Raw genomic sequence first — 43,627 nt, forward strand, 5'->3', positions numbered from 1 at the left:
ATCAGGAACAGGAGATGGCCAAGCAGGTCGATCCAGTGCTGCACGCGGCGTGAAAACAGACCGTAGACGATGTCGATGCGGATATGTTCGTTCTGCTTCAGCGTATAGGCGGCGGCCAGCATGAAGGCGGCGCCGAACAGATACCACTGCAGCTCGAGCCAGGCGTTCGAGGATATGTCGAACATCTTGCGGATGATGGCGTTGGCGGCGCTCACCAGGATCGCCAGCAGGATCAGCCACGACACCCATTTGCCAACGAACTCATTCGCACGATCGATGGTCCTGGATAGAGCGAGAAGCCCTGCCATGCATTCCTCCCTGTGTGTCGGAGGCGTGCCGGTTTCCCCCTTATTGTCCGTCACGCCACGTGGTCCAACGGTATGCCGTGCGTGGACTGACGGGTCAACAAGGATAGCGGCGGCAAGATATGATTGCACGGGAGAGCTGGGCGTATACCGGCTCTCTGCCCCGCGTCATGCAACCAAAGTCTGATGCGGTTCAGGCAATCTTGCCGGTGTCGCGGCCGGCGCCGATCAGCACCAGGATCGCGACCAGGAACAGGTACATCCACGCATCGCGCCATTCGACCGGGAAATAGCCGGTCCACAGCGATTCGGCCATGCCGAAAGCGGCCGCGCCCAGCGCCGCCCGCGGCGGCGAGAGATAGCCGCCGACCGCCGTCACGAACAGGATCTTCAGCCCGTAGACGAGGCCGGAGCCGAAGCTGACATTCCCGTAATAGAGGCCGGCCATGATGCCGGCCAGCGCGGCGCAGAAACCGCCGAACAGCACAGCATGCCGTAACACCGCGCGCACGTCGACGCCGCACATCGCGGCTGCCTTGGGATCATCGGAAACGGCGCGCCATCGCCGGCCGAAGCCCGAACGGGCAAACGTCCAGCTGGCCAGGGCGATTGTCGCCAGCGCCACCGCGCAGTCGATGAGCTGGATAAGCGTCAGCGTCGCCTTGAAGGTCGCGCCGTGCGCGAAAACGACAGGCTGTGGCAGCATCGGCGGCAGCCACAAATCGTGCGTGTCGGCCGCGATGCGGCTCGCCTCGGACAACAGCAACAGGATGCCGAGCGTCGTTACCACGATCGCGTTGGGTGTACGGTCGGCCAAGGGTTCGAAGACGCTGCGGGACAGCACGTGGCTGAGCAGTGCGGCATAGAGGAAAGCCGCGACGACGCCGAGCGCCACCGCCGCGAGCAGCGTCAGCCACAGCACCTGATAGCCGAAGGCCGCGGTGAGGATCATCGTCTGGCCGCAAAAGGCGAACAGCGCGCCATAGGCGAGGTTGGTGCGGTGCAGGATGCCGTTGGTCAGCACATAGCCGAAGGCGAGCAGCGCGTAGAGCGCGCCCGAATGCAGCCCGTTCAGCACCTGCTGGAAGAAATAGAGCATGCGAAATCCTCGGAGCATGTCGCCCAAAAGTGCGAAGTGGCTTTGTGACGACGACATGCTCAAAAGGCTGCGGAGACCGCACCCTGCGGTAAGGTTTGCATCGCTGAAACTAACTTGTCAAACGCGATTTATCGGTTAGATTTCTGGCATGACGGTATCCTGGACACCGCACCGCTTCACTGGCGGCCTGCTTGCGCTCGACACGGCGAACACCGTCGTGCGGCGCGGCGATCCGCAGAGGTCTTTCGACCGCTTCGATGATCCGGCCGAGATTGCCCGCTTCGCCGATGCGGCGAGCCGCTTTCGCGCCGCCGAGCTTGGCGGCAGGCCGCTGGCAGCGCCGTCACCAGAGACGATTGCACCCGTCGTGCTGTCGATCCGCGAGGCGACGGACCGGCTGTTTCGTGGGGCGGTATCGAAGGGTTCGATTGCAACCTCCGATTTGCCGGGCTTCCTCACAGCCTGCTCCGATGGCCTGGCCGGCAGCCGGACCGAGATCGGTGCGCCGGGAAGGCCGTTCGGCGATCCGGTGACGCCGATCGCCTTCGAGACGGCGCTGGCGGTTTCGGCGCTCTCGCTGCTGCGCGACGACACCACCGCAAGGCTCAGAATCTGTCCCAACTGCACCTGGCTGTTCGTCGACAGAAGCCGCAATTCCAGCCGCCTTTGGTGCGACATGGCGGTGTGCGGCAACCGCCAGAAGGCAAGTCGTCACTATCGTCGCCGCCGCATGGCGGAAAATGAGGTCAAGAATGCTTAAAGGTTTTTCCCGTTCGGTCGTCGTCGGTGCGGCACTCATCGCCGCCGTTGCGCTCGGCGCCTGCCGCGACACCGGCAACGATGACGGCAAGCTGTTCGAGATTTCCGGCAAGATATTCGTCTTCAACTACCGCCTCGCCAGGGCGACCTATGTGGTGACGCTACGGCCGCTGAAGCCGATGGGAGAAGGCCAGGTGGCGGTCGCCAGCTTCCAGGACCCGGCCGGCGGCGCGCCATTGGTGGTCGAGCAAAAGGTCTGGCCGAAGCTCGACAAGGTGACGCTGGAAAGCCCGGCTCTGACCTGCGTCGTCAAGAACAAGCCCTATGCGATTGCCATCAGCATCAAGGGGGCCGACGGTGCGGTCCTGCAGGAGATCGACACCACGTTGATGTCGACGGAAGACCAGTCGATCCTGCCCGATCGACCGCTGGTCATCGACCAGCTCTATACGGCCAATCCCGATCTCGTCGGCCATCCCGACGGCAAGCTGCCGGGCCAGCCGAAGCCGGATTGCTCGAAGGGTACCTGACCCGCCACTGCCAGCGCGGTTGCGCGCCGCGCAATGCCCGCAGCGATGATCGCCAGCTGTTCGTTCTGCGTTGCCTGGCACCTGCGATTTTGTTTGACCTGCCTTGCAAGGGGAGAAAGGATGCGTCATCCGATCCCGACGCTGGCCGCCTGCCCCCGCGCGGCCTCCGCAGAGGAAATTCCTGATGACGCTGCATGACGTCGCGCTCGACGATAAGTTCGACCTGGCAAAGGAGCGCATCTTCCTGTCCGGCGCGCAGGCGGTCATCCGCATGCTTCTTATGCAGCGCGAGCGTGACCGCCGCGCCGGTCTGAATACGGCCGGCTTTGTCTCCGGCTATCGCGGCTCTCCGCTCGGCGGCCTCGACATGCAGCTGTGGAAGGCCAAGAAACAGCTCGCCCAGGCCGATATCGTGTTCCAGCCAGGCCTCAACGAGGAACTGGCCGCCACCGCTTGCTGGGGCGCGCAGCAGACGGAGCTGCTGGGCGAGGGCACCTATGACGGCGTCTTTTCGGTCTGGTATGGCAAGGGGCCGGGTGTCGATCGATCCGGCGATGTGTTCCGCCACGCCAATCTCGCCGGCTCGTCCAAGCATGGCGGCGTGCTCGCCCTGATGGGCGACGACCACATGGCCGAATCCTCGACCAACGCCCATGCCACCGAGTTCCTGTTCGTCGACACCATGGTGCCGATCCTCAACCCGGCCGGTGTCCAGGAGATCATCGATTATGGGCTCTACGGCTTTGCCATGTCGCGCTTTGCCGGCACCTGGACGGCGATCAAATGCGTCAAGGACAACATCGAATCGACGGCCTCCGTCGATGCCTCGCTCGGGCGGCTGAACATCGTGGTGCCGAATTTCGACATTCCGCCTGGCGGTCTCAACATCCGCCACGAGATCGATATGCTCGGCCAGGAGGAACGGCTGCATGAGCACAAGCGTGCCGCGGCTTCCGCCTTCATCCTTGCCAACGGGCTGAACCGCATTGTCTATTCGGGCGGCCGCAACCCGAAGATCGGCATCATCACGCTAGGCAAGAGCTATCTCGATGTTCGCCAGGCACTGGAGGACATCGGCATCGACGAGGCGGCCGCCAACCGCATCGGCGTGCGGCTGTTCAAGGTCGGCTGCCCCTGGCCGCTCGACCTGCATCACATCGCCGATTTCGCCCGCGGCCTCGACACCATCGTCGTCGTCGAGGAGAAACGCTCGCTGATCGAGGTACAGCTGCGCGAGAGCCTCTACGGCACCGCAACCCAGCCCGTCATTGTCGGCAAGAAGGACGAGCGCGGCGACTGGCTGTTCCCTGCCAAGGGCGCGCTCGACCCCAACGAGATCGCCATCGCGCTTGGCGAGAGGATTGTCAGGACCATCGGCCCGTCCGAGGAGATTTCGGCGCGGGTGGCAAAGCTGCGCCAGTTCCAGGCAATGCTCGCCGACGCCACCGACATCGGTTCGCGCACACCCTTCTTCTGTTCCGGTTGCCCGCACAACTCCTCGACCAAGGTGCCGGACGGCTCGATCGCCGCTGCAGGTATCGGTTGCCACTTCATGGCGTTGTGGATGGACCGCAATACTCTTGGCTTCACGGCGATGGGCGGCGAGGGCGCGCAATGGGTCGGCCAGGCGCCGTTCTCCAAGCGCGGTCACATCTTCCAGAATCTCGGCGATGGCACCTACAATCATTCAGGCACGCTGGCGATCCGCTTTGCACTGTCGAGCGACGCCAACATCACCTACAAGATTCTCTACAACGACGCCGTCGCGATGACCGGCGGCCAGCCGCACGAAGGTGGCCTGACCGTCGATATGATCGCCAGGCAGGTGCGGGCCGAAGGCGTCGACCGCATCGCCATCGTCACCGATGAACCCGACAAATATGCCGGCAAGGCCGAATTCCCGGTCGGCGCTACCATCCATCACCGCGACGATCTCGATCTCGTCCAGCGCGAACTGCGGGACGTCAAGGGCGTATCGGTCTTGCTCTACGACCAAACCTGCGCTGCCGAAAAACGCCGCCGCCGCAAGCGCGGCACATTCCCAGATCCCGACAAGCGGGTCTTCATCAACGAGCTGGTTTGTGAAGGCTGCGGCGATTGCGGCGTGCAATCGAACTGTGTCTCGATCCAGCCGGTCGAGACCGAATTCGGCCGCAAGCGCAGGATCGACCAGTCCAGCTGCAACAAGGATTTCTCCTGCGTCAATGGCTTCTGCCCATCCTTCGTCACCGTGCACGGAGCCAAGATCCGCAAGGCCGAAGGCCTTGCCGGCAAGGCTAACCCGCTCGACGGCGTGCCGACGCCCGCCGAATTCCCGCTTGGCGAACAGGGCTGGGCGGCAATCATCGATGGTGTCGGCGGCACCGGCGTTGTCACCATCGGTGCCGTGCTTGGCATGGCCGCACATCTCGAGGACAAGGGTTGCGGCATGATCGACATGGCCGGCCTTGCCCAGAAGGGCGGTTCGGTGTTCACCCATGTCCGCATCGCCCGTACCCCGGACGACATCCACGCGATCCGGGTTTCAGCCGGCAAGGCCGATCTCGTGCTTGGCTGCGATCTCGTCGTGTCGGGCGCCAGGAAGGTGCTGACCGCGGTGCGCGAAGGCCACACCATCTTCCTCGCCAACACCGCCGAGATCATGCCCGGCGAATTTGCCCGTTCGGCCGATTTCTCGTTGCCGATAGAGCGCCTGAAGAAAGCGATCCGCACTGCTGCCGGAGACGACAAGGCGCATTTCTTCGACGCCACCCGCACCGCCACGGCACTTTTCGGCAATTCACTCGGCGCCAACATGTTCATGCTCGGCTTTGCCTTCCAGCATGGCGGTTTGCCGCTCTCCGCCGAGGCGGTCGAGAAGGCGATCGAACTCAATGGCGAAGCCGTGGCGATGAACATCGCCGCCTTCCGCTGGGGCCGTCGTGCCGCCCATCAGCCGGACTTCGTGCGCGGCCTCGTAGCCCAGCCGGGCCCAGCCGTCCCTGGAAAGACCGGCCACGCTGCTGACGTCGCGGAGACGCTGGACGACATCATTGCCCGCCGCGTCGCATTCCTGACCGCCTATCAGAACGGCGCTTATGGCAGGCGTTATGCCGAAAGACTGGCCCTGTTGCGCGCCGCCGAAGCGAAGGCGGTGCCCGGTTCGACCGCGGTGTCGGAAGCGGCAGCCAGGAACCTGTTCAAGCTGATGGCGATCAAGGACGAGTACGAGGTGGCGCGGCTCTACAGCGATGGCTCGTTTGCCGCCGAATTGGGCAAGCAATTCCAGAGCTACGACAAACTCGAATTCCACCTCGCGCCGCCGATCATGGGCCGGCTCGGCAATGACGGCAAGCCCAGGAAATCGAGTTTCGGCCCCTGGATGATGAAGGGTTTTCGCCTGCTGGCAGCGATGAAAGGCCTGCGCGGCACGGTCTTCGACCTGTTCGGCTACACCGCCGAGCGGCGCATGGAGCGACAGCTTCTGGCACAGTACGAGGCGGATCTAGAGCTAATCGCCGGAGCGCTGGCGCCAGCCCAGGTCGATGCGGCGGTTGCGCTGGCCTCGGTGCCGGCTCTCATTCGCGGCTATGGCCATGTCCGGCAAGCCAGTGCCGAACAGGCGGCCGGCGAGCGCTCGCGGTTGCTCCAGCGCCTCGCAAACGCACCGGCGGGGGCGGCACTTCGGGCCGCCGAGTGAAGGCCTTGTTTACCTGAAGCTCGATTTCCCGGTCTGTCCTGCTTTTGCGCTCTTGCGGCAACCGAGCCAAAGCCTCTGTTCTAAGCCTTTCTTAAGGCGGATGTGGGATGACGAGGCCTAGCGTTGGGCCGACGATATGGGCAGAACAAAGACCGAAAACATCCCGGCGGATGTTTATATCCAGTTTGTGCGGTCGTTGTTCGACAACGCTCACATGCTGGTGATTGGCGGCGTGTGCTACTGGATCCTAGGATTCATGATCTACTTGCGCACGCACGATTCATTGTTCCTGGCTTTTTCTTTTAGTCTGCTGTCAATCAGCCTTTTCCGCTATTTCGGCATTCGCGACTTCCAAAAGGCGGGCGGTGTAATAGCCAATGTCCAAGAGGCGCAGCAGTGGGAGCGCAACTATATCCTCAAGGGCAGCCTGCAGGGCCTCGGCCTGGGCGCGCTGTGCTTCATATCGATCTATGTGTATCCAGATCCCTTTGCCGAACTGGCCGCGACGTCGCTGGCCATCGCAACCCTGGTGACGGTTGTTGGCCGGAACTACGGATCTCCGCTCATGGTGCGGATTTTTTCCGTGACCTTCATTGGTCCGGCAGCACTTGCACTCTTGCTGCGCATGGATATCCCCTCGGTCGTTCTGGGGCTGATGATCATCCCCTTGACGTTTATCACGATCAACAGCGCCGACCACGTTCGCGACGTGCTTTTTTCGGCGGTCATCGGCCACAAGGAAGCGAAGAAGCTCGCGCACAGGTTCGATCGTGCCCTCAACACCATGTCACATGGCCTGGTCATGCTCGGCCCCGACGGCCGCGTCGCGGTAGCCAATGCCGAAGCTGCCCATCTGATGTCGCTCAAGTCCGGGGATGCGCTGCTTGGGCGATCCATCCACGGTCTTTTGATGCGTGGCGTCGCCGCGGGCATGTTGGCACCGAAGGATTGCCGCTACATCGAGGCCCAGTTGACGCGCGCCTTGCGCGAGGGCCGCGACCGCAAGGTGCTTGTTTCCCTCGCCAACGGCCAGCACTATGAATTTTCGGCACGCGAAGGCAGCCAGGAACTGGGCGTCATCACCTTCGAGGACGTGACGGGGCGCGTCGAGGCGGAAGACAAGATCCGCTTCATGGCGCGTTACGACAATCTTACCGGCCTGCCCAACCGTGCCTATTTCCACGAGTTGATCGGCGAGGCCATGGCGTCCGGCGACCGCGACCGTTTCTGCGGGCTGGCGGTGCTCGACCTCGACGACTTCAAAAGCGTCAACGACACGCTTGGACATCCGATCGGCGACGGGTTGATCTACGCCGTTGCCGAGCGGCTTGCAGCCATTGCCGGGCAAGGCATCACGGTCAGCCGTTTCGGCGGCGACGAATTCATGGTCTTCTTCGACCGAGTCGAGGATGAGAGCCATCTGACAAGCCAGCTCGACGAGATTTTCGCCGGACTGCAGGGGGAGGTGGACGTTGCCGGTCACGGCCTGCGTATCCAGGCCAGCGGCGGCGCGGTGCTGTCGCGGGTGAAGGATACCGATGTCGACGCCATGATCGTCAAGGCTGACCTGGCGCTCTACAAGGCCAAGGAACTCGGCAAGAACGGCTGGCGGCTATTCGAGGCGGCAATGGACGCAGCGTTCCGCAACCGTCAGCTGATGAAGGCGGATCTGCGCAGCGCGGTGGAAAACAAGGAATTGCGGGTAGTCTACCAGCCGATCGTGGCGATGAACACGATGCGCATCGCCGGTTGCGAGGCGCTCTGCCGCTGGGACCATTCCGATCTCGGGCCGATCTCGCCCAGCATCTTCATTCCGCTGGCCGAGGAAATGGGCATCATTTCCGAGATCAGCACCTTCGTGCTGCAGGCAGCCTGTACCGAATGCGCCAAATGGCCCGACCAGACCAGCGTCTCGGTCAATCTGTCCGCCAAGGATTTCCGCAGCCGCGATGTCATCCAGAAGGTTCGCGATGCGCTGGTGAGCTCCGGCCTCGCCGCTGGCCGGCTGGAAATCGAGGTCACCGAAACGGCGCTGCTCGACGACAAGTCGCTGACACGCCAGTACATCGAGGAATTGAAGCAGATTGGCGTGCGCATCGCTCTCGACGATTTCGGCACTGGCTATTCGAGCCTGAGCTATCTGCACAAGCTGCCGCTCGACAAGATCAAGATCGACCGCTCGTTCCTGATGGACGTCACCCAGAACCCGCGTTCGTTGGAACTACTCAAGGGCATCGTCAACCTGTCGCGGCCGCTGGGGCTTTCCGTGACCGTCGAAGGCGTCGAGACCTTCGAGCAGCTCAAGATCCTGGCCTTGCAGGTCAAACCCGATCTCGTTCAGGGCTTCCTGTTCGGTGCCGCGCTCAGTGCGTCGGGTATCGAGACGATGTCGAATGTCACTTGGCCTTTCGCCGCTGACCTGCGCCTCACTGGCAAACGGACAGCCAGTTAGCGCTGTGACCGACAGCTCAAGCGTTGGCTGAGCTCACGCACCTGTGTTGCTGGAGGTGCGATGTCTGGAGGCAATGATCCACATCCTTCTCAGGGCGCGTTCCTCATCAAATACATTCTCAAGTGGGCGGCTCAGCTGTTAAGGTTAACAGAAGGTAAATCAACAACATCTAAATTTCAGCTTGTGTCTCATCCTTACTCGAATAGCTTGTCCGTAGGCGGAATTTCGAGGACAGATGATGGATGCTGCAAGGGCTGCAAGCAATACGTCCGGCGCGGTCAGCGCAGCCGGGGATTCGGTGCTGAATCGATCGATTATGCAACTGCTGGAGCATGTCGATTATCGCCTCATCACCGGGGGTGAGGATTTGGAGGCGATTTACCGGCTTCGCTATAAATCCTATCTGCGCTCAGGCATGTGCGGCCCAATCGCCAGCGGGATGTTCGAGGATCGCTGGGACAATCTGCCCAATTCCTACCGGTTCGGTGTCTATTGCTATGGCGAATTGGTCAGCACGATCCGCTTCCATTACATTTCCAGCGAGCACCCGCATTCGCCCTCCGTCGATGCTTATCCGGAAATACTGATCGAGCGACTTGCCCGCGGAGAAACCTTCATCGACGGAACCCGCTTCGCAACCGATCCTGACGGTGCGCCGGCGCCCGGAGTGCTGCCTTTCCTGACCCTCAGGCTAGCCATGGTGGCCTCGCGCTATTTTGGCCAGAACTCGGTGCTTACGCCGGTCAAGATCGAGCATTCCAATTTTTATTCCCGTTACTTCAATGCCGTGCAGAGGACCGAGGGAAAAGTATTTCCGGGCGTTCTTACCAAGATCGCATTGTTCGAAATCCCCGCCGGCGAGAATATGCGACTGACGCTCGAACGGTTCCCATTCTTTAGGTCGACGCCGATGGAACAGCGGCTGATGTTTGCCAATCCGGCCATCAACCGACTGACACCCCTGTCGATTGTTCCAACAGCGAAATATTATCGCGACGCCGCCTGAGGCTTCCGATTTTTGCGGAGCGTCCGGAGCTTTCCGGCCAGACAGGCGTTCTGATGAAGGCGGCGCGTAGACGCTCCGCGTCTCCATTTCGACGGATTTGCCAGAAGGAACCCAACATGACCATTTCCACGCTAGCGCTCACCCCGCTCATCTCGCTGATCGCCGGCGTGCTGATCCTCGTCATGCCAAGGCTGTTGAACTATATCGTCGCGCTCTATCTGATCGTCGTCGGACTGCTCGGGCTTTTCCCGCATCTTGCCGGCTGAGGCAGCGCAAGCGCCCCGCCTCGACGCTTTCGAAGTATCTTTCCACATCAGGTGCCCGGATCCGATGTCGAGCCCCGGCGTCACGTCGGCAGCCGGCTTCAATTTTCCGTTGAGGCAGTTGTCGGCTGCGATGCGGCAATAGCGCCATTGCTCTCGGCCCGGCTTTTCGCTATGTGCCTGAAAGATGTCTTCGAAGGGGTATTCCTATGGCTGATCACTCGCCGACCGGTCCTGTCGAACTGGGCGCGAAGATGGACTATGCCGAGCATGATCGCACTTATGCGGGCTTCCTCAGGCTGGCCAAATACGGATCGCTTTTCTGCGGAGCCCTGCTCTTGGCGATGGCTTTCGGCTTTTTCGCGGGCGGCTTCTTCTCTGCTACCATCCTGTTCGCGCTGATTATGGCCGTCGGCGCCCTTATTCTCCGATAGATTTTCCGACTTTTTGTCCACGGCGCCGCCGCGAGGCCGGCCGGCGTCTTGCGGGAACGAGCTTCCGGCCGAAAGGATCATGCGGTGGGACAGACTGTTTTCATCCCTCGTGAGCTCGACGCGAACGAGCCGCGCGTCGCGGCTTCACCCGATACGGTGAAGCGGCTGGCGGCGCTGGGCTTCGAAATCGTCGTCGAAACCGGTGCAGGCACGAGATCGCGCATCCCCGACGAGGAATTCGCCAAGGCCGGTGCCGCTATCGGCAAGGCTTCCGATATCGCCAAGGCCGATGTGGTGCTGAAAGTGCGCCGGCCGACGGATCTCGAGCTGAAGAGCTACAAGCTAGGCACTGCGGTCATCGCCATCATGGATCCCTATGGCAACGATGCCGCCGTGGCAGCCCTTGCCAAGGCCGGCGTGACCGCATTCTCGATGGAATTCATGCCGCGCATCACCCGGGCGCAGTCGATGGACGTTCTGTCGTCGCAGGCCAACCTCGCCGGCTATCAGGCGGTGATCGACGGCGCTTCGGAATATGACCGGGCATTGCCGATGATGATGACTGCGGCAGGCACGGTGCCCGCGGCAAAGGTCTTCATCATGGGCGTCGGCGTTGCCGGCCTGCAGGCGATCGCCACCGCGCGCCGGCTTGGTGCGGTCGTCACTGCCACCGACGTTCGCCCCGCCGCCAAGGAACAGGTCGCCTCGCTCGGCGCAAAGTTCCTCGCGGTTGAGGACGAGGAGTTCAAGGCTGCCGAAACGGCCGGCGGCTACGCCAAGGAAATGTCGAAGGAATACCAGGCCAAGCAGGCGGCACTCACATCAGAGCATATCGCCAAGCAGGATATCGTCATCACCACGGCGCTGATCCCAGGCCGGCCGGCGCCGAAACTGGTTTCGGCGGCGATGGTCGCCTCGATGAAGCCGGGTTCGGTGCTCGTCGACCTGGCCGTCGAGCGGGGCGGCAACGTCGAGGGGGCCGAAGCCGGCAAGGTCGTCACCACGGCCAACAACGTCAAGATCGTCGGCCATCTCAATGTGCCCGGCCGCATCGCGGCGTCGGCATCGCTGCTTTACGCCAGGAACCTGTTCGCCTTCGTCGAGACGCTGGTCGACAAGACGACCAAGACGCTTGCCATCAATCGCGACGACGATCTCGTCAAGGCGACGATGCTGACCGACGGCGGCAAGGTGGTCCACCCTGCCTTTGCCAAGGCCGACCAGCAGCCGCCAAAGGGCCAACATGTCGAGCCGGCTGCAATCCCGGCCAAGGCCATGGTCGCCGATGCTTCGGCCAAGCCGAAGAAGGCCGCTCCCAAGAAGGCAGCCGCAGCCAGGTCGCCCTCGTCGAAGTCGAAAGGCATTGCGTGATGGATCAGACCCTGCAGAAAGCCCTCGACCAACTCGACCAGGCCTCCGCCGCCGTTCGGCTGGCGGTGCAGAATATGGCGGCCGCGCCCGGCGGCGCCGAGGCGGCGGGTGGTGCCGCGCACGCTTTATCCGGCGGTGCCATCGATCCCTTCGTTTTCCGTTTCGCCATCTTCGTGCTGGCGATCTTCGTCGGCTATTATGTCGTCTGGTCGGTCACCCCCGCTTTGCACACGCCGCTGATGGCCGTCACCAACGCCATCTCCTCGGTCATCGTCGTTGGCGCATTGCTTGCCGTCGGCATCGCGGCCTCCGGCATCGCCGCGGGCTTCGGCTTCGTCGCCTTGATGCTGGTCTCGGTCAACATCTTCGGCGGCTTCCTCGTCACCCAGCGCATGCTGGCCATGTACAAGAAGAAGGACAAGTAGAGCGCCATGAACGCCAACTTCGCGTCCTTCCTCTACCTTGTTTCAGGCGTCCTGTTCATCATGGCGCTGCGCGGGCTGTCGCACCCGACCACCAGCCGCCAGGGCAACCTCTACGGCATGATCGGCATGGGCATTGCCATCGCCACCACGCTGGCGCTGGCGACCCCGTCCGCCGGCCGCTTCGGCCTGATCGTGCTCGGCCTTGCAATTGGCGGCGGTGTCGGCGCCGTCACCGCGCGGCGCATTGCCATGACCTCGATGCCGCAGCTGGTCGCCGCCTTCCACTCGCTCGTCGGCCTTGCCGCCGTCATGGTGGCGGCCGCCGCCATCTATGCGCCGGAGAGTTTTGGCATCGGTACGGTCGCCGACATCCACGCCCAGGCGCTGATCGAGATGAGCCTCGGCGTCGCCATCGGCGCCATCACCTTCACCGGCTCGGTCATCGCGTTCTTGAAGCTCGATGGCCGCATGTCCGGCAAGCCGATCATGATCGGCGGTCGCCACTTCATCAACGCAGCCCTTGGCATCGCGCTGATCGTGCTGATCGTGCTGCTGGTTGCGAGCGAATCCAAGTTGGTGTTCTGGCTGATTGTGGCGGCCTCGCTTGTCCTTGGCGTCCTCTTGATCATCCCGATCGGCGGCGCCGACATGCCGGTCGTCGTGTCGATGCTCAATTCGTATTCGGGCTGGGCGGCGGCCGCACTCGGCTTCACGCTCGGCAATCTGGCGCTGATCATCACCGGCGCGCTGGTCGGCTCGTCCGGCGCGATCCTGTCCTACATCATGTGCAAGGGCATGAACCGAAGCTTCATCTCGGTCATTCTCGGCGGCTTCGGCGGCGAGACTACCGCCACGGCGGATGACGGCATCGAGCGCACGGTCAAGCAGGGTTCGGCAGACGACGCCGCCTACCTGATGATGAACGCCCAGAAAGTCATCATCGTGCCGGGCTACGGCATGGCGGTCGCCCAGGCGCAGCACGCGCTGCGCGAAATGGCCGACAAGCTCAAGGCCAACGGCGTCGACGTGAAGTACGCCATCCATCCGGTCGCCGGCCGCATGCCCGGTCACATGAACGTCCTCTTGGCCGAAGCCAACGTACCCTATGACGAAGTGTTCGAGCTTGAGGACATCAACTCCGAATTTGCGCAGGCCGACGTCGCCTATGTCATCGGCGCCAACGACGTCACCAACCCGTCCGCCCGCGACGACAAGTCGTCGCCGATCTATGGGATGCCGATCCTCGACGTCGACAAGGCTCGCACCTGCCTGTTCGTCAAGCGCTCGCTCGGCTCCGGCTATGCCGGCATCGACAACACGCTGTTCTACAAGGACGGCACCATGATGCTGCTCGGCGACGCCAAGAAGATGACCGAAGAAATCGTCAAGGCGATGGATCACTGATCGGCGATCGGCACTGAGACAAGCCAAGGAGCGCCCGGCCTCGTGCCGGGCTTTTTCTTGGCGTGTCGGCTGTTCGGGGCTACGATAACGAATTCCTGTCCCGCTGACGGGATTGTCGTCAACGGAGACGTTGGTGCCCGACCCAATAGCATCGCCGCCCACTGGGAAAGCGCCGCGCAAGCTTGGCCAGGCGGTGGTGATCGTGCATGGCATGGGCGAACAGCGGCCGATGGACACGCTGCGCGGCTTTGTCCAGGCTGTCTGGAGCCATGACCCCGCCCGCGCGCCGTTTTATGCCCGAGTCGCCGATCCGGCCGACCCCGCCGGCGCGAAGATCAACCAGAGCTGGATCACACCCGACAGCCGGACAAATTCATACGAACTTCGCCGCATCACCACGCCTTATGATGTAGATGGCCGTCGCACCGATTTCTACGAGCTTTACTGGGCCGACATCACCCAGGGCACGACCCGGGGGCGGCTCGCCGCCTGGGTGACAAATCTGCTGTGGCGCAGGCCGACCGATATTCCTCCCGACGCCCGCCAGCTCTACATCGTCACGCTTCTTGCCGTCATCGTCGCCCTGTGCGCGGCGCTCGCGCTCGCGACGTCGGTTTGGCAGCAGCATATCTCCTTGGCCGCCGGCCTGCTCGTCACCATCCTGGCTTCGCTGATCATCTGGTTGGTGGACCGGTTCGGCATTCCCTATTTCGGCGATGTTGCGGCCTATATGCGTGCGGAAGCGGCGACCGTCGAGAAGCGAGCGCTGATCCGCGATCGCGGCCTGCGGCTGCTGAAACGTCTGATGATGGACGATGCCTACGACCGGATCGTGCTGGTTTCGCACAGCCTTGGATCGATGATCGCCTATGATCTCCTGCAGATATTGTGGGCCGATTTCAGGCCCCGAGAACTGGAGGCCATCCGCGACAGGGCCAAACTGAAAGCGATCCGTGCCATCGACAAGGCGACCCTTGTTGCCGATGGCTCCGCATGGCCCAGCAAGCTGGACGACCTCGCCGGCTTCCGACGTGATCAGTGGGAGCTCTACCGGCAACTGCGAACTGCGGATGCCGACCATCCGCTGCCATGGAAGATCAGCGATTTCATCACACTCGGCAGTCCGCTGACCCACAGCGAGTTTCTGGTGACGAACAATCTCGCGGAATTCAGGCGCGGCATGGCCGAGCGACTGTTCTCGGCATGCCCGCCGATTGCCGAAGGGCCAGCGGCCGGTGGCACCGTGCTTTATCAGGAGGGACGCAGCCCGTCAGGCAAACCGCGGCGAGCGGTGCATCACGGCGCGGTGTTTGCCGCGACGCGCTGGACCAACATCTTCGACGGGGGCAATGGCTGGTTGACGGGCGACCCGATTTCGGGACCGATGGCTGAAAAGTTCGGCCCCGGCGTGGAGAATATCCAGGTCGAGCTGCGCGGTTCCCTCGGCCGCATCTTCACCCACACACTGTACTGGTCGTTGACGGCGACCGGCGTCGAGGCCGGCGCTCGGCCGCGCTCGCACCTTGCCGTGCTGCGCGATGCTGTCGACCTCGGCCGCAAACTGGAGCCGAGTAAGCCACCGCCGGCGTAAGAATGGGTCTGGCTCAAATGTCCAGGTTGGCGACCGACAGCGCGTTGTCCTGGATGAATTCGCGCCTCGGTTCGACTTCATCGCCCATCAGCCGCGAGAACAGACTGTCCGCATCGGTCGCGTCATTGACCTTGACCTGCAGCAGCGAGCGCACGTTCGGATCGAGCGTGGTCTCCCAGAGCTGTTCGGCGTTCATTTCGCCGAGACCTTTGTAGCGTTGCATGGTCAGGCCCTTGCGGCCGGTCGCAAAGACGGCATTGAGCAGCGCCAGCGGCCCCGAGATGGTTTCGGAGACATCCTTGCGGCGCAGCACCGGCGGCGACCCATAGACCTCGCTGAGGCGCTGAGCGTAGCGGTCGAGCTGGCGTGCATCGGCCGAGTTGATCAGCGCCAGATCGAGATGCGCGTATTCCTTGACGCTGCGCACCGTGCGCTCGAACACATAGCCGCCGACACCTTCATTCGAGGTCGACATGCGGCCGGTCCAGCCGCGCTCGGTGTCCTCGGCGATGATGTCGAGGCGTTTTGCAATCCGCTCCGCCATGGCATTGGCGCGGCCAAGATCGGTGAAGACGTCCGGGTTGAGCCCGCCGGCGATCGCCGCCTGTTCGACCACGCCCCTGTTATAGCGTGTATGCAGGCCGTTGATCAGCTGGCGCACGGCCAGCGCATCATCGATGGCGCCGCGCAGGTCCTGCCCGGCGCGCACTTCGCCGGAGCCGAGCGTAAGCGACGCTTCCTCCAGCCCCGAACCGATCAGGAACTCCTCGAAGGCGCCTTCGTCCTTGATGTATTGAGAGCTCTTGCCGCGCGTCACTTTGTAGAGCGGCGGCTGGGCGATGTAGAGATGGCCGCGCTCGATCAATTCCGGCATCTGGCGGAAGAAGAAGGTGAGCAGCAAGGTGCGGATATGGGCGCCGTCGACGTCGGCGTCGGTCATCAGGATGATCTTGTGATAGCGCAGTTTGTCGGCGTTGAACTCATCCTTGCCGATCGAGGTGCCGAGCGCGGTGATCAGCGTGCCGATCATGTCGGAGCCGAGCATGCGGTCGAAGCGCGCCCGCTCGACATTGAGGATCTTGCCGCGCAAGGGCAGGATCGCCTGGTTCTGGCGCGAACGCCCACCCTTGGCCGAGCCGCCGGCGGAATCGCCCTCGACGATGAAGATTTCGGATTTTGCCGGGTCGCGTTCCTGGCAATCGGCCAGCTTGCCGGGCAGGGAAGTGACGCCGAGCGAACTCTTGCGGGTGATGTCACGCGCTTTGCGTGCCGCTTCACGCGCCGCCGCTGCCTGAATCACCTTGTCGACGACCACCTTGCCCTCTGCCGGGTGCTCCTCCAGCCAGGTGCCAAGCGCTTCGTTGACCAGTCCTTCGACAACGGGCCGGACTTCCGACGAGACCAGCTTGTCCTTGGTCTGCGAGGAGAATTTCGGGTCGGGAACCTTGACCGACAGCACCGCCGTCAAGCCTTCGCGGCAATCGTCACCGATCAGCGAGACCTTTTCCTTCTTCGTTAGGCCCGAGGAGTCGCCATACCCGGTGATCTGGCGCGTCAGCGCGCCGCGAAAGCCGGCTAGATGTGTGCCGCCATCGCGCTGCGGGATGTTGTTGGTGAAGGCCAGCACGTTCTCGTGGTAGCTGTCGTTCCACCACATCGCCACTTCGACGGTTATCCCGTCGCGCTCAGCCTTGATAGCGATCGGCTTGTCGATCAACGGCTTCTTGACCCGGTCGAGATATTTGACGAATTCTTCCAGTCCGCCATCATAGTGCAGTTCATGGCGCACGACGTCGGCGTGACGGGCGTCGCTCAGGACGATGCGCACGCCGGAATTGAGGAAAGCAAGCTCACGCAGCCGGTGTTCCAGCGTCCCGAAGTCGAATTCGACCATGGTGAAGGTCTCGGTCGACGGGAAGAAGGTGATCTCGCTGCCGCTGCGCCCTTCATAGGTGCCCGGCTGCTTGTCCTGCTCATAGCTGCCTGTCGCCTTCAGCGGCGCGTCGGCATTGCCATGCGTGAAGCTCATCTCGAAGATCTGGCCGTTGCGGCGGATTTTCAGTTTCAACCAAGCCGAAAGCGCATTGACCACCGAGACGCCGACGCCATGCAGGCCGCCCGAGACCTTGTAGGAGTTCTGGTCGAACTTGCCGCCGGCATGCAGCTGAGTCATGATCACTTCAGCCGCCGAAATGCCTTCTCCGGTGTGGATATCGGTCGGAATGCCGCGCCCATTGTCGATCACGGTGACCGAACCGTCGGGATTCAGCGTCACGGTGACGAGGTCGGCATGACCGGCCAGCGCCTCGTCGATCGCATTGTCGACCACCTCATAGACCATGTGATGCAGGCCGGAACCGTCGTCGGTGTCGCCGATATACATGCCGGGGCGTTTGCGGACAGCATCCAACCCCTTCAAAACCTTAATGGAATCGGCGCCGTATTCGGCTTCAGCGCCGCTGATGTTGTCGATCTGATCGCTCATGAAAACCTGTTGTCTGGATGCCGCTCGCACGGCGCGGAAAATTGGCCCCGAATCGCGCCTCTGATATGCACTAGATATAGGCGCTAAAGGCGGTTTTTCCAAGGTTTGCAGGCATTTCCCCGGGAATGAGCCGGCTGTCCATGACGCGCTCTCGCCAGGCCTTATCTGGCTTTGGCCAGCCGGTCCCTGAGAAACTTGATCATGAACTTGTAGCGCGGCGCCAGCCGCCCGGTCCGATCAAGTTCCAGCGTCATGTCGAGCGCCCGGGAAAGCACGGCCTTGGGGCTTTTCGCGACCTGGGCGTAGTCGACATAGGCAACCACCAGATCACGCTGCCAGGTGGCGTTGTTCGGGTCGGCCTGGGCAAGCTGCTGGCGGATGTCGAGACTGTCCTGGAAGGCTTGCCGTGCACCCCTGATGTCGTGTTGCTTGGCCTTGAGCATGCCGATCTCCGACAGCGTGATCGACAGGTCGCGCTGCCAGTCGGCATTGGCCGGATCAAGCTTGGCCAGCCGGTCTGCGATGACGAAACTGTCGGTGTAGGCCCTGAGCGCACCCGCCCGGTCGCCTTGGATCGCCAGAATGCCGGCGACCTTTTCGAGGCTGACGGAGAGGTCGCGCTGCCAATCCGTGTTGTTTGGGTCGCCAGCCGCCAGCGCGCGGGCCAGTTCGAGAGCTTGCCTGTAGGCCGACAGCGCATCCGGCCATTTCTCCTGGTCGCTCAGCGCATTGCCGATCTTGGCGTAGCCGACCGACAGGTCGCGCTTCAGCTCGCTGTTGTCCGGATCGCGCACCACCAGCCGCTCGACGATCGACTGGCTGGCCCGATAGGCCGCGAGCGCGCCAACCGCATCGCTGCGCTCGCGCTTGAGGTCGCCGATCGTCGTATGGCTGACAGAGACGTCGCGCTGCCGCCCTGGATCCTGTGGATTCTTGTTGGCCAGCGCCAGCCGGATATCCAAGCTTTGCTCATAGGCCGCCTGCGCATTGTCCAACTGGCCGGCGGTACGCGCCAGCGCGCCGATCTCGTCATAGCTGATAGTCAGGTCGCGCTGCAGCTCCGCGCGCTCCGGCTCGTTGTCGGCAAGCTGCTTCTTGACCGACAGGCTTTCCTGGTAGATCTGCGCGGCCCCGGCCAGGTCGCCTTGCGTCACCAGCACATCGCCGATCTTGTCGTCGGCCGTGGCGAAGTCGCCGAACCATGGCAGACGATCGGGCTCGGCCGCGGTCAAATCCCGGAGCATGGTTCTGGCGGCCTGATAGTTCTCAAGCGCTTCCGGCAGGTCGCCCTGCACCAGCCTGATGTTGCCGAGCTTGATGTGGCTGACGGCAAAATCGCGCTTGACGCTCGGATCTCTTTCATGGGCCGAACGCAGCTCGAGATTGGATACAAGCGCCGTAAAGGCGCGGCCTGCGGCATCGGTGTTGCCGACGAGCGTATAGAGCTTGCCGAGGTCGTCCAGCGTCCGGATCTGGCGGTCGGCGTCGTCCAGCGCCAGCGAGGTTTGCCCGGCCTCGCCGAAAAGGGCCAGCACCGATTCGTAGTCCTTGATGGCCGTGGCGTAGTCGAGATCGGCTCGTGCCGCACCGCCTGACAGGAAACGCGTCGCCGCCTCGGACAGCGTGCGGCCGACGAAATTGGCCCTCAAGGCGTTGCGCGAGACGTTGTCGATATCGGCGGCCTTGGCGAGGATGGCGCGCGCGCTGTCGAAGGCGCCGAGCGATAGCTGCTCCTCGGCCTGCCGGCGCAGTTCCGTCACTTGCGGATCATCGGAGGCGAGCGTCCTCATTTCGCTGCGCACCTTGACGAAGGCGTCGGCCGCCTCATGCAGCCTGGCATTCAGGCTGTCCGCCGATAGGTGGCTGGCGTCGGAGCTGATCAGCGCGCCATAGAGCGGCGCCAGCGGCATGTCGGCATCGCTGGCTATCTGCTCGACCTCGCCGCGCATCTGAGGCGTCACGTCGGCCATGGCGAGCAGCAGGCGCTCGCGCTCCGGCAGCTGTTTCTTGGCCGCTACGGCAAAGAACAGCTTCGGCAGGCCGCTCTCGACATAGGGCAGCTGCTTGCCGCGCGACAGGTCATAGACCTCCTGCTGCACCAGCGTCAGCACCGAGCGGATCTCGATCCCGTCAGTGCCGAGATATTTGGTCAGCGCTGTCGTGAACGGCGAATTCTCGCCGGTTCCGTCGGCCGCCGTCTCACCTGGCGCTGCCGAAAAGGCGAACAGGATGTTTTCGGCGCGGCCAATTCGGCCGAGCCCCGGCCTAACTTTCTCCGCGACATCCTTTGCCAGCGATGTCGCGCCTCGACCTTCGCTCACCGTGCCCGAAAACGGATCGCTGCGGCAGGCGTCGAGCATGATCAGGCCGACCTTGGCTGTGGCGGCCACTGCGTCGCGCACCTCCTCCAGCGGCAGGCTGGTCTTCTCCAGCGCATCGAGCGAGGAGGCGTCGGCATCGACCGGCAGCAGCCGGTTGTCGCCTGATATCTCGACGCCGTGGCCGGAGAAATAGACCAGCGCCACGTCGGCGCCTCTGGCATCCTGGCGAAAATCGTCGAGCGCGCGGCGCATGCGCCGCAGATCGCGATTGGTTTCGAGAACGACCTCGAAGCCGAGCTTCTTCAGCGCCGCCTCCATTGCCTCGCCGTCATGGACCGGTTTGGCGAGCGGCCGGATCAGCCGGTAGTTATCGGTGGCGATGACCAGCGCCACGCGCCGCTCCGCCATCGCAGCGGCGGTGGTCGTGAGCATCAGCAGCAAGGCAAACAGCAAGCGCAAGTCGAACTGCCTCCCCGGCTCGTTCATCTGTGCGAACATTCCATCTCTTTATGGTATGAGCAAGCCGGGCTTTTGGCGCAAGGCCGGCGCGTCAGGCAGCCCGCATCGGCTTCAACGCCTCGCTCCAGCGCAGCAGCTCGTCGAGCATGGTCTTGGCGCCGCCCTGCACCTGCTCGCTGGCGTTGAAAGCGCCTTTCTCGTCGAGCAGTTTCTGATACATCGGCAGCGCGACACCTTCCGGGATCGGCATGACGCCCACCGAGGTCAGCAGCGGCTTCAGCGCCTGCGCCGCGCGCAGGCCGCCGGAGACGCCGCCATAGCTGAAAATGCCGGCTGGCTTGTATTTCCATTCGCGCAACAGATAGTCGATCGCATTGACGATCGCCGGCGCCACGAAATAATTGTATTCCGGCGCCACGAAGACAAAGGCGTCGGCGGCATCGATGGCTTTCGACCAAGCCTTGGTATGGTCGTTCTGGTATTTGCCAAGCCTTGGATGGTGCGGCTCGTCCAGCACCGGCAGATTGAACGCCGCGATGTCGGTCAGCATCGGCTCGAATTTCCCGTGTTCGCGCGCGAATCTCTCCAGCCAGTCGGCGAAAACCGGTCCGGCGCGGCCTGGCCGCGTGCTGCCGATGATGATGTTCAACTGGTGCTTCAAGGCTGGCTCCCAAGGCTGGCGGTATCTGTTGGTGACCGTGACCTATGGCAGAGCATGGCCGCGGACAAGGCGACACCGCCAGGAGGGCGGTCACAATCGGCTGAACGGACTGTCTGCCGCACATCCCAGGCCGGACAATTTGCGTCTGCCGTTCGGTCACATGGACGCCCGGATCGCGAGTCACTACATTGTGGTATCAGCGGAGCAGCTCATGGACGTCCAGCCCGCCCCCTTTGTTCCCCCGGCGCCGAAGCCGCGCACGACGCCTCCCTCGACGCTGGAGATGATCCGCATCGTCTACCGCAACCCGCTCGAACTGTGGGGGGAGCATACCTACAACGAGCCCTGGATTTCGGCGAGTGGCGTTGGTGGACATCTGATTGTTGCCAACGATCCCGGCCTGATCCGCCACGTGCTGGTCGACAACGCCAAGAATTACAAGATGGCGACTGTGCGCCAGAAAATCCTGCGGCCGATCCTGCGCGACGGCCTGCTGACCGCCGAGGGCGAGGTGTGGAGGCGGTCGCGCAAGGCGATGGCGCCGGTGTTCACGCCGCGCCATATCTTCGGCTTTGCCCAGCCGATGCTTCGGCGCACGCGGGAGTTCGTCACGCGATATGAAGGCGGCAGCATATCCGACATCGCCCATGACATGACGCTGCTCACTTACGACATCCTGGCCGAAACGCTGTTCTCGGGCGAGATCGCGGGCGGGCCCGGCAGTTTCGCCAACGAGATCGACCGCCTGTTCGAGACGATGGGCCGCGTCGATCCGCTCGACCTGTTGCGCGCGCCCGACTGGCTGCCACGCCTGACCCGCATCCGCGGCCGCAAGACCATGGCCTATTTCCGCAAGATCGTCACTGATACGGTCAAGATGCGCGAGGAGAGATTCAAGCGCGATCCCGATGCCGTGCCGCAGGATTTCCTGACGCTGCTGCTCAAGGCCGAAGGCCCTGATGGGCTGACGCGAGCCGAAGTCGAGGACAACATCATCACCTTCATCGGCGCCGGCCACGAGACTACGGCGCGCGCGCTTGGCTGGACGCTCTATTGCCTTGCGGAATCGCCGTGGGAGCGCAACCGGGTCGAGCAGGAGATCGACCGCGTGCTGGCGAGCGAGCCCGATCCGACGAAGTGGCTCGATGCCATGCCGCTGACGCGCGCTGCCTTCGACGAGGCGCTCCGGCTCTATCCGCCGGCGCCGTCCATCAACCGCGAGCCGATCGAACCAGAAATGTGGAAGGATCTCTATATCCCGAAGCACACCGCCGTGCTGGTGATGCCGTGGGTCGTCCACCGCCACCGGAAGCTTTGGGACAGGCCGGATGCCTTCCTGCCGGAGCGCTTCCATCCGGGAAACCGCGAAAAGATCGACCGCTTCCAGTATCTGCCGTTCGGTGCGGGCCCGCGCGTCTGCATCGGCGCCAGCTTCGCCATGCAGGAGGCGATCATCGCGCTGGCGATCATGCTGTCACGCTTCCGCTTCGACACCACCGCGGAGACGAAACCGTGGCCGGTACAGAAACTCACCACCCAGCCGCAAGGCGGCTTGCCGATGCAGGTCACGCCCCGCTAGGCTGACAGCCTTCAAGCTGAATGAATCATGCCGCGGGCTTGCGCTGGAACTGGCCGGCGGCGCGGTAGCGCCAGAGGTAGCTGGGCACGATCGTCGCGATCGATTGCGGCTGGATGCCAAGCCCGGCGAGTGTCCGGTTGGCCTTGACCGCCGCGTCCGACACGATGTTGTGCTCGCGCAGCTGTATCACCTGGTCCTTGGTCAGCAGCGGATTGGGCAAGAGGCCGAGGATCGAGGCCAGGATGTTGGCAACCCACCACGGCACCGGCACCAGCATCCGCTTGCGTTCGATCACCTGGAGCAACTCTTCCATGCATTCCTTGAAGGTGAGTACCTTGGGGCCGCCGAGTTCATAGATCTGACCGCCATCGACCTTGCCGTCGACCGAGCGCGCCACTGCTTCGGCGACGTCGCCGACATAGACAGGCTGGAATTTGGTCTGGCCGCCGCCGATCAGCGGCAGCACCGGCGAATAGCGCGCCATGTTGGCGAAGCGGTTGAAGAAGGCGTCTTCGGGCCCGAAATTGATCGATGGCCGGAAGATCACGGCGTCCTTGATCGTCTCCAGGACGGCCTTTTCGCCGAGCGCCTTGGTGCGCGCATAGTCCGATGCGGAGTTCAGGTCGGCACCCAGCGCCGAAATATGGGTGAGGCCGGCGCCGACGGCGCGCGCTGCCTCGGCCACGGCGCGGGCGCCGAACTCGTGGACGGCGGGGAATTTCTGCCGGCCGCTCTCATGCAGGACGGCGACCAGATTGACGACGTGGTCGGCACCCTGCACGGCACGGTCTACCGACCAGCGCACGCGCACATTGGCCTGCACCGGCTGGATCTGGCCGACATTGCCGAGCGGCTGCAGATGGCCGGCGAGATCTGGCCGCCGGCAGGCGACCCGGATGCGATAGCCGCGCTTGGCCAGCGCGCGCACGACATGGCGGCCGACAAAGCCTGACCCGCCAAAGACGACGACGAGCTTTGGGGTCTGCAGGATTTCGGTCATGGCTGGCTCCGGCGCTCGCAAGCTTGGCTGAAGCCGTTTCATAATCGGTTTCGCGCCAAAGGCAAAGGGTGACGCGTGGTCGCTGCCGGCCTTATCAGAACGCCTTGCCGATGCGAGCGTCTGCCGAATGGCGGTTGCCGCCGCGAATGGCGAAGAACAGCAGGATCGCCACCCAAAGAAGTGGATGCAAAAAGCAGAAAACCCCGCCGAGGCGGGGCTTTCCGGGCTGCATCCATGCGAAGTCAGGGGACCGACGGAGCGGCCTGACCTGAGACGGTGTCAGGAGGGCGAAAAGCAAGTACGCCCACCCCAGCCCTGAACATCCGACATGGTGCCGCCGATCTTCTTGCAGGCCGCGATGAAGTCGGCGCTGCGGTTGGCGGTTTGGTGCCCCCGGTGTGGATCGGGCAAGCTCGCCTTGCCCTGGACAAAGCTGGGTCGCGGCGGCGCGCAGAAAGGTTCAGCGGGGCGCAAAGAAAATTGCACCGCGCCACACTTCAAGCGGGCAGATCCAAGATAACTATCGGATATCTAATGGATTATTCAGGAGGAGTAGCGGGCGGCGAATTCGGAAATGCGCTGCACCACGGCCTTGGACGCGGTGATGCCGCGCGCTTGCGCCTTCTCTGTGGCCTCAGCGCGGGCACGACCGGGCACGTGCACGCCGAAGCGCCGCCGCAGCCGGTCGAGCTGGTCCTTCATCCGCTGCTCGAAATCCGGATCGAGCAGCTTGGGTTCGATGGCAAGGACGAACAGCCCGGTGCCCGGACTGTCCGGTCCGCCGCCGAACCATGGCGCGTCGAGCGACCAGTTGGCGCCCGACAGGCCCGCCGCCAGCACTTCGACCATCAGCGCGATGTTGGCGCCGCGCTGGCCGCCGAAGGCAAGCATGGCACCCTTCATGGCGGCGGCCGGATCGGTGGTCGGGTTGCCGCTGACGTCCAGCGCCCAGCCTTCGGGGATTGTCTTACCGTCCTCGGCGGCCTTGCGGATGTTGACGAAGGCGGTGGCGCTCGACGACTGGTCGATGACGAGCGGCGCGCCGTCGGCGGCGGGTGCGGCAAACGACATCGGATTGGTGCAGTAGACCGGCTTCACCGAGCCGGAGCCGGCGAGCACGGCCGGGCCGTTGGTGGCGGCGAACGACACCAGCCCCTGTGCTGCCAGCCGGCCGGTAAAATAGCCGAGCGCGCCGCATGTATAGGCGTTCTTCTGCGAGAAGATGGCGACGCCGAACAGTCTTGCCGTCTTGGCGAGGTCGTCGATGGTGCGGTCGAAGCCGGTATGCGCCAGCCCGCCGCGCGCATCGGAGAGGTAGATCGCCAACGCCGGCCGGGTGATCACCGGGTCTGCGTTGCCGTCAATGCGTCCGGCTTCCAGCGCCTCGAGGTAATCGATGAAATGCGAAAACCCGACGGAGGAAACCCCTTCTGACTCGGCTGATATGATCGAAGCGGTTAGCGATTGTGCCGCTTCCTCATTGGCGCCGGCGCCGAGTGCCGCCATCCGGCACAGTCCTTTTGCCTGATCGAGACTGAGTTGCATCACAATGAGTTCCTGGGCGAATAGCGAATGGCGAGTAGGGAGTAGCGGAAATAGCGGAAATATCGAGTGCTTACTATTCGCTATTCGCTATTCGCTATTCGCTAACTCGCTAACTCGCTAGCCGATCTTGTTCGGGATCCTGGCTTCGATCCGGCCGAAGGCGAAGACCAGAATACCGGTGATCGTCATGTAGATCAGCGCCAGCAGCAGCAAGGGTTCGTAGGTGAGGTAGGTATCCTGCCGCACCTTGGACGAAACGGCGAAGATGTCGATCACGCTGATCGTCGCCACCAGCGGCGTCGACTTCAATTGCAGCACGGTCTCGCCGGTCAGCGTCGGCAGCGCCCGGTAGATGGCTTGCGGCAACCAGATGCGCCGGAATGCCTTCCAGCGGCTCATGCCGAAGGCGCGGGCGGCCTCGAGTTGCCCCTTGGGCACGCCGGCAAAGGCGCCGCGCATCACTTCACCTTCATAGCCGGCAAAAGACAAGGTCAACGCCAGCACGCCATAGGGCCAGGCTTGCCGCAGATACGGCCACATCCAGGATCCACGGATCCACGGATATTGTGGAAACAGCGAGCCCAGGCCGTAGTAGAGCAGCCACAGTTGGATCAGCAGCGGCGTGCCCCGGATCACAGTGCAGAACACCCTGGCGGGCGCGGCGAACCAGAAGGAGCCGGCGGCCTGCGCCAGCCCGAGCGGCACGGCGAGCAGGAAGCCCAGAATGCAGGTGACGGCCAGGATCCACAGCGAGCGCCAGATGCCGATCAATCCCATCTCATAATATTGCGGCAGCCAGTCCCAGCGCATGAAAAACGCCGCCGACAGAACCAGCCCGAGTGCGATCAGGATCAGCACGATGCGGTGCGGCTGCAGCCACAGCGACGTCCGCGCGACGACGTTGATGATAGCCGCCTCGTTGGCCATCAGCGCGCCTCCTTCAGCGAAGGCATGCCGCGCCGCGACCAGGCCTCGACCCGGCCGATGAGGAGGTTGGAAAACAGCGACAACAGCAGATAGAGCACGCCCGCGGCGAAGAAGAAGGTGAAATAGGCCTTGGTGACGCCGGCGGCCTGCCGCGTTGCCAGCGCCAGCTCGTAGAAGCCGACGACCGCCAGCAGTGCAGTGTCCTTGGTGGCGATCAGCCAGAGATTGGCGAGGCCCGGTATGGCGAAGGGCAGCATTGCCGGCAAGGTGATGCGCCGCAAGAGAAGGCCGGGAGACATCCCATAGGCGCGGGCGGCTTCGATTTGCCCTTGCGGAATGGCCAGGATCGCGCCGCGTATCACCTCGGTCGAATAGGCGCCCTGGACAAAGCCGAGCACGGCGATGCCGGCGGCAAGGCCACTGATGTCGACGCGCTGATAACCCATTGCCGTCAGCGCCTGGTTGATCAGGTCGGTTCCGGCGTAATAGAGCAGCAGGATCAGCACCAGTTCGGGCACGGCGCGCACGATGGTGGTGTAGACCACCAGCAGGTCGCGCACCACCGGGCCGCCATAAAGCTTGCCGTAGGCGCCGCAGGTGCCGATCAAAAGACCGAGACATGTGGCGCCCAGCGCGATCTCGATCGAATGCAGCAGTCCAACCAAAAGGGTCCCGCCCCAGCCCGGCGCATTGGGCGAGAGAAGTTCGATGATGCCGGCCGCCGAGGCCGAAAGAAATGCGTCGATCAGCGTCGCCCCCGGATTGCTGGCTCTAACCACCGACGGCTGCGTCGGCGGCAAACATGCCTGGGAAAGATCGGGCAGGAGGGCATGGCGCTGACGCCATGCCCCTCGGCTCATGCGAGGATTGTCAGTTCGACTGCGCGCCGCCGCCGCCGTAAATGTCAAAATCGAAGTACTTCTTCGAGATCTCGTCGTATTTGCCGTTGGCGCGGATCGCCTTGATGCCGGCGTTGATCTTGTCCTTCAACTCGGTGTCTTCCTTGCGCACGCCGGCGCCGACGCCCGGTCCGAGCACTTCGTCATCCGGTGCCACCATGCCCTTCAGATCGCAGCAGGCCTTGCCCTGGTCCGATTTGAGAAATTCGCCAAGCGCGATGGAATCGGCCTGCACCGCGTCGAGGCGGCCGGCCGCAAGATCGTTGTTGGCTTCGTCCTGGGTCTGGTATTCCTTGATTTCCGCCGCTCCGGTGAAGTGCTTCTTGGCGTAGACGGCGTGCACGGTCGACACCTGAACGCCAATGACCTTACCCTTGAGGTCGTCCGGAGTGGCGCCGAATTTCTGGTCCTTTGGCCCGATGATCGCCGTCGGCGTGTTATAATATTTGTCCGAGAAGTCGATCGTCTTCTTGCGCTCGTTGGTGATCGACATCGAGCTAACGATGAGGTCGATCTTCTTCGTCGTCAGCGCCGGAATGATGCCGTCCCAGGCAACCGGGGTGATGACGCAGTCAAGCTTCTCTTCGGCGCAGACGGCGTCGATGAACTCGATCTCCCAGCCGACCCACTTGCCTGATGCATCGGGCGAGGTGAAGGGTGGATAGGGTTCGGCGGCGACGCCGATCTTGACCGGATCGGCCTTGGCCACGCCCATCGCAGCGACGCCGAGCAGCAGCGCTGCGGCGAATGTCTTCAGAACGGTCTTCATTTCACGACTCCCAGTTTGTTGTTGGTTCCCGGTTTCTCCCGCCCCGGCCTGTTCCTAGCCGATGTTGCGGATGAACTGTTTCAGCCTTTCGGATTTCGGTGCGCCGAATATCTGCTCCGGCGGCCCCTCTTCCTCGACCAACCCGTTGTAGAGGTAGACGACATGCGTCGCGACCTCACGGGCAAACTTCATCTCATGGGTGACCAGCACCATGGTGCGGCCTTCGCGTGCCAGGTCGCCGATCACCTTCAGCACTTCGCCGACCAGCTCAGGGTCCAGCGCCGAGGTCGGCTCATCGAAAAGCATGACGCGCGGATTGATGGCCAGCGCCCGGGCGATAGCGGCCCGCTGCTGCTGGCCGCCCGACAGATAGGCCGGATAGACGTCGCGCTTTTCGGCAAGGCCGACGCGGGCGAGCAGCTTTTCGGCCTCTGCGATCGCCACATCGCGCTTGACGCCAAGCACGTGCACCGGAACCTCGATGACGTTCTCGATCAGCGTCATGTGGCTCCACAGGTTGAAGTTCTGGAACACCATGCCGAGCTTGGAACGGATGCGCTCGATCTGCTTGCGATCGGCCGGAACCGTGTGGCCGTGGCTGTCGGCCTTGAGCTTGATCTCTTCGCCATTGACCCGGATGACACCGCTGGTCGGATTTTCCAGGCAGTTGATGCAGCGCAGCAGCGTCGACTTGCCCGAGCCTGAGCCACCGATAATGGCGATCACCTCGCCGTCACGCGCCGACAGGGACACGCCCTTCAGCACATGCAACTCACCGAACCTCTTGTGCAGGTTCTCGACATGGATGGCTTCGGCGGCGCCGTCCTGCGCCGTGTATTTCAGTGCGGATGCGGCGCTTGTAACCGTCATCCCTTCGACGCTCCGCGGCGCGGTAGAATCGGTCGCTGCTGGTATCTTTTACCCATTACCCGTCACTGACAGAGTTCCCATTCTCAGGATGGACCGTTCCGCTTGCCTCCGTCAACCATGGTTTTTGGACTATTGATCGGAGCTTGCCGTAGTGGTTAGTGGCGGCAACGAACGTTTCGGGAGAATTGAGTGGGCAAATCATACGGGTCGCAGTCCATGGCCGGACCCCTGAAACGCGTGCTGATGCGGTCCGCCGCCAGCGCCATGCGTCATGCCAGGGCACAGGAATGGCACTATGGTCCAGGCTTCGATCCGCAAAAGGCCGCAGCCCAGCATGAGCAGCTGTCCGGCATGGTCGCGGCTTCCGGCGCCGAGATCGAATGGCTGACGGATGCCGATGACGGGCTGGCTGATTCCGTCTTCACCCACGATCCGTCGCTGATGACCGATCATGGCGCGATTATTCTCTCGATGGGCAAGGCATTGCGCCAGGCCGAGCCCGGCCTGCATGAGGCAGCTTACGAGCGCATGGGCATTCCCATCCTTGGGCGCCTTGAAAGCCCTGGCCAGGTGGAAGGCGGCGACTGCGTCTGGGTCGATGCGACCACGCTGGCCGTCGGTCGTGGCGTGCGCACCAACCAGGACGGTATCCAGCAACTCGCTAATCTGCTCTCGCCCAAGGGCATTTCGGTCTTAGGCTTCGACCTGCCGCTCTGGCACGGCGAGGAAGCCTGCCTGCATCTGATGTCGGTGATCAGTCCGCTCGCCGACGATCTGGCGCTGGTCTACGCGCCCTTGCTGCCGGCCGCCTTCTACCAGATGCTGCGGGCGCGCGGCATCACGCTGGTCGAGGGCGATGCCGACGAGTTTTTCGCCTCCAACGGGCTCAGCCTCAACGTGCTGCCGACGGCGCCGCGCCAGGTCATTGCCGTTGCAGGCTTTCCCAAGACGGCGGCTGCCATGCAGGCCGCCGGCTGCGTGGTCTCCATCTTCGAGGCGGATGCGCTCTGCATCGCCTGCGAGGGCGGCCCTACCTGCCTGACGCGGCCAGTGCTGCGCCAATGACCAACATTGGCCCGACCGTCGGCGAGGCGCTCATTTCGCTGCTCGAAGCCCATGGCGTCGACACGGTCTTCGGCATTCCCGGCGTGCACACGGTCGAACTCTACCGGGGGCTGGCGCGCTCCAACATCCGCCATGTCACGCCGCGCCACGAACAGGGCGCCGGCTTCATGGCCGACGGCTATGCGCGCGCCAGCGGCAGGCCGGGCGTCGCCTTCGTCATCACCGGACCGGGGCTGACCAACACCATCACCGCCATGGGTCAGGCGCGTGCCGATTCGGTGCCGATGCTAGTCATCTCCGGGGTTAACGCCACGCCGACCTTGGGCAAGGGCCTCGGCTTCCTGCATGAACTGCCTGACCAGCGCGGCATGATGGAAAAGGTTGCGCTGTTTTCGCAGCGCGTCACCCAGGCCAGCGAATTGCCAGGTGCGCTGGCGCAGGCCTTCGCGCTGTTCTCATCGGCCCGGCCCGGGCCGGTGCACATCGAGATTCCGACCGACGTCATGGTCAAGCCGGCGGACGGCATCTCCGCCATGCTGAGCAATGCGGCACCGCCCGCGCCGGATGGCGTTGCAATTGCCAGCGCTGCCAAACTCATCGCTGCCGCGCGCCGCCCGCTGATCCTGGCCGGGGGCGGCGCCAAGCGGGCCGAAGCGCCATTGCGGCGTCTGGCCGAACGGCTGGGTGCGCCGGTCGTCCAGACCGCCAACGCGCGCGGCCTGCTGCATGGTCATCCGCTTTGCGTGCCGGCCAGCCCCAGCCTGAAGGCAGTGCGGGCGCTGATGGCCGAAGCGGATCTAGTGATTGCCGCCGGAACCGAATTCGGCCCGACCGACTATGACGGCTACAGCGATGGCGGCTTCGTCCTGCCCGTCAATTTGATCCGCATCGATATCGGCGCGGACCAGCTTGCCCGCCGCCCGGCGACGGTTTCGATCCAGGCCGATTGTGCCGAGGCGCTCGAGGCGCTGCTTCCGCAAATCAGCCATGTTCCGGCAAGCGAGGGCGGCCCTTTGCGCGCCGCCGCGGCCCGCAAAGCGGCCTTTGCCGAGCTCAATCCGACGCTGCAGGCGCAGGTGCGCGCCGTCGAGACGATCCGCGACGCGCTGCCTGGCGCACTCATCGTCGGCGATTCGACGCAGCCGATCTATGCTGCCAACCTCTATTATGACCATGATCGACCAGGCGGCTGGTTCAATGCCGCGACAGGTTTCGGCGCACTCGGCTATGGCCCGCCGGCGGCGATTGGAGCTGCCCTTGCTGTGCCCGAGGCGCCGGCCGTCTGCCTCACCGGTGACGGCGGTTTCCAGTTCACGTTGCCGGAGCTGGGCGCCGCGCTCGATGCCGGGGCGCCCGTAATCTTCATCGTGTGGAACAATCGCGGCTATCGCGAGATCGAAACCTCGATGCTCGATGTCGGCGTCGAGCCGGTGGGCGTGTCGCCGGCACCGCCGGATTTCTGCAAGCTGGCTGAGGCCTATGGCATCGGCGCCGAACGGCTTGCCGATATCGACGCTCTGGCAGATGCGCTGAAGCGCGCGCGGGCCACCGGACTGCCGCGCGTCATCGAAATCACGGTTGACTGAACATCGGTGGCGCGAGCTTCCCGTCTCGGCTGGCATGACCCGTGGCTGGCCCGCGGCTGGACGCATGCAAAGACGCAACAACTGCCATGTCGAGATTTCAATTGAGTGATGGCGCGAAAGGCGCGACGCTTCGCGTCGGCGGCGCAAGAAACGACCTAACGATAAAAAAAATGACAGGAGCGGTCCAAGATGACGGAAACCCTTGAAGGCAAGCATATCGTCGTGACCGGTGGAACCGGCGCGCTCGGCGGTGCGGTTGTCGGCAAACTGCTGAGCGACGGCGCGATCTGCCATGTGCCCAATGCCCATGCCGCCGCACCATCGCATTTCCCTTTCACCGCGCATGATCGTGTCAAGCTGGTGCACAATGTCGATCTATCGGACTCCGCCAAGGTCGAGGCGTTCTACAGCCAGGTTCCGGACCTGTGGGGCTCGATCCACCTGGCCGGCGGCTTTACCGCGGCGCCGGTGGAAAAGATCGAGTCGGCTTCCTTCGCCGAGATGATGGATACCAATGCGCGCACCGCCTTCCTGTGCTGTCGTGCGGCGGTGCGCTCGATGCTGGCGTCAGGCACGGCAGGCCGCATCGTCAATATCGCTGCACGGGCGGCATTGGAACCGCGCAAGGGCGCCGGCTCGGTCGCTTACGCCGCCAGCAAGGCGGCGGTGGCAGCAATGACGGTGGCGATGGCCGAGGAGCTGAAGCACAAGGGCATCCTGGTCAACGCCGTGGCGCCGTCGACGCTCGACACGCCGGCAAACCGCGCCGACATGCCGGATGCCGATGTCACCAGATGGGTCAGCCTCGAAGCCGCCGCCGAAGCCATCGCTTATCTGGCCTCGCCGGCCAATCAGGCGATGAGCGGCGCGCTGGTACCGCTTTACGGCAGGGCGTAACCTTCCAACCTTTTACATTGGTCAAAGAAAAACCCCGCCGGATCGCTCCGGCGGGGTTTTGTTTTCGAGCCTATGCGAAGAGGCTTAGCTGCCCTGCTTCTTCAGCGCGGCACCCAGGATGTCGCCCAGCGAAGCGCCGGAGTCGGTCGAGCCGTACTGAGCGACGGCTTCCTTCTCTTCTGCGATTTCCAGCGCCTTGATCGAGACCTGCAGCTTGCGGGTCTTCTTGTCGAAGGCGATGACGCGGGCGTCGACCTTCTGGCCGACGGTGAAGCGCTCGGGGCGCTGCTCGTCGCGATCACGGCTCAGATCTGAGCGCTTGATGAAGGTCTCGATGCCGCTGTCGACCAGCCGCACTTCCAGACCGCCATCCTTGACGCCGATGACTTCGCAGGTGACGACCGCGTTCTTGCGCAGTTCGCCTGAAGTCGCCGCTTCGCCGACCGTATCCTTGGCCAGCTGCTTGATGCCGAGCGAGATGCGCTCCTTGTCGATATCGACGTCGAGCACCTGCGCCTTGACCATGTCGCCGCGATTGTACTCTTCGATGACCTGTTCGCCCGGACGGGTCCAGTCGAGGTCGGAAAGGTGCACCATGCCGTCCACGTCGCCTTCGAGGCCGATGAACAGGCCGAACTCGGTCTTGTTCTTGACCTCGCCCTCGACCTGGCTGCCGACCGGATGGCTCGAGGCGAAAGCCTGCCACGGATTCTCGAGCGTCTGCTTGAGGCCGAGCGAGATGCGGCGCTTGGCCGGATCGACCTCGAGCACCACCACGTCGACTTCCTGCGTCGTCGACAGGATCTTGCCGGGATGCACGTTCTTCTTCGTCCACGACATTTCCGAAACGTGGATGAGACCCTCGATGCCCGGCTCCAGCTCGACGAACGCGCCGTAGTCGGTGATGTTGGTGACGGTACCCTTGATCTTCTTGCCGATCGGGAACTTGGTGCCGATCTCGGACCACGGATCGCTCTCGAGCTGCTTCATGCCGAGCGAGATGCGGTGGGTTTCCTGGTTGATGCGGATGATCTGCACCTTGACCGTCTGACCGATGTTGAGGATTTCGGTCGGATGGTTGACGCGGCGCCACGCCATGTCGGTGACATGCAGCAGACCGTCGATGCCGCCGAGGTCGACGAACGCACCGTAGTCGGTGATGTTCTTGACGACGCCTTCGACAACCTGGCCTTCTTCGAGGTTCTGCACGATTTCCGAACGCTGTTCGGCGCGGCTCTCCTCGAGCACGGTACGGCGCGACACCACGATGTTGCCGCGGCGGCGATCCATCTTGAGGATCTCGAAGGGCTGCGGGTTGTGCATCAGCGGGGAGACGTCGCGGATCGGGCGGATATCGACCTGGCTGCGCGGCAGGAAGGCCACGGCGCCGTCGAGGTCGACGGTGAAGCCGCCCTTGACCTGGTTGAAGATGACGCCTTCGACGCGCTCACCCTTGGTGAACTTCTCTTCGAGACGGACCCAGCTCTCTTCGCGGCGGGCCTTCTCACGCGAAAGCATCGCTTCGCCAAGCGCGTTCTCGATGCGCTCGACATAGACTTCGACGGTGTCACCGACCTTGAGGGTGGTGTCCTTGCCCTTGACGCCGAATTCCTTCAGCGGCACGCGGCCTTCGACCTTGAGGCCGACGTCGATGATGGCCATGTCTTTTTCGATCGCAGTGATCGTGCCCTTGACGACCTGGCCTTCGCCGGAATGGCCTGTGGTAAATGATTCTTCGAGCAGGCTCGCGAAATCATCGCGAGTGGGATTTGCAGCTGACATTGTTTCTCCTGGAATGTCCCGCATCTCAAGCGGGACGGGCGCCGTGGGTTAGCGTTGCGTTAGCCTGCCGGCGTTCCGGGCTACAAAAGCCCTGGGCCGCTCTTTAAGCGGCAACTCCGGCGCATGAAGAATGCTGGCAGGCTGGTTCGTGCCCGATATGGGTGTCTTCTTCGCCTCCGACAACGGAAACGCGAGGGAAAAACCCGGATCAGGCGTTGTCTCTCTTGGCCAACACGTCGTCGATGATCGCCTTGGCTGCGAGAAACGCGGCTTCTATAGCCATTTCGCTGGTATCAAGCAAGTGCGCGTCGGTCGCCGGCTTCAAGGGCGAGTCGGCGCGGCCCATGTCGCGCTCGTCGCGGCGCACGATATCGGCCAGGATTTCGGCGAAATCGGCGGTGCCGCCGATGCTCTCGATCTCGGCCAGCCTGCGCTTCGCGCGCACGTCGGCGCTCGCCGTCACATAGAGTTTGATGTCGGCGTCGGGGCAGACGACCGTGCCGATGTCGCGCCCATCGAGCACCGCGCCCGGCGGCGTCTTGGCGAAGGCGCGCTGCTTTTCCACGAGGATGCGCCGCACGGTCGGGAACACCGCGACCTTCGAGGCCGCCTCGCCGACCGCATGTGCCGACAGCACCGTGCGGTCGAGTTTGGCCAAGTCGACCTGGCGGGCAGCGGTTTCGGCGGCTGAGACATTGTCGAGCGGCAGCGCGTGCTGGATCAGCGCGTAGGCCACGGCGCGATAGGTGAGACCGGTGTCGAGCAGGTTCAGCCGGTAGTGGTCGGCCAGCCGCCGGGCGAGGGTGCCCTTGCCGGCGCCGGCAGGGCCGTCGATGGCGATGGTGAAGGGGATGCTCATTGGCTGGCCGCCGCGATCGAAAGGCGCGATGAAAAAGACAAGCGCCGCGATCCTTCGCACCCCCCTCTGTCCTGCCGGACATCTCCCCCGCAAGGGGGGAGATTGGCAGTATTGGCGCTCCGCTCAATTCTGCAGCGTTGAATGTTGGCGAAACCCGCGATGTCGACTGATCTCCCCCCTTGCGGGGGAGATGTCCGGCAGGACAGAGGGGGGTGCTGTCCCGCCAGCATTCCAGTTTGGCTCCGGCCCATCAACGGTCACCCAATCTCCGCGCCCAACCCCTTCATCAGCCCCATGAACTCCGGAAAGCTCGTCGCGATCATCGCCTGATCATCGATGGTAACCGGCTTTTCCGTGGCCAGCCCCATCACCAGAAAGCTCATGGCGATGCGGTGGTCGAGATGGGTCTGCACGGTCGTGTCCTGGCCGTTGGGGTGTCCACCGAGCCCCTTGCCACCCGGTTTGCCGCGCACGGCGAGCGAAGCTTCGCCCTCGGTGCAGTCGACGCCGTTGAGCATCAGCCCGTTGGCGACGGCCGACAGCCGGTCCGACTCTTTCACGCGCAGCTCTTCCAGCCCCTGCATCAGCGTTTCGCCCTCGGCGAAGCTGGCGGCTACCGCGAGTACCGGATACTCGTCGATCATCGACGGTGCCCGCTCGGGCGGCACGGCGACGCCTTTCAGTTCGGAGTAGCGCACGCGCAGATCGGCCACGTCCTCGCCGCCGGCGTTGCGCGGGTTCAGGATGTCGATCTTGCCGCCCATTTCCTGCAGCGTCAGCAGTAGCCCGGTGCGGGTCGGGTTCATCAGCACGTTTTCGATTGTTATGTCCGATCCCGGCACGATCAGTGCAGCCACCAGCGGGAAGCCGGCTGAGGACGGATCGCCCGGCACGGCGATGGTCTGGCCGGTCAGCTTGCCCTGGCCTTCTATGAAGATGTGGCGCACGCCGCGCTCGTCGGTCTCGACCGACAAATTGGCGCCAAATCCCTTCAGCATCTTTTCGGTGTGGTCGCGCGTCATCACCGGTTCGATGACGGTGGTGATGCCCGGCGTGTTCAGCCCGGCGAGCAGCACCGCCGATTTCACCTGTGCCGAGGCCATCGGCACACGATACGTGATCGGTGCGGCGTGCTTGGGCCCATGCAGCGTGATCGGCATGCGGTCGCCGGGCGTCGCCTTCAGCACCTGCACGCCCATCTGGCGCAAGGGTTCGAGCACCCGGCCCATCGGCCGGCCGGACAGCGAGGCGTCGCCGATGAAGGTGGTTTCCATGTCATAGGTGCCGACAAGGCCCATGGTCAGCCGCGAGCCGGTGCCGGCATTGCCGAAATCGAGCGGGCCTTCCGGCTGCAGCAGCGCGCCGTTGCCGGTGCCACGGATCACCCACTCCGCGCCGCGTTTTTCTATATGCGCGCCCATCGCCTTCATGGCCGCACCCGTGCGCATCACGTCCTCGCCTTCGAGCAGGCCGGTGATGCGGGTCTCGCCGGAGGCAAGGCCGCCGAACATGAAGGAGCGGTGCGAGATCGACTTGTCGCCGGGCACGCGAGCCGTGCCGGAGAGGGCGGATGATTTGCGGGCGGTGGCCGGCTTGGGAGCGGCGGCGTGAGACATGGAATTTCCCTGAACGGAATGCCGGCGGGCCGGCGCTTTTCATTTGTTGCGGCAGTCTCGTATCACGGCGGGCCGAAATGGTCATCCCCCGTGGTCGTCACTGACGCGAGGCCTTCCAATGCATGGTCTTGTGACGCCGGCTTTTCGCTTTGACAGCGCTGCAAACTGTGGTTAAGGGGACCACTCTTTTATTGACGAGGCTTGCCGTGGCAAAAACTGAACTTGGCACAAAACGTATCGACCCGGAGACGGGCCGAAAATTCTACGACCTGAACAAGGACCCGATCGTCTCGCCGTACACCGGCAAGACCTATCCGCGTTCCTATTTCGAGGAAGGCAAGATTGCCGCCCTCGAGGAGGAAGAGGAAGTGGCCGAGAAGGAAGTGGATGCCGAGGAAGAAGAGGGCGTCGAGGTCGTCTCGCTCGAAGAGGCCGACGAGGACGTCAAGGGCGACGACCTGCCGGATCTTGGCGACGACGAGGATGATGTCGATCTCGGCGAAGACGAAGACGATACTTTCCTCGCCGACGAAGAGGAAGAAGACGACGACGTTGCCGACATGATCGGCGTCGGCGACGACGACGACGAGGTCTGATCGGCCTTGAAAGTGGGCGTTTGCAGGCTTTCGTGGCCTGTGGCGAAAAAGCGGCTCTCGAAGGCTTGATATTGACGAAAGGCGGGGTTAGAAGCCGCCTGCACTAACGGCGCGGTCTCCAACCCGCGCCGGATCTCTTCGCCGGAAACGGCGCCGGTTGACTGCCGGAAGTGGGGCCATAGCTCAGTTGGGAGAGCGCTTGAATGGCATTCAAGAGGTCGTCGGTTCGATCCCGATTGGCTCCACCAAACAGTCCCCCTGCAAACTTCCTTGCGGATAATCGCGCCTCCTCAAAGGCTTGCCAGCTCGAGAATGGCTTCATGCTGCTCGATCGCCTGTCCGCCGTAGCCGGGTTTCGGAATGGCGAGGCAGCGGCCCACGGTCCATCAAAGGGTCGCAGCCGATAGTTCGGGTTCGAGCGACGGAGAGAAATTCCAATAACGGCGACGGAATTGGAATAAACTAACTCTACAGAGTTTATAGAATAAGCAATCTGCACTGGCGATCTGGTTTTCTCCGGACAGGACACGCCATGCCCACTCTTTTGCGCTCCCCCTTTACCAAGCCAGCCATATCCGACCAGGCCAGTCGGCGCACGGGAGGCAGGCCATGACCAAAGATATTCCCGAACGCATCAAGGTGCTCTGGTTTCTGCCGACGCATGGCGACAGCCGTTATCTCGGCACGACGGAAGGCGGCAGGGCCGTCGATCTGCCCTATCTGACGCAAGTGGCGAAGGCCGCCGACACGCTGGGCTACTACGGCGTGCTGCTGCCGACCGGCCGGGCATGCGAGGATTCGTGGGTGATCGCATCGGCGCTGGTGCCACTGACAGAGCGATTGCGTTTCCTTGTCGCAGTACGGCCCGGCCTGCAGTCGCCGACGCTCGCCGCGCGCATGACCGCGACGCTGGATCGCATTTCCAACGGGCGCCTGCTGATCAACGTCGTCACCGGCGGCGATCCGCTCGAGAATAAGGGCGACGGCATCTTCCTGTCGCATGCCGAGCGCTATGAGGTGACGCAGGAGTTCCTGCAGATCTACAAGCGGGTGCTGAGCGGCGAGACGGTCGAGCACGAGGGCAAGCATTTCCGCATCGAGGACGGAAGGCTGCTGTTTCCACCGGTGCAGACGCCCTATCCGCCGCTCTATTTCGGTGGCTCGTCCGACGCCGGATCCGCGGTGGCGGCGCAGGAAATCGACAAGTATTTGACATGGGGAGAGCCGCCCGCCGATGTCGAGCGCAAGCTGGATGGCGTGCGCGAACTGGCGCAGAAGGCCGGCCGCAAGCTCTCCTTCGGCATTCGCCTGCATGTCATCGTCCGCGAAACCACCGAAGAGGCGTGGGCCGCCGCCGACAGGCTGATCAGCCGGCTCGACGACACGACGATCGCTTCGGCGCAGAAGGTCTTTGCCCGCATGGATTCGGTCGGCCAGGCGCGGATGAGCGCGCTGCATGGCGGCAACCGCGCCAAGCTCGAGATCGCGCCCAACCTCTGGGCCGGTGTCGGCCTGGTGCGCGGCGGCGCGGGAACAGCGCTTGTCGGCGATCCCGACACGATCGCTGAGCGCATCGACGAATACCGACGCCTCGGCATCGACACGTTCATCCTGTCCGGCTACCCGCATCTCGAAGAAGCCTATCGCTTCGGTGAACTGGTGCTGCCGAAATTGCCGACCGATCATCCGGTCAAACTTGCCGCCTCGTCCGTCAACACCGGCCCGTTCGGCGAGACCATCGCCGGCGATCACCGGCCGAAGTCGCTCGCAAGCGCCTCGTGAACGCGCTGCCTTCGGTCCCGCGATTGCACGTCGCCATAATCGGCGGCGGCTTTTCCGGCTCGGCGGTAGCTTGGCAGCTGGCGCGAAGCTATTGGCCGGAGCGCCTGTCGACTTCCGTGATCGAGCCGCGGCCGGTGCTCGGCGGCGGTCTTGCCTATTCCACCGAGGAGCCGTCGCATCGGGTTAATGTTCCGGCCGCCAGAATGAGCATGGCTCCCGACGATCCGCAGCATTTTGCGCGCTGGTTGACTGGCAGCGGAGAATTGCAACTCGACCCGGACGCCATCTGGAAGAACGGCGATGCCTATCCGCGCCGGCGCGTGTTCGGCCGCTATGTTGCCGAGCATCTGGCGCCCCATCTCAGTTCCGGCGTTATCCGTCATGTCGAGGGTCTCGCGACACGCGTGACGCGTGAGACGGATGGGACGGGCTGGACTGTGTACACGCCCAGCGGATCGGTTGCCGCCGACATCGTCGTCCTGGCAGCGACGCATCCGCAGCCTGGAATTCCCACCGCACTGGCCTCGCTGTCTGAAGCATCGGGTTTCATCGCCGATCCGTACGCGCCAGCCGCGCTTGCCGGGATCGCGCCGGACGCACAGGTGCTGATCGTCGGCTCCGGACTGACTTCGGCCGACATGGTCGCCGAGCTCGACCGCCGTGGCCATCGCGGCCGCATCCTGGCGCTGTCGCGCCGCGGGCTGCGCTCGCGCGGCCACCCGGACATCAGGGGCGAACCCTTCGGCGACTTTGCGTCCGCACCGGCCACGACGGCGCTTGGCCTGCTCAAGAACATTCGCGCGACGCTGGCAGCGGCACATGTGGCCAATGTCAACTGGCAGTCCGTCTTCGACCAGCTGCGCCTGCAGGGCCCGGTGCTGTGGGCCGCACTTGCCCCACCGGAGCGGGCAAGGCTGGTCCGCCAGCTGCGGGTGTTCTGGGACGTGCATCGCTTCAGGATCGCCCCGCAGGTCGCTTCCGTGCTCGACCGCCGCCATGCGGCCGGCACATTCGAAACCATCGCTGCCAGGCTTGTCGCATCGAACGATGAGGACGGCAGCCTGGCTGTCAGCTTTCAACGGCGCGGGCAGACGCGGATCGAGACGACGCGCTTCGATGCCATCATCAACACCACCGGCCCGGCGCATCAGCAGGCGCTACAACTGAACCCGGCATTGCGCTCGCTGACTGAAGCCGGGCTGATCAAGGCTGACCGATACGGGCTTGGCATCGAGACGGGTCTCGACAGCCGCGCCGTCGACCGGGATGGCAGGTCGGTCACGACACTCTTCGTCGCGGGCCCGCTGGCACGAGGGACTTTCGGCGAACTTATGGGCCTGCCCGAGGTCGCCCGCCATGCCCAGAACGTCGCGGCCGAAATTGCAAAGCTGGTCGAAGCGCTGCCGCCGGCCGTCAGTGCCAATGCTGCTCGCGGGCTGACATCGGCAACCTGCTGAGCAGAAATTGGTATTTCCGTCCCATGAGGGCCCCAAAAACGGAAAATCCTTCTTTGTATATATATTCTATAAACATAATAAATAATGGCGAAGACCGGCATCGGTCCGGACCGATCAACGACACGGCCTGAATGGGAGACAGTTTATGGCACACGCAGAAGCCGACCCGATCAAATTCGCCTACTGGGTGCCCAATGTTTCGGGCGGCCTGGTGATTTCCAACATCGAGCAGCGCACCAATCATTCGGCCGAGTACAACCGAAAGCTGGCGCAGATCGCCGAGAAGTCCGGCTTCGACTACGCGCTCAGCCAGATCCGTTTCACCGCCGGCTACGGCGCCGACGAACAGCATGAATCGGTGGCCTTCAGCCATAATCTGCTGGCGGCGACCACGACGCTCAAGGTTATCGCAGCGATCCTGCCTGGACCGTGGAACCCGGCTCTGGCGGCCAAGCAGATCGCCACCATCAGCTACCTGACCAACGGCCGCGTGGCGATCAATCTCGTCTCCGGCTGGTTCCGCGGCGAGTTTCACGCCATCGGCGAGCATTGGCTCGACCATGACGAGCGCTATCGCCGCTCGGAGGAATTCATCCGTGCGCTGCGCGGAATATGGACCGAAGACAGCTTCACCTTCCGCGGCGATTTCTATCGTTTCAACGAATATTCGCTGAAGCCGAAACCGCCGCATCCGCTGCCCGAAATCTTCCAGGGCGGATCGTCACGTGCCGCGCGCGATATGGCATCGCGCGTCTCGGATTGGTACTTCACCAACGGCAACACGCCGGCCGAGATCGCGAAGCAGGTCGACGATATCCAGTCCAAGGCGAGAGCCAACAACCATTCCGTCAAGGTCGGCGTCAACGCCTTTGCCGTCGTTCGCGAGACCGAGGACGAAGCCAAGGCGGTGCTTGCCGAGATCATCGCCAAGGCCAATCCCGAGGCGGTCAACGCCTTTGGCCATGAGGTCAAGAATGCCGGCAAGGCGTCTCCGGAGGGCGAGGGCAATTGGGCGAAATCCTCCTTCGACGATCTGGTCCAGTACAATGACGGCTTCCGTTCGAACCTGATCGGCACGCCGAGGCAGGTCGCCGAGCGCATCGTCGACCTGAAGCGCGCCGGCGCCGATCTCATCCTGCTCGGCTTCCTGCACTTCCAGGAAGAGGTCGAGTATTTCGGCAAGCATGTCATCCCGCTCGTTCGCGAGCTGGAAAACGCCGAGGCGGCAGCGTCGCTGGCGGCAGAGTAGCCCCCACAGCCTGGCCGGACTGGTTCCAGCCAGCAAACGAATGAAGGTTGCCCGGCACGCTCGATCCGTCGAGCGGCCACGGGGACTTGCGCGCCTGCTGAAGACATCGAGGACTGTTGGAATGCCTCTGCCCAGTTACGCCTTAGGAGTGATGGAGGCTTCGGCCTATGCACCGGAAGTCTTTGCGCGTGGCCTGCCGCAGCAGCAGTCCGAGGACTGTGGCGAGCCGGCAGGGTCCGCTGCCGGTGCCGCTTCTCCACTGCTCTCGCTTCGAGGCATCGGTCTGTCGTTCGGCGGCGTCGTGGCACTGGCCGACATCGACCTGTCAGTTCGCCCCGGCGAAATCCGCGCCATCATTGGTCCGAATGGCGCCGGCAAGAGCTCGCTGATCAACGTCATCAGCGGCGTTTATCGGCCGGATCGCGGCCATGTCCAGCTCGACGGCATCTTCTATGCTCAGGTCCCGACGCAGCGGCTGGCGCATCTGGGCGTCGCCAGGACTTTCCAGAACCTTGCGCTGTTCAAGGGTCTCAGCGTCCTCGACAATGTCGCTTCAGGCCTCGCTTACAAGGTCCGCTCCAACTTTGCCGGACAGGTGCTCGGCATCGGCCGCTCGCGTGCCGAGCAGCGCCACTCGCTCAGCCGCGCCGAACAGATCCTCGAATTCCTCGATCTTACCGCTATTCGTGATCGCCTTGCCGGTACACTGCCTTACGGGCTGCAGAAACGGGTCGAACTCGCCCGCGCTCTGGTCGCCGCGCCGCGCCTGCTTTTGCTCGACGAGCCGATGGCCGGCATGACAGCAAGCGAAAAGAGCGAGATGGCGGCCTTCGTCCGCGCCGCGCGCGACCGCTTCGCCACCACCGTGGTGCTGATCGAGCATGATGTCGGCGTCGTCATGGGACTGTCCGACCGCATCGCCGTTCTCGACTACGGCCGTAAGATCGCCGACGCCACACCCGAGGAAGTCAGAAACGACCAGCGCGTCATCGATGCCTATCTCGGCGTCGCCTCGGACAATGAGGACGGGGCGGGCATATGATCGCCGATTTCGACTACCAGTTCTTCATCGAAGTGCTCGTCGGCGGCCTGCTTTCCGGCGTCATGTATTCGCTGGTCGCGATCGGCTTCGTGCTGATCTACAAGACCTCGGGCGTGCTCAATTTCGCGCAAGGCGCGATGCTCTTGTTCGCCGCACTCACCTTCGTCAGCCTTGTCGAGCGTGGGGTTCCGTTCGCGCTGGCGCTGGTGATCACCTTCGCCATCATGGTGGCCATCGGCATCGCCATCGAGCGCACGGTGCTGCGGCCGTTGACCAACAAGCCGCCGATCACCCTGTTCATGGCGACGCTCGGCCTGTCCTACATCATCGAGGGCGCCGCCCAGCTGATCTGGGGCACGCAGGTCCACGGCCTCGATCTCGGCATCGAGGACGTGCCGCTGGAAATCGGCGGCGTGCTGATCAGCCAGTTCGACATCTTCGCCGCCGTGGTCGCCGCCGGCATGGTTGTCCTGCTGTCGCTGTTCTTCCGCTATACCCGCATCGGCCTCTCCTTCCGCGCTGTCGCCGACGACCAGTTCGCCGCACTCGCGGTCGGCCTCAGGCTGCCCTTGATCTGGGCGACAGTCTGGGCCGCCGCCGGGCTTGTCGCGCTGGTGGCGGGACTGCTCTGGGGGGCACGCCTCGGCGTGCAGTTCTCGCTGTCGCTGGTGGTGCTCAAGGCGCTGCCCGTGCTGGTGCTCGGCGGCTTCGATTCCATCCTCGGCGCCATCGTCGGCGGCCTCTTGATCGGCGCCAGCGAGAAGCTCGCCGTGGTCTATATCGGCGCCTAATTCGGCGGCGGCATCGAGCGCTGGTTCGCCTATGTCGTCGCGCGTGTCGTCCTGCTGGTCCGCCCTTCCGGC

At 63.5% G+C, this 43,627-nt stretch carries 34 protein-coding genes, 1 tRNA gene and 1 pseudogene (1 of these 36 running past the window's edge); 22 read left to right on the forward strand and 14 right to left on the reverse strand.

The annotated features are described in order from the left end of the window. Positions 1-308, reverse strand: the 5' portion of a protein-coding gene (locus NKI20_RS14575) for a TRAP transporter small permease subunit (RefSeq protein WP_352831464.1). It extends 277 nt beyond the left edge of the window; 308 of the gene's 585 nt are visible here — the first part of the coding sequence; the start codon lies at positions 306-308; the stop codon falls past the left edge of the window. 190 nt (positions 309-498) lie between these two features. Further along, on the reverse strand, positions 499-1,404 hold the full coding sequence (locus NKI20_RS14580; RefSeq protein WP_352831466.1) for a branched-chain amino acid ABC transporter permease: 906 nt from the start codon (positions 1,402-1,404) through the stop codon (positions 499-501). Between the two features lie 148 nt (positions 1,405-1,552). Here NKI20_RS14580 and NKI20_RS14585 point away from each other — a divergent pair, with 148 nt between their 5' ends. From NKI20_RS14585 to NKI20_RS14635, 11 genes are all read left to right on the forward strand, one after another. Further along, a complete protein-coding gene (locus tag NKI20_RS14585) occupies positions 1,553-2,164 on the forward strand; it encodes a CGNR zinc finger domain-containing protein (protein ID WP_023761455.1) in 612 nt (203 codons plus the stop codon). Continuing rightward, positions 2,157-2,693: a hypothetical protein gene (locus tag NKI20_RS14590; RefSeq protein ID WP_352727249.1), complete on the forward strand. Its 537-nt coding sequence runs from the start codon at positions 2,157-2,159 to the stop codon at positions 2,691-2,693. Before NKI20_RS14585 ends, NKI20_RS14590 begins: the two co-directional genes overlap by 8 nt. 184 nt (positions 2,694-2,877) lie before the next feature. Then, a complete protein-coding gene (locus tag NKI20_RS14595) occupies positions 2,878-6,372 on the forward strand; it encodes an indolepyruvate ferredoxin oxidoreductase family protein (protein ID WP_352831469.1) in 3,495 nt (1,164 codons plus the stop codon). Positions 6,373-6,508: 136 nt separating this feature from the next. Then, complete coding sequence (locus NKI20_RS14600) at positions 6,509-8,824, forward strand: putative bifunctional diguanylate cyclase/phosphodiesterase (RefSeq protein ID WP_352727252.1); 2,316 nt, start codon at positions 6,509-6,511, stop codon at positions 8,822-8,824. 298 nt (positions 8,825-9,122) lie between these two features. Next, a complete protein-coding gene (locus NKI20_RS14605) occupies positions 9,123-9,830 on the forward strand; it encodes an N-acyl amino acid synthase FeeM domain-containing protein (protein WP_352831471.1) in 708 nt (235 codons plus the stop codon). A 116-nt stretch (positions 9,831-9,946) separates the two neighbouring features. Next, positions 9,947-10,096, forward strand: coding sequence for a DUF3096 domain-containing protein (locus NKI20_RS14610; RefSeq protein ID WP_013528205.1), 150 nt, complete (start codon positions 9,947-9,949; stop codon positions 10,094-10,096). A 206-nt stretch (positions 10,097-10,302) separates the two neighbouring features. After that, positions 10,303-10,527, forward strand: coding sequence for an aa3-type cytochrome c oxidase subunit IV (locus tag NKI20_RS14615; protein ID WP_023761460.1), 225 nt, complete (start codon positions 10,303-10,305; stop codon positions 10,525-10,527). Between the two features lie 84 nt (positions 10,528-10,611). Beyond that, positions 10,612-11,898 (forward strand): Re/Si-specific NAD(P)(+) transhydrogenase subunit alpha, encoded by a 1,287-nt coding sequence (locus tag NKI20_RS14620; protein ID WP_352831474.1) that lies wholly within the window; start codon positions 10,612-10,614, stop codon positions 11,896-11,898. Then, positions 11,898-12,323 carry a proton-translocating transhydrogenase family protein gene (locus NKI20_RS14625; RefSeq protein WP_032907925.1) on the forward strand — a complete coding sequence of 142 codons (426 nt, stop codon included), beginning with the start codon at positions 11,898-11,900 and terminating at the stop codon, positions 12,321-12,323. The genes NKI20_RS14620 and NKI20_RS14625 overlap by 1 nt, the downstream gene beginning before the upstream one ends. A 6-nt stretch (positions 12,324-12,329) precedes the next feature. After that, positions 12,330-13,727 (forward strand): NAD(P)(+) transhydrogenase (Re/Si-specific) subunit beta, encoded by a 1,398-nt coding sequence (locus NKI20_RS14630; RefSeq protein ID WP_352831477.1) that lies wholly within the window; start codon positions 12,330-12,332, stop codon positions 13,725-13,727. A gap of 133 nt (positions 13,728-13,860) precedes the next feature. Further along, positions 13,861-15,318: a hypothetical protein gene (locus NKI20_RS14635; RefSeq protein WP_031260776.1), complete on the forward strand. Its 1,458-nt coding sequence runs from the start codon at positions 13,861-13,863 to the stop codon at positions 15,316-15,318. Positions 15,319-15,331: 13 nt separating this feature from the next. Here NKI20_RS14635 and gyrB read toward each other — a convergent pair whose 3' ends face one another. The 3 genes from gyrB to NKI20_RS14650 form a co-directional block, all read right to left on the reverse strand. Then, positions 15,332-17,803, reverse strand: coding sequence for a DNA topoisomerase (ATP-hydrolyzing) subunit B (gene gyrB / locus NKI20_RS14640; RefSeq protein ID WP_023761465.1), 2,472 nt, complete (start codon positions 17,801-17,803; stop codon positions 15,332-15,334). A gap of 161 nt (positions 17,804-17,964) precedes the next feature. Then, positions 17,965-20,622: a caspase family protein gene (locus tag NKI20_RS14645; RefSeq protein WP_352831480.1), complete on the reverse strand. Its 2,658-nt coding sequence runs from the start codon at positions 20,620-20,622 to the stop codon at positions 17,965-17,967. A 52-nt stretch (positions 20,623-20,674) separates the two neighbouring features. Next, entirely contained in the window at positions 20,675-21,244 is a 570-nt protein-coding gene (locus tag NKI20_RS14650) for an NADPH-dependent FMN reductase (RefSeq protein WP_352831482.1), read from the reverse strand. A gap of 211 nt (positions 21,245-21,455) precedes the next feature. On the opposite strand from NKI20_RS14650, the gene NKI20_RS14655 reads away from it, so the two are divergent. Next, a complete protein-coding gene (locus NKI20_RS14655) occupies positions 21,456-22,823 on the forward strand; it encodes a cytochrome P450 (RefSeq protein ID WP_352831484.1) in 1,368 nt (455 codons plus the stop codon). Positions 22,824-22,848: 25 nt separating this feature from the next. Here NKI20_RS14655 and NKI20_RS14660 read toward each other — a convergent pair whose 3' ends face one another. The 6 genes from NKI20_RS14660 to NKI20_RS14690 all read right to left on the reverse strand — a co-directional run bounded on the left by NKI20_RS14660 (position 22,849) and on the right by NKI20_RS14690 (position 28,833). Further along, positions 22,849-23,823 carry a complex I NDUFA9 subunit family protein gene (locus NKI20_RS14660; RefSeq protein WP_352831486.1) on the reverse strand — a complete coding sequence of 325 codons (975 nt, stop codon included), beginning with the start codon at positions 23,821-23,823 and terminating at the stop codon, positions 22,849-22,851. Positions 23,824-24,366: 543 nt separating this feature from the next. Further along, on the reverse strand, positions 24,367-25,368 hold the full coding sequence (locus tag NKI20_RS14670; RefSeq protein ID WP_352831488.1) for an Ldh family oxidoreductase: 1,002 nt from the start codon (positions 25,366-25,368) through the stop codon (positions 24,367-24,369). 117 nt (positions 25,369-25,485) lie between these two features. Beyond that, entirely contained in the window at positions 25,486-26,295 is an 810-nt protein-coding gene (locus tag NKI20_RS14675) for an ABC transporter permease (RefSeq protein WP_352831490.1), read from the reverse strand. Beyond that, positions 26,295-27,008 carry an ABC transporter permease gene (locus NKI20_RS14680; RefSeq protein WP_352831508.1) on the reverse strand — a complete coding sequence of 238 codons (714 nt, stop codon included), beginning with the start codon at positions 27,006-27,008 and terminating at the stop codon, positions 26,295-26,297. The genes NKI20_RS14675 and NKI20_RS14680 overlap by 1 nt, the downstream gene beginning before the upstream one ends. A 157-nt stretch (positions 27,009-27,165) precedes the next feature. Beyond that, positions 27,166-27,963 carry a transporter substrate-binding domain-containing protein gene (locus tag NKI20_RS14685; protein ID WP_023761473.1) on the reverse strand — a complete coding sequence of 266 codons (798 nt, stop codon included), beginning with the start codon at positions 27,961-27,963 and terminating at the stop codon, positions 27,166-27,168. Positions 27,964-28,017: 54 nt separating this feature from the next. Next, positions 28,018-28,833, reverse strand: coding sequence for an ABC transporter ATP-binding protein (locus NKI20_RS14690; protein WP_352603326.1), 816 nt, complete (start codon positions 28,831-28,833; stop codon positions 28,018-28,020). A 216-nt stretch (positions 28,834-29,049) separates the two neighbouring features. Between NKI20_RS14690 and NKI20_RS14695 the strand changes: the two genes are divergently transcribed. The 3 genes from NKI20_RS14695 (at position 29,050) to NKI20_RS14705 (ending at position 32,381) form a co-directional block, all read left to right on the forward strand. Beyond that, positions 29,050-29,898, forward strand: coding sequence for a dimethylarginine dimethylaminohydrolase family protein (locus NKI20_RS14695; protein WP_352603360.1), 849 nt, complete (start codon positions 29,050-29,052; stop codon positions 29,896-29,898). Then, entirely contained in the window at positions 29,895-31,484 is a 1,590-nt protein-coding gene (locus tag NKI20_RS14700; protein ID WP_352603328.1) for a 5-guanidino-2-oxopentanoate decarboxylase, read from the forward strand. The genes NKI20_RS14695 and NKI20_RS14700 overlap by 4 nt, the downstream gene beginning before the upstream one ends. Before the next feature lie 189 nt (positions 31,485-31,673). Further along, entirely contained in the window at positions 31,674-32,381 is a 708-nt protein-coding gene (locus NKI20_RS14705) for an SDR family NAD(P)-dependent oxidoreductase (protein WP_352603330.1), read from the forward strand. Between the two features lie 84 nt (positions 32,382-32,465). On the opposite strand, the gene rpsA is transcribed toward NKI20_RS14705, so the two are convergent. From rpsA to aroA, 3 genes are all read right to left on the reverse strand, one after another. Next, on the reverse strand, positions 32,466-34,163 hold the full coding sequence (gene rpsA / locus NKI20_RS14710; RefSeq protein WP_013528183.1) for a 30S ribosomal protein S1: 1,698 nt from the start codon (positions 34,161-34,163) through the stop codon (positions 32,466-32,468). 208 nt (positions 34,164-34,371) lie between these two features. Next, the gene (gene cmk / locus NKI20_RS14715; RefSeq protein WP_352831511.1) at positions 34,372-35,022 is read right to left on the reverse strand and encodes a (d)CMP kinase; all 651 of its coding nucleotides are present in this window, start codon (positions 35,020-35,022) and stop codon (positions 34,372-34,374) included. Between the two features lie 257 nt (positions 35,023-35,279). Then, complete coding sequence (gene aroA / locus NKI20_RS14720) at positions 35,280-36,638, reverse strand: 3-phosphoshikimate 1-carboxyvinyltransferase (protein ID WP_352831494.1); 1,359 nt, start codon at positions 36,636-36,638, stop codon at positions 35,280-35,282. A 206-nt stretch (positions 36,639-36,844) separates the two neighbouring features. On the opposite strand from aroA, the gene NKI20_RS14725 reads away from it, so the two are divergent. The 7 genes and pseudogenes from NKI20_RS14725 to NKI20_RS14755 form a co-directional block, all read left to right on the forward strand. Next, positions 36,845-37,234 (forward strand): TIGR02300 family protein, encoded by a 390-nt coding sequence (locus tag NKI20_RS14725; RefSeq protein ID WP_023761480.1) that lies wholly within the window; start codon positions 36,845-36,847, stop codon positions 37,232-37,234. A gap of 172 nt (positions 37,235-37,406) precedes the next feature. Beyond that, positions 37,407-37,482, forward strand: a tRNA-Ala gene (locus tag NKI20_RS14730). 361 nt (positions 37,483-37,843) lie between these two features. Beyond that, positions 37,844-39,016, forward strand: coding sequence for an FMNH2-dependent alkanesulfonate monooxygenase (ssuD, locus tag NKI20_RS14735; RefSeq protein ID WP_023761482.1), 1,173 nt, complete (start codon positions 37,844-37,846; stop codon positions 39,014-39,016). After that, complete coding sequence (locus NKI20_RS14740) at positions 39,013-40,473, forward strand: FAD/NAD(P)-binding protein (protein ID WP_352831497.1); 1,461 nt, start codon at positions 39,013-39,015, stop codon at positions 40,471-40,473. Before ssuD ends, NKI20_RS14740 begins: the two co-directional genes overlap by 4 nt. A gap of 145 nt (positions 40,474-40,618) precedes the next feature. Next, entirely contained in the window at positions 40,619-41,722 is a 1,104-nt protein-coding gene (gene sfnG / locus NKI20_RS14745) for a dimethylsulfone monooxygenase SfnG (RefSeq protein ID WP_352831499.1), read from the forward strand. A 121-nt stretch (positions 41,723-41,843) separates the two neighbouring features. After that, positions 41,844-42,764: an ABC transporter ATP-binding protein gene (locus tag NKI20_RS14750; RefSeq protein WP_352831501.1), complete on the forward strand. Its 921-nt coding sequence runs from the start codon at positions 41,844-41,846 to the stop codon at positions 42,762-42,764. Next, positions 42,761-43,627, forward strand: a pseudogene (locus NKI20_RS14755) (branched-chain amino acid ABC transporter permease); the annotation flags it as partial. The gene NKI20_RS14750 and the pseudogene NKI20_RS14755, both read left to right, overlap by 4 nt.

The organism is Mesorhizobium sp. M0830 (genome assembly GCF_040319965.1).
Taxonomy (GTDB): domain Bacteria; phylum Pseudomonadota; class Alphaproteobacteria; order Rhizobiales; family Rhizobiaceae; genus Mesorhizobium.

What these genes read in the sequence shown, in the direction of transcription:
- NKI20_RS14625 (WP_032907925.1), top strand. Translation starts at nt 11,898, where the DNA reads ATGGATCAGACCCTGCAGAAAGCCCTCGACCAACTCGACCAGGCCTCC.
- NKI20_RS14675 (WP_352831490.1), bottom strand. Translation starts at nt 26,295, where the DNA reads ATGGCCAACGAGGCGGCTATCATCAACGTCGTCGCGCGGACGTCGCTG.
- NKI20_RS14630 (WP_352831477.1), top strand. Translation starts at nt 12,330, where the DNA reads ATGAACGCCAACTTCGCGTCCTTCCTCTACCTTGTTTCAGGCGTCCTG.
- cmk (WP_352831511.1), bottom strand. Translation starts at nt 35,022, where the DNA reads ATGAGCATCCCCTTCACCATCGCCATCGACGGCCCTGCCGGCGCCGGC.
- NKI20_RS14645 (WP_352831480.1), bottom strand. Translation starts at nt 20,622, where the DNA reads ATGTTCGCACAGATGAACGAGCCGGGGAGGCAGTTCGACTTGCGCTTG.
- NKI20_RS14660 (WP_352831486.1), bottom strand. Translation starts at nt 23,823, where the DNA reads ATGACCGAAATCCTGCAGACCCCAAAGCTCGTCGTCGTCTTTGGCGGG.
- ssuD (WP_023761482.1), top strand. Translation starts at nt 37,844, where the DNA reads ATGACCAAAGATATTCCCGAACGCATCAAGGTGCTCTGGTTTCTGCCG.
- NKI20_RS14685 (WP_023761473.1), bottom strand. Translation starts at nt 27,963, where the DNA reads ATGAAGACCGTTCTGAAGACATTCGCCGCAGCGCTGCTGCTCGGCGTC.
- NKI20_RS14705 (WP_352603330.1), top strand. Translation starts at nt 31,674, where the DNA reads ATGACGGAAACCCTTGAAGGCAAGCATATCGTCGTGACCGGTGGAACC.
- sfnG (WP_352831499.1), top strand. Translation starts at nt 40,619, where the DNA reads ATGGCACACGCAGAAGCCGACCCGATCAAATTCGCCTACTGGGTGCCC.
- aroA (WP_352831494.1), bottom strand. Translation starts at nt 36,638, where the DNA reads ATGTCTCACGCCGCCGCTCCCAAGCCGGCCACCGCCCGCAAATCATCC.
- gyrB (WP_023761465.1), bottom strand. Translation starts at nt 17,803, where the DNA reads ATGAGCGATCAGATCGACAACATCAGCGGCGCTGAAGCCGAATACGGC.
- NKI20_RS14590 (WP_352727249.1), top strand. Translation starts at nt 2,157, where the DNA reads ATGCTTAAAGGTTTTTCCCGTTCGGTCGTCGTCGGTGCGGCACTCATC.
- NKI20_RS14585 (WP_023761455.1), top strand. Translation starts at nt 1,553, where the DNA reads ATGACGGTATCCTGGACACCGCACCGCTTCACTGGCGGCCTGCTTGCG.
- NKI20_RS14600 (WP_352727252.1), top strand. Translation starts at nt 6,509, where the DNA reads ATGGGCAGAACAAAGACCGAAAACATCCCGGCGGATGTTTATATCCAG.
- NKI20_RS14750 (WP_352831501.1), top strand. Translation starts at nt 41,844, where the DNA reads ATGCCTCTGCCCAGTTACGCCTTAGGAGTGATGGAGGCTTCGGCCTAT.
- rpsA (WP_013528183.1), bottom strand. Translation starts at nt 34,163, where the DNA reads ATGTCAGCTGCAAATCCCACTCGCGATGATTTCGCGAGCCTGCTCGAA.
- NKI20_RS14690 (WP_352603326.1), bottom strand. Translation starts at nt 28,833, where the DNA reads ATGACGGTTACAAGCGCCGCATCCGCACTGAAATACACGGCGCAGGAC.
- NKI20_RS14580 (WP_352831466.1), bottom strand. Translation starts at nt 1,404, where the DNA reads ATGCTCTATTTCTTCCAGCAGGTGCTGAACGGGCTGCATTCGGGCGCG.
- NKI20_RS14670 (WP_352831488.1), bottom strand. Translation starts at nt 25,368, where the DNA reads ATGCAACTCAGTCTCGATCAGGCAAAAGGACTGTGCCGGATGGCGGCA.
- NKI20_RS14610 (WP_013528205.1), top strand. Translation starts at nt 9,947, where the DNA reads ATGACCATTTCCACGCTAGCGCTCACCCCGCTCATCTCGCTGATCGCC.
- NKI20_RS14700 (WP_352603328.1), top strand. Translation starts at nt 29,895, where the DNA reads ATGACCAACATTGGCCCGACCGTCGGCGAGGCGCTCATTTCGCTGCTC.
- NKI20_RS14695 (WP_352603360.1), top strand. Translation starts at nt 29,050, where the DNA reads ATGGCCGGACCCCTGAAACGCGTGCTGATGCGGTCCGCCGCCAGCGCC.
- NKI20_RS14615 (WP_023761460.1), top strand. Translation starts at nt 10,303, where the DNA reads ATGGCTGATCACTCGCCGACCGGTCCTGTCGAACTGGGCGCGAAGATG.
- NKI20_RS14655 (WP_352831484.1), top strand. Translation starts at nt 21,456, where the DNA reads ATGGACGTCCAGCCCGCCCCCTTTGTTCCCCCGGCGCCGAAGCCGCGC.
- NKI20_RS14595 (WP_352831469.1), top strand. Translation starts at nt 2,878, where the DNA reads ATGACGCTGCATGACGTCGCGCTCGACGATAAGTTCGACCTGGCAAAG.